A 57,671-nucleotide genomic window follows, 5' to 3' on the forward strand; every position below is an offset into this window, starting at 1 on the left:
TTAAACGAAGTATGAAGCAGAGTTTGAGGGTTGGCCTCGGTTTTTATTGTGCCGGTGTAGAAAAACTCGATTTTTCTATATAATTTTGTAGACAAATAATCTAAAAATAAATATACTAGAGAATGAAAAAGTTAATCTACACGTTGTTCTTTGTCCTTATCTCCGTTGTAGCCAACGGGCAGGCAAAGTACGTATTCTATTTCATCGGGGATGGAATGGGAGTCAATCAGGTAAATGGTACGGAGATGTATCAGGCGGAAATTCAAAATGGACGCATTGGCGTCGAGCCTTTGTTGTTTACTCAATTCCCGGTTGCTACTATGGCAACTACTTTCTCTGCTAAAAATTCAGTAACCGACTCTGCTGCTGCAGGTACTGCATTAGCAACAGGCAAGAAGACCTATAATCATGCAATTTCTGTGGGAGAGGACAAGAATGCTATTCAGACTGTAGCTGAAAAGGCAAAGAAAGCTGGTAAGAAAGTTGGTGTAACTACTTCTGTTAGTGTAGATCATGCTACTCCTGCCGCATTCTATGCACATCAACCCGATCGTAATAGATATTATGAAATAGCTTTGGATTTGCCAAAAGCAAATTTCGATTTCTATGCAGGCGGTGGTTTCCTGAAACCTACCACCACTTATGACAAGAAAGAAGCTCCAAGTATTTTCCCTATTTTTGAAGAAGCCGGATATACAGTAGCACGTGGCTACAATGACTATAAGGCAAAAGCTGCAAAAGCAGAAAAGATGATCCTGATTCAGGAAGAAGGTGCTAATCCATCTTGTTTACCTTATGCTATCGATCGTAAAGAAGGTGATTTGACTTTAGCGCAGATTACAGAAAGTGCCATTGATTTTCTTACTAAAGATAATAAGAAAGGGTTTTTCTTGATGGTAGAAGGTGGCAAAATAGACTGGGCGTGTCATGCGAATGATGCTGCTACAGTGTTCAACGAAGTAAAGGATATGGATAATGCTATCAAGGTAGCTTATGAGTTTTATAAAAAGCATCCGAAAGAAACCCTTATTGTCGTTACTGCCGACCATGAAACAGGTGGTATCGTGCTGGGTACAGGAAAATATGAATTGAACCTGAAAGCATTGCAGCATCAGAAACATTCTGCTGACGGACTTTCACAACGTATCAGCGAATTGAGAAAATCAAAAGGCAATAAAGTGACTTGGGAAGATATGAAAACATTCTTGGGCGAAGAAATGGGTTTCTGGAAACAATTCCCTATTTCTTGGGAACAGGAAAAGAAATTACGTGATGAGTTTGAAAAATCATTTGTGAAGAATAAAGTCGTATTTGCTGAAAGTATGTACTCTAAGAGTGAACCGATGGCTGCACGTGCTAAGGAAGTGATGGATGAGATTGCTATGGTAGGTTGGGTAAGTGGCGGTCACTCTGCCGGTTATGTACCTGTATTCGCTATCGGCGCAGGTTCTCAACTGTTTGGAGAAAAGATTGATAACACGGAGATTCCTAAAAGAATTGCGAAAGCAGCCGGATACAAATAAATATCGATAAAGACATAAAAAAACCGGGAGTCCAAAAACTTCCGGTTTTTTTATATATGTTCTTGTCAATTATGCTTTTACACGTCCTACATAAGAACCATCGCGAGTGTCGATTTCAATTGTTTCACCTTCGTTGATGAACAATGGAACACGTACGGTTGCTCCTGATTCTACAGTGGCAGGTTTCAGCGTGTTGGTAGCTGTATCACCTTTCACGCCCGGTTCTGTATAAGTCACTTTCATTTGAACCTTGATCGGCATATCTGCATAAAGAACAGTTTCAGTAGAAGCGTCAGAAACAACTTCCAATACTGCACCTTCGAGCAGGAAGTCAACCCCGTTAATCAAATCGTGAGCGATAGGGTGTTGGTCGAATGTTTCTTGGTTCATGAAGATATAATCTTCTCCTTCTTTATACAAAAATTGGTACGGACGACGTTCTACGCGTACATCTTCCAACTTTTCACCGATGTTGAAACGGCGTTCAAGAACGTAACCGCTGACTACATCTTTCAGTTTAGTACGCATGAAAGTATTACCTTTACCTGGTTTTACATGCAGGAATTCGATACAGAAATAGAGCTTTCCGTCCATACGGATACAAGTTCCGTTTTTGATGTCTTGAGCATTAATCATACTGCTATTTTTCTTAATATATTATTGTTATTTAATTGTTTTCGCAGGAATTCGACTGCAAAAGTAATCTAAATCAGTAAAAAACACAAAAACTTTTGAGCAAAAATGAGTTATCTCTTGGTTAATTTAAAAAAAGTGCCTATTTTTGCAGCCCGATTACGTAGAATAATAACATAAAAACAAGATACAGTAATGAAAAGAACATTTCAACCCTCTAACAGAAAGAGAAAGAACAAACACGGTTTCCGTGAGAGAATGGCATCGGCTAATGGTCGTAGAGTATTAGCTGCTCGTCGTGCGAAAGGCAGAAAGAAACTGACTGTTTCTGATGAGTACAACGGACAAAAGTGATAATCACTTGTCATCAGGAAACAAAAAAGGCGGGGAGTTTAATCTTCGCCTTTTTTGTTCCCTGATTTTCAAAAGAATAGTCTGTTAAAAAGCAATGTTGTTTGTGCTTGTTTGTGACTTTTTATTTTTCTTTGTGGTATAGAATAAAACTCATAAACAAACATACGCAATGGAAGAGCAGATCCGGGACCTGAAAACCCGCATAAATATAATAAGGTTGTTGAAATCTATAGGAGTGGGGATTATAGTTGCAGCAATTCTGGCGATGATAAGCGTCCTTGCATAGTAGATGGGGACATTTTTCATCGCCTACTTTTTAAAAGTTCAACTATTTTGTCGTATCTTTGGCGCATATTAACAGCAATGCGTATGACTATTAAAGAATTCTTTTCTTTTAAAACAAATAAATTTTTCTGGGTGAACATTATCGCCATGATTGTAGTGGTGGTAGTGATGATATTCGGTGTATTGAAATGGCTTGATATACATACTCATCATGGTGAAACTGTTGCCGTTCCCGATGTGAAAGGGATGACGGTGGACGAAGCTGCGAAAATGTTCCGGAATCACGGTTTGGTATATGTGATTTCCGATACCAAATATGTAAAGGATAAAGCAGCAGGTATCATTCTCGAACTGAAGCCGGGAGTCGGTGAGAAAGTGAAAGAAGGACGTACGGTATATCTGACTGTCAATACGTTGGATGTCCCTTTGCGTGCTATTCCTGATGTGGCGGACAACAGCTCGCTCCGCCAGGCGCAGGCTAAATTGCTAAATGCCGGTTTCAAACTGAATCAGGTTCAATTGGTAAATGGTGAGAAAGACTGGGTATACGGCGTGAAGTACCAGGGACGCCAGTTGGCTGCGGGTGAGAAAATACCTGTGGGATCTTCGTTAACATTGATGGTCGGAAACGGCTCCGGTGATACGTCGGAAGAAGATTCAGCCGATGTTTCCGTAGATACGGACCAGCCGATTACGTCGGAATCATCATCTGCTCAAGATGATAGTTGGTTTTAATAGATAAATAACAGAAACGGACTCGCATGATAGAGGAAGAACTTCCGGATGAACTGGAGAATGATTTGGACGATATAGAACCTGTCGGTGACGAATTCCAGCTTTACGAACACTTCCGCGTGGTTGTAGATAAGGGACAGGCGATGGTCAGAGTCGACAAATATCTGTTCGAACGTATTGTCAATGCTTCGCGCAACCGTATTCAGAAGGCTGCCGAAGGCGGATTCGTTATGGCCAATGGCAAGCCGGTGAAGAGTAGCTACAAAGTGAAACCGCTGGATGTCATAACGGTGATGATGGATCGCCCCCGTTATGAAAACGAAATTATTCCTGAAGATATTCCCCTTACTATTGTTTATGAAGATCCATACGTAATGGTGGTGAATAAACCGGCAGGGTTGGTAGTGCATCCGGGACACGGAAACTATCACGGCACGCTGGTCAATGCGCTGGCTTGGCACATGAAGGATATACCGGATTACGATGCCAATGACCCGCACGTGGGACTTGTTCATCGCATCGACAAAGATACTTCGGGCTTGCTGGTGATTGCCAAGACACCGGATGCCAAAACAAATCTGGGACTCCAATTTTTTAATAAGACTACCAAACGCAGATATCGTGCTCTGGTGTGGGGCGTTGTGGAACAGGATGAAGGAACGATTGTCGGTAATATCGCCCGCAATCCGAAAGACCGGATGCAGATGGCGGTGATGTCCGACCCGACGGTGGGCAAGCATGCCGTTACGCACTACCGTGTATTGGAAAGACTGGGATACGTAACCCTTGTGGAATGTATACTTGAAACAGGACGTACCCATCAGATCCGTGTCCACATGAAGCATATCGGTCATGTATTGTTCAATGACGAACGCTATGGCGGGCATGAGATACTGAAAGGAACTCATTTTAGTAAATACAAACAGTTTGTAAATAATTGCTTTGACACTTGTCCCCGACAGGCTTTGCATGCTATGACGTTGGGGTTTGTGCATCCCGTCACAGGTGAGGAGATGTACTTTACTTCCGAACTTCCGGATGACATGACCCGGCTTATCGAGAAGTGGAGAGGCTATATAAGTAATAGAGAATTAGAATGAAACGCAACATCGCTATCGTAGCAGGAGGGGATACCTCTGAAATCGTAGTTTCCCTGCGTAGTGCACAGGGCATTTATTCCTTTATTGATAAGGAAAAGTATAATTTGTATATCGTGGAGATGGAAGGCCGTCGCTGGGAAGTACAATTGCCGGACGGAAATAAAGTGCCGGTAGATAGAAATGACTTTAGTTTTACGAACGGAACGGAAAAGGTTGTGTTCGACTTTGCTTATATTACCATCCACGGTACGCCTGGTGAGGATGGTCGCCTGCAAGGCTATTTTGATATGATGCGTATACCGTATTCCTGTTGTGGAGTATTGGCAGCTGCCATTACATACGACAAGTTTACCTGCAATCAATATCTGAAAGCTTTTGGAGTGCGCATTGCCGAATCATTGTTGCTGCGCCAGGGACAATCGATTTCTGACGAGGAAGTAGTGGAAAAGATCGGTCTGCCTTGTTTTATCAAGCCTAGTCTGGGAGGTTCGAGCTTCGGAGTTACGAAAGTAAAGACAAAAGAACAAATACAGCCGGCCATTGTTAAAGCTTTCGGAGAGGCGCAAGAAGTGCTTGTAGAAGCGTTTATGGATGGAACGGAACTGACTTGCGGCTGCTATAAGACCAAAGAGAAGACAGTTATCTTCCCGCCTACGGAAGTGGTGACGCACAATGAGTTCTTTGATTATGATGCTAAATATAATGGACAGGTAGATGAAATCACTCCTGCGCGTATCTCGGACGAACTGACCAAGCGTGTGCAGATGTTGACTTCGGCTATCTATGATATATTAGGTTGCTCCGGCATTATCCGTGTAGATTATATTGTGACTGCCGGTGAAAAACTGAATCTTCTCGAAGTAAACACTACTCCGGGAATGACTACTACCAGCTTTATTCCCCAGCAGGTGCGTGCAGCCGGACTGGATATAAAGGATGTGATGACCGATATTATTGAAAACAAATTTTAATCACGTGATGGATCTGACAGAGTTTAATGAAATTCGTCCTTACAATGATGAGGAACTTCCTCAAATCTTTGAGGAACTGATTGCCGATCCGGCTTTTCAGAAAGCTGCTACCGGGGCTATACCGAACGTTCCATTTGAACTTCTGGCGCAGAAAATGCGTGCCTGTAAGACTAAACTTGATTTTCAGGAGGCATTTTGCTATGGTATTTTGTGGAAGATAGCGGCAGATCATACCGCCGGGCTGACACTGGATCATACCGCCATACCGGATAAAAGTAAAGCTTATACGTATATATCGAATCATAGAGACATTATTCTCGATTCGGGCTTTCTCTCTATTTTGTTGATTGACCAGGGAATGGATACGGTAGAAATAGCGATTGGAGATAATTTGCTGATTTATCCCTGGATTAAGAAACTGGTACGTGTCAATAAATCATTCATTGTGCAGCGGGCATTGACAATGCGGCAGATGTTGGAATCTTCAGCACGTATGTCCCGTTATATGCATTACACCATTTCGGAGAAAAAACAGTCTATTTGGATTGCGCAGCGTGAAGGACGTGCAAAAGATTCGAATGACCGTACACAAGACAGTGTGTTGAAAATGCTGGCAATGGGCGGTGAAGGTGATTTGATAGACCGTTTGATGGAAATGAATATTGCTCCGCTTGCTATTTCATACGAATATGACCCGTGTGATTTTCTGAAAGCGCAGGAGTTTCAGTTGAAGAGAGACATCGAAGGGTATAAGAAGACGACGCAGGACGATTTGATTAATATGCAAACCGGTCTTTTCGGATATAAAGGCAGGGTACATTTTCAGGTTGCCCCTTGTCTGAATGATGATCTGAAAGAGTTGGACCGTTCGTTGCCGAAACCGGATTTGTTTGCCCGTATCTCTGCTTGTATTGACCGCCGCATTCATCGTAATTACCGGATATATCCGGGAAATTATGTGGCGTACGATTGGCTGAATGGCACGACGGAATTCGGGTCCAATTACACGGAAGAAGAGAAACAACAGTTTATGAACTATATTGAACAACAATTGGCAAAGATCAAGATTCCGAATAAGGATGAGGACTTTTTGCGTGAGAAGTTGTTATTAATGTATTCCAATCCGTTAGTTAATTATTTAGCAGCTTGCCGATGAAAAGAAGAAAATTACATGTTATTTGGTTGTGGGGATTGCTTTTCCTGATGACTGCCTGTGGAGATGATGATTATTATTATCCTTCGGTGAAACTGGAATTTGTGACTGTAGAGGCCGGGGAAGACGGTCGTATACAAACGCTTATTCCTGATAAGGGAGAGGCTTTGCCTGTGGCGGAAGACCGTACGGGTTCTACTATTGCCGCAAATACCTCCAGACGTGTAATGAGTAACTATGAAGTGCTTCCGGATGGAAGTGCGGCTACTATATATTCTTTGCAATCGCTCATTGTGCCGGTGCCTAAGCCGGAAGATGATCCTGTGTATAAAGACGGTATAAAGCAAGACCCGGTAGAGGTGGTCAGTATCTGGCTGGGGAGGGATTATCTGAATATGATTCTGAATCTAAAAGTCAGTACAGGCAAAGGACATACTTTCGGCATAGTGGAAGATGTGTCTGAACTTAAAACAAATGGTATTGTGAATATGTTATTATACCATGATGCGAACAGTGATGAAGAATACTATAATCGGCGTGCTTACATCTCTGTTCCTTTGGCGCAATATATTGATGAAGAGCATCCTGGCCGGACTATGAATATTAAGTTTAAATATTGTACGTACGATAAGGATGGATCTGCGGTAGTATCTGAAAAGTATTGTGATCCCGGGTTTGACTATACTCCTGGGCAGAATTGAATAATAGAGTATATATGTTTAAATTGAATCAATTAATCGTGGGGATATTTTTATTTCTCTCTTCCCTTTTCTCTTGTCAGCAGAAAGGAGATTTTCAATCCATGAATGTAGAGGAATTTGATTCTCTTATTCAGAATGAGGATATACAACGTCTGGATGTCCGCACACTTGCGGAATATTCGGAGGGGCACATCACGAAGACAATCAACATCAATGTGATGGATGATTCTTTTGCTTCAATGGCTGATTCATTATTACAGAAGGATAAACCGGTGGCTGTGTATTGCCGTAGTGGTAATCGGAGCAAGAAGGCTGCGGCAATTTTGAGTGAGAAGGGCTATAAGGTCTTTGAGCTTGATAAAGGATTTAATTCCTGGCAGGAGGCTGGCAAAGAAATAGAGAAATAAGGTAAAGTAAAGAGCGGGCGGTAAGTAATAGCCTGCTTTTATTTTAAATACAATAAGAACAAAAGAACATCTCAATTTTCAAATCCTGTTTTTATATTTATAAGTAGGATTTTAAGGAGATGTTCTTTTGTTCTTATGCGTTGATGGAAAAGGCTTTTCGGCCTCTTTATTTTTCGGTTATTTTAGTCCTTCCAATAGTCTCTTCAGAACGACAGTTGCCGAGATTTCACGATTAGCAGCTTCCGGAATAACGATTGATTGCGGGCTTTCGATCACATCGTCTGTCACAATCATATTTCTGCGAACCGGAAGACAATGCATGAAATAAGCGTTGTTGGTAACTGCCATTTGACGGTCGCTGACTGTCCAATCACGATCTTTACTTAATATCTGTCCGTAATTGTCGCCAGAATAAGCTGCCCAGTTCTTGGCATATATAAAGTCGGCTCCTTCGAAAGCCTTCATCTGGTCGTATTCTACTTTTGCGTTGCCTACAAATTGCGGGGCGAGTTCATAACCTTCGGGGTGGGTGATGACAAATTCGTAATCCGTTGCGTTCATCCATTCGGCAAAAGAATTGGGAACAGCTTGTGGCAATGGACGTGGATGTGGAGCCCAGGTCATGACCACTTTAGGACGTGCTGTTTTCTTGTATTCTTCAATGGTAATCAAGTCGGCAAAGCTCTGCAATGGGTGGCGTGTTGCCGCTTCCATCGAAAAGACGGGACGTCCGGAGTATTGGATAAATTGATTGATAATCGTTTCCTGATAGTCAAAGTCGCGGTTTTCGAAACGGGCGAAAGAACGTACTCCGATGAGATCACAATAACAGCCCATCACCGGAATGGCTTCTAAGATATGTTCCGGTTTATCGCCATCCATAATTACGCCACGTTCGGTTTCCAGTTTCCATGCACCTTGATTGATATCTAGTACCATTACATTCATTCCCAAGTTGATTGCAGCTTTCTGTGTGCTAAGGCGGGTGCGCAGACTGGAGTTGAAGAAGATCATCATCAAAGTCTTGTTTCGTCCCAGTTCTACATATTTGAAACGATCTTTTTTAATTTCGAATGCTTCTGCAAGGGCTGATTTTAAATCGCCGATGTCCTGTACGCAAGTAAATTTCTTCATATCATTTATCTTTTAATTCTTAATTTTCAATTAGTTTCGTTCAATACCTTGTTTGATTTTTAACGATAACGGTATCGTCTCAATTTCTTCTCGTTTGCCCGTCTCCTTCGATGACCCATTTGTAAGAGGTGATCTCTTCCAGTCCCATCGGACCGCGCGCATGTAGTTTTTGCGTACTGATTCCGATTTCTGCTCCTAATCCGAATTGCGCTCCGTCAGTGAAGGCAGTAGATACATTGGTGTATACGCAAGCTGCATCCACAATCTTTGTGAATAAGGCTGCACGTTCCTTGTTTTCGGTAACAATACACTCGCTATGTTTGGAGCTGTTTTCCTGAATATGGCCTAAGGCATCTTCGAAGCTTTTTACGGTCTTGACAGCCATTTTATAATCCAGAAACTCTGTGCCGAAACTTTCTGCTTTGGCGTGTTCCAGAAGTTCGGCAGGATAGCGGCCTTCTAATGCTTGATAAGCCTGTGCGTCAGCATAGATAATGACATGGCTGTCTTTTAGTTTCTCGCAAAGCATAGGGAGATCGGTCAGTCTTTTCTCATGTATAATGGTGCAGTCCAGCGCATTACATACGCTAACCCTGCGTGTCTTCGCATTGTGAATAATAGCTGCCCCCTTGTTTACATCTCCAAATTCATCAAAGTAAGTGTGACAGATACCTGCCCCTGTTTCAATAACGGGAATTTTTGCATTCTCGCGTACGAAATGAATCAGGCTGCTGCTGCCTCTGGGGATAATCAGGTCTACGTAACCCACAGCATTCAGCAATGCTGCCGTAGCTTCTCTATCAGCCGGAAGTAGTTCTACAATGTGTGGATTGATATTGAATTTCTTCAATACTTCGTGAATCACACTGATGATAGCCCGGTTGGAACAATCGGCATCACTTCCTCCTTTCAATATGCAGGCATTTCCACTCTTTAGACAAAGGGAGAAAACATCAAAACTGACATTCGGACGGGCTTCATAAATAATTCCTATCACTCCGAAAGGAACGCTGACTTTTGTCAATCTCATCCCATTGGGGCGAACACTTTCTTTCAACACTTTACCCAAAGGAGAGGGGAGTGTCGCTACATTGCGTGTGTCGGCAGCAATGCCTTTTAAACGTTCTTCCGTCAATTTCAACCGGTCGTACTTCGGATCATTTTTGTCCATCCGTGCGAGGTCTTTTTCATTCTCTGCAAGAATGAAAGGTGTTTCTGCAATTGCTGCGTCAGCTACTGCATTTAAAATCTGATTGATGATGTCATCATTCAGCAAGGCTAATTCCCGACTTGCCACCTGTACGGCAGCAAAGGTCTCGTTTAAATTTGTAGTCATTTGCTCCTTTTTTGCATTAAATGGAAAGATAAACTATGCAAATATAGTGAATGATGTGAATAAAACTTGTTGAAAACAGAAATAAATGTTGCTTTTGTGATGGTATATAGATTGTAGAGACATATAGTTCTAATTTCGTATCTCTTTTTCTGATTAGTTGAAAATTCATTTCGGTATAGAAATGAGGTAAACTCATACAATTATAATTCAAAAAAACTTCCGTAAACATTCTCAAGTATACTTATCCCTATGAGAAAAAATACTCATAGGTATGAGAAGAAATACTCATTATAATGAGAACTTTTTCTCATTGCAGTGAGAATATACCCTTGTTAGAATAGGCTGAAACAGTTCATTGCTGTTTCAGAAACAAGCTAATTTTAGTCTAAAATCGGATAAAACAGAAATTCTTATTATTAATTATTCAATGTATAGATAGTCATAATGTACTACCGGTTTCTTTCCATGCTTACCGATTGCTTCTTGCACCTGTTTGGAATCGCAGTTCACCTTTCCAACGCCCACTTGATTTCCTTGAAAGTCCATGATACGCACAATGTCATCTTTTTCAAATTCACCTTCAACGTGAGTAATTCCGATGGGGAGGATGCTGACAGCCTTTTCAGAGTTTAGAACTTCTGTCGCACATTCGTTGATGTGAATTTCTCCTTTAGCAAACCCCTCGCTATGAGCAATCCATTTTTTTACACTGGATACCGGTTCGTTTGAAGGGATAAAACGTGTACAAAGCGTTTCTTTCGGATGCTGAAGCAAATCTACCAGAATATTATCCCGTTTCCCGTTGGCAATAATCACTGTAATTCCTTCATCAGCTACTTTGCGGGCAATATTTGTTTTCGTCAACATTCCTCCCCGTCCGAAACTGGACTTCGTTGCCTGAATATAATTGGATAAATCTTTTCCGTGATCGATCTCCCGGATAACAGAAGAACCCGGATCGGCAGGAGAACCATTATAGATTCCGTCGATATTACTTAAGATAATGAGAGCCTGTGCATCCATCATGGAAGCGATGAGTCCGGACAATTCATCATTATCAGTGAACATAAGCTCGCTGACAGAAATTGTATCATTCTCGTTGACAATAGGAATAACATTATTTTCAAGCATTACCGTCATACAGTTTTTCTGATTCAGATAATGACGGCGGGTACCGAAACTTTCTTTCGTGGTTAACACCTGACCAACAGGAATACTATGCTCGCGGAAAAGTTCGTAGTAACGGTTGATGAGCTTAGCCTGACCTACGGCAGAAAACAACTGGCGTTGGTCTACACTATCGAGTTTTTTCTGTGGATGCACTTCACTGCGCCCGGAAGCAACAGCTCCCGAAGAAATCAGAATGATTTCCACCCCGGATTTATGTAATTCCGCTATCTGGTCAACAAGTGCCGACATACGGGTAACGTCCAGCGTTCCGTCGCGGCGTGTCAATACATTGCTTCCTACTTTTACTGCGATTCGTGTAAATTCCTGTTTCATTCCTACTAACGATTTGAAAGCACAAATATAGAGCTTTTTGCCGATATGTTACCAAAACAGGCTAAAAAGAATTATCTTTGCAGTCAGATAGAGAAAAGAAAAACAATGAAACATACAAACCCACAAGTAGAACAGATGACCTCTTTCATCGTAATGGATGTGTTGGAGAGGGCGAACGAATTGCAAAAACAAGGCATTGATATTATTCATCTGGAAGTTGGCGAACCCGATTTTGATGTGCCGGCCTGTGTGGCGGAAGCGGCAAAAGCGGCTTATGATCGTCATCTGACTCATTATACACATTCTTTGGGTGATCCGGAACTGCGACGGGAAATTGCCGCTTTTTATCTGCGCGAATATGGGGTAACGGTAGATCCGGATTGTATTGTCGTGACTTCCGGGTCTTCTCCGTCTATTCTTCTTGCATTGATGTTGCTCTGCAATCCGGATAGTGAAGTGATTCTTTCCAATCCGGGGTACGCTTGCTATCGCAATTTTGTGTTGGCAACGCAAGCCAAACCTGTTTTGGTTCCTTTGTCTAAAGAATATCTGCAATACGATATAGAGGCTATCCGTAAGTGTGTGAATCCGCATACTGCGGCTATCTTTATCAATTCTCCGATGAATCCGACCGGAATGTTGTTGGATGAAAAGTTCCTGAAAGAAGTGGCAGCGTTGGGAGTTCCTGTCATTTCAGATGAAATTTATCACGGCCTTGTGTATGAAGGGCGTGCGCACAGCATCCTTGAATATACCGATCAGGCTTTTGTCCTGAACGGATTCTCTAAACGCTTTGCGATGACGGGGCTTCGGTTGGGTTATTTGATCGCACCTAAATCTTGTATGCGATCTTTGCAGAAGTTACAGCAAAATCTGTTTATCTGTGCGTCCAGTGTTGCCCAGCAGGCAGGGATTGCCGCATTGCGGCAGGCTGAACCGGACGTGGAACGGATGAAGCTGGTTTATGATGAGCGTCGCCGGTATATGATTGCCCGTCTCCGGGAAATGGGTTTTGAAATAAAAGTAGAACCTCAAGGGGCATTTTATATTTTTGCTGACGCACACAAATTTACTACCGACTCTTATCGTTTTGCATTCGATGTACTCGAACATGCACACGTCGGTATTACTCCCGGGGTAGATTTTGGTACGGGAGGCGAAGGATATGTACGTTTCTCCTATGCAAACTCATTGGAGAATATCCGTGAAGGACTCGACCGTATCAGTCGTTATCTTTCTCGGCCCGGCTCCTGATAAGTGCAGTGGCCGCTTCGTATTGATCCTCGGTGACAAGAACGGATACGGAAGGAGCGATATAGGGTGCCAGTGTACCCATAATCCCATCTTTGATTACGCAACGGATGTCATTGCTTTCTAATAGCCCTTTGATGATCTCGGCTTCCCATGGGGATCCGGAGAATACTTCTATTGCTTTGCTATAATCTTCTTCTTTCATGATCTTGCTTATTAGGGGTTATCTACAAATATAACAAAAAAGAGAGAGAAACGGTTACTTTTTTTCTTAAATTTTATTCGAGCGTGATGTGTTTTACACTAATCTGCTGTTTCAGGAAAGTAGAGGCCGATTCTGAAAACTTTTCTTCCGCTTCGGTCGTGTAAAACTGACAGTTCCCATTCTTCGTGCATTTTGCATCCATCTCGGGATGTCTTTTCAGATAGTCTTTCAGACTTTCCGCAACATACTCGCCTTGCGCAATTACACTGACATGCTCTGGAATATATTGCCGGATTTTGGGTAGAAGTATGGGGAAATGAGTACATCCGAGAATGACAGTATCTATTTGAGGATCCTTTGATAGCAATTGGTCGATGTACTTCCGGATAAAATAGTCTGCTCCTTCGTCCTGTGATTCATTGTTTTCAACTAGTGATACCCACATCGGACAGGCTGTGCCGCTGACCTGGATTTCAGGAAATAGCTTGTGTATTTCCAACGGATACGATTCGGATTTGATGGTGCCTGCTGTTGCCAGTACACCGATATGCTGGTTTTTGCTTATCTCTCCGACACACTCTACGGTAGGGCGGATGACGCCGAGCACACGGCGAGCCGGATCGATGCCTGGTAAATCATTCATCTGAATACTGCGCAAAGCTTTTGCGGAAGCTGTATTGCAAGCTAATATAACCAGGTGGCAGCCCATATCAAATAGTTTGTTGACCGCTTGCCGGGTAAATTCGTATACGACTTCAAAAGAACGTGTTCCGTAAGGAGCACGTGCATTATCTCCCAAATAGATATAATCATATTCCGGTAATACTTCTCTTATTTTGTCTAAGATGGTCAGACCTCCGTAACCGGAGTCAAATACTCCGATCGGTCCGGGCGTATGGGATAGATGTTGCTTCATGACACACTTGATTTATATACGCAAATGTACGCCAAAAAAAGGGAAAGAGAAAGAAGTTGATCCTTCTTTCTCTTTCCCTTTTGGTATTTCTTTATTCTTGGTCAGTTCTTATTTGATACCAAGATTTGCTTTTACCTTGCTAGTCAAGTTGATACTCTGTGATTCGTTTACGTATGGAATCGAAGTTCTTGCCAGGTCGAAGATGTAGATTACACCTTCAGCAGCGCCTACGGCTTTGATAGCATTGTCCAACTTCTGATAGATAGGAGCCATGGCATCATTTTGTGCTTTCGCCATTTGCTGTTGAGCATCTTGTTGGAATTGCTCTTGTCTTTGCATCATATCTTGCAATTCTTTTTGTCTTCTTTCAGCGATGTTGGGAGGAAGAGAATCCTTAGCGATAGCTTGTTGGAATTCCTGATATTTCTTGTTGAATTCTTCCTGCGTTCTCTGAAGTTCAGCAGTAAGTTGTTTTTCTAAAGTCTGAATATCATTTTGAGCTTTGGTGAATTCCGGCATCACAGTGATGATTTCCTGTGCATTAATGTGGCCGAATTTCAGGTTCTGTGCAAATACACCCATTGGGAGTGCAAGCAACATTACAAGTGCAATTTTTTTTAGCATAGTTCTATAATTTATTTGAATGATTTTTAGTTATTTCCAGCTGCAAATGTATGAAATTAATTTGAATATCCTAATTTTCTTAGGATTTCATCACTAATATCTATGCGTGGATTTGCAAATATTATACCTGTAGCAGAGGCTCTGTCGATAATCAAATCATATCCATGTTGTTGTGATATAGCTTTCACAGCTTCATAAATATCGTCCTGAATTGGAGTAATCAACTTGTCTCTCATCTTGGCTAATTCGCCTTCCGGACCGAAGTAGTTACGCTTCAACTCGGCTGCTGCTTTTTCTTTAGCTACGATTGCATCTTCTGTCTTTGTTTTTTGTGCGGCAGAAAGAGTGGAAGATTTTGCCTGGTAATCCTGGAACATCTTCTGTGCTTCTTTTGCCAGGGCTTCTACTTCGCTCTGGTATTTCTTCGTAGCTTCTTGCATTTGCTCATTAGCGCTTTGAGCTGCCGGAATATTCTTCATGATATATTCCGTATCGATCAGTGCAAACTTCTGTGCATTTGCCGCCATGCTGACAGCAAACAGCACCATGATTAATAGAACAGACTTTCTCATAACGTTTAGTTTTTGATGATACATTAGAATTCTTGTCCTAAGATAAAGTGGAATTGACTTCCTCCGTATTGTTTAGAACCAAATACTTTATCGAAACCGTAACCCCAGTCAATACCCATCATACCAATCATCGGCAGGAAGATACGAACACCGACACCGGCAGAACGTTTCAACTCGAATGGATTGAATTTCTTGATATCGTGCCATGCGTTACCAGCTTCAAGGAAACCTAACACATAAATGTTAGTACTTGTTTCCAGCATCAACGGATATCTTAATTCAATACCGAGGCGTGCGTAAGCATAACCTTCAGATCCGTATGGAGTTAATGAGCTGTTTTCGTAACCGCGCAAAGCGATACTTTCAGTTGCATAAGTTGAATAACCGGTCATACCGTCACCACCCACGTCGAATGTTCCGAACGGAGATTTTTTGTATTGGTTGTAGTGACCTAACAAACCGAATTCAGTACGTGTCATTAACACCAGACATTTCGGATGTGCAATCGGGTCCATCAACGGAGTATACGTTTTGCCTTTGAATTTCCATTTGTGGTATTCTATCCATTTATGAAGTTTATTCATGTTGTCCTGGGTAATGCTACCTGTTTCAGGGTTACTATAATATCCCTTATAGTCTTTACCGTCCATCAATGAGTAAGGCGGTGTAAGCTGAACTGACAATGAGAAATCTGAACCTGAACGGGGGAAGATCGGGTTGTCAATAGAGTTACGTGCCAAAGTCAATGAAATGCTAAGGTCATTACATTTTCCATTGGTTACCGGGAAGTATTGCCAGTCGCTCAAGTTGTAGCGTTGGTAAGCTAATTCGGCAGAAAGAGTGAAATAGTCATCCGGCCATTTCAGACGTTTACCCCAACCTACGGAAAGTCCCCACATCTTGATAGACTTGTCCGGGTCATAATAGTTTTCGTAGTTGTTATAGTTACCGTAATTGTACATACCATAACCACCGTAACCACTATACATGCTGTTGTAGTAGTTGTTGAAATAGCTGGAATTGTAGTAACGGCTACTGATGTCTGTTTGTACAGAGAAGAAAGCCGATACAGAGAATGAGTTCGGACGTTTACCGCCAAACCATGGATCGAAGAATGAAATACTGTATGATTGGTAGTATTTAGCATTCGTCTGTCCGCTGATGGTCAATGTCTGTCCGTCACCTTGCGGCAGGATACCACGGTAGTTTTCACCCGGGTGTAACAGGTTGGCTACGGAGAAGTTGGTAAACTTCAAACTCAACTTACCAATGATACCCGTTTGTCCCCAACCGGCAGAGAACTCTACCTGGTCGTTGGCTTTGGAAGTCAAAGGCAAGCCTATGTCAACAGTTCCGTTCATCGGATCCGGTTGAATATCCGGTTGCAGTTTTTCCGGGTCAAAGTGGCCCATTTGCTGGATTTCACGCAAAGAACGCATCAAGTCTTCTTTGCTGAACAGCTGTCCCGGGCGGATACGAAGTTCACGGCGAACGACGTTTTCATACAAACGGTCGTTACCACTGATCTTAATCTTATTGATAGTAGCCTGACGGCCTTCATAGATTCTCATTTCGAGGTCGATAGAGTCGCCTACGATATTTACTTCTACCGGATCAAGGTTGTAGAAGAGGTAACCGTTATTGTAATATAAGTTACCGATAGCATCGTCGTCTGTAGAAACACGCTCATTCAACAACTTCTGGTTGTATACATCGCCTTTCTTCATACGAAGCAGGAAGTTCAACTGTTCCGACGGATAAAGAGTATTACCTACCCATGTCACGTTACGAAGATAGTATTTCTGACCTTCGTCTATATCCAAATATACATCTACTGTCTTTTCATCATATTGTGAAACGCTGTCTTTAACGATCATTGCATCACGATATCCCAGCTCATTATACTTGTCGATGATAAGTTGTTTATCTGCTTCAAAGTTTTCCGGCACGAATTTCTTGGTGCGGAACAAGTTTAGAAGTTTACCTTTCTCATTGGTTTTCTTCATTACTTTTTTCAGCTTGGAAGCTTTGATTGCAGTGTTTCCTGCAATGGTGATTTTGTGTACTTTGATTTTCTCCTTTTTGTCTATATCAATATCCACAATCACCTGATTCTCGCTGGAAGGATCGTCTTTCTGTGCGATGATTACTTCGGCATTTTTGAATCCCTTGTCATCAAAATAACGTTTGATCAATGTTTTGGCACGGTCTACGGTATTCGGAGTAATCTGCATACCTTTTACCATTCCTAGCTTGGCCTCAAGGTCGGTACGTTCTGACTTTTTCACACCGTGGTAGCGTACATCTGCGATACGTGGGCGTTGTGTCAGACTGATTTTTAACCAGATTTTGTTGCCTTCTATTTTCTCGGCTGTGATTTGTACATTTGAGAACAAACCATGACGCCAATAACGTTTGATTGCTCCAGTGATTTCGTCACCCGGCACAGTAATTGTTTGTCCTACCGATAGTCCGGATAGTCCAATCAATACATAGTCTTCATAATTCTTTACGCCTTCGACTTTAATATCTGCTATCTCATACTTTTTGGGTGTTCCGGAGTATAAGATGACAGGTTTTGAGTCTTCATCAGTGTTAGCATTTTGCGCAACGCCTGTTGTCGCAAAGCAGCACAGGCAGACAAACGTTATGAATATAAAGGAAATACGATAATGCATTTATGTTATAATTTGATGTTTCGAGTTATATTAGCTGATCTGTTCACTGGTTTTGCCGAATCGGCGTTCCCTTTGTTGGTATTCCCAAATGGCTTTGTAGAGTTCTTCTTTGTCGAAGTCCGGCCAGAAGGTATCACAAAAATAAAGCTCCGAATAAGCACATTGCCATAAGAGATAATTGCTTAACCGGATTTCTCCTCCCGTGCGGATCAGTAAATCCGGGTCGGGCATAAAATTAGTATCCAGATGAGATGAGATACACTCATCGGTTATTTGCTCGGGAGATATTTCTCCCGTTTTTACCTGCGTTGCTATTTGCCGTACCGCTTCTGTTATTTCCCAACGGGATGAGTAACTAAGAGCTAGTACCATATACATTCCACTATTCTTGGATGTGCGTTCTATACATGACGTCAAACTTTTCTGAACTTCAACCGGTAACTTCTTGAAATCACCGATTACGTTGAAGCGAATATTGTTCTTCATCAGTGTCTCTTCTTCAATAGATTCTAGCAATAGATTCATCAAAGCCGCTATCTCGTCTTGCGGCCGATTCCAGTTCTCGGTTGAGAAGGTATAAAGTGTCAGGTACTTAATCCCCAGTCTGGCAGCATCTTCAGTAATATTCTGTACCGTTTCTGCGCCAGCACGGTGACCGTAAGTACGTTCTTCCCCTCGTTGTTTTGCCCATCGTCCGTTTCCATCCATAATGATGGCTACGTGTTGTGGTATCCGAGTTTTGTCTATTTGTTCTATATAGGACATCTTTTTATTTTAAACGTATACGTTTTTATTTCTTGGCATTTGCCAAATCAAACCATAGCTGATTAAGACGACCACGCCATACCTCTGAATCATGCTCATATGTGCGTGGTTCAGTTGTGGTTGCCTTTGTACTTTCTTCTTTCTCTACCTCTTCTTCAAAACTTGCACTTCCTTTACTAAAGATAATCCATAGATTTTGAGTGTCAGGATCTAGTACCATTGAATAGTTGGTTTTGCCTCTGAATTCAGGATCTACATCGGGATCTGGAGTTCCTCCTTTGCTCCAATCTCTATGGGGGAAAGAGAACTTAGGATTCGCCTTTTTCCAGAATAATCCTTGATTGGAAACATAAATAGAACTGAAGTCTTGACCAAATATGTATACTAAGTCATTATAATATATAATAGATGGTTGAGTGTATTTAGGGCAGTATGCAACAGAGGAAGTAGTTGAGAACTCAACCCATTTGTTTCCGTCATATGCCCATACAATGGTCGTTTCTAATTTACTGTCATCAGCCAAAGTCGCAGTTTCTGTATCTCCTACTAGAAGGACTGAATTAATATTTGTCGAAGACTTATATACTGTATAGGATATATTTTTAGTTGGAAATTTAGATGGCACTTTTCCTCCATTTTCAGCTTTATCCAAAGTCTCTTTTGGTACATCATTTGTTTGATAATAGAAATAGCGTTGGTTATCTGCTCCTTTCTTTATATAACAAATTCTGCTGACATCGTTATTAGTCAATGTGGCTAGTAGCAATTCCACTCCCTCACCAAACATCGTTGATTCATTCCATTTTTCTCCATCTGCCGATTCATATACTTTACCATCACCATTGGAGGTGGCATATAACATGGTTCTGCTTCTGTTGAATTGGAAGGCAATGATAGAAGTCGGAAGTTTGCCTTTTGGTAATCCCTCTATTTCTTTATACTCCCAACTGCCAAAGTTTGTTAAAGAGTTTTTGTATGCATATAACTTTGTGCCAACTACAGAGTATGTGAGAACTTCACTTCCAAAAATAATAGATTTTTGTTCTCCTACAATTTGGTCATCTATTTTATTCATATATTTCCACCTTAACGAATCCGGATCATAGTCATGCACATTTACTTTGATCTTGTATTCCTTAGTTTGATTAGGAGATATACCCGCTAATGCTTCTGTTGACCATACTTTTATAATAAGTTCTTTCCGAAGATCGATTGAATCATTAATGTTTAAGACAGAATCGTTTCCGCTTTTGTCCTTCATCGTAACGACACCTGATGCCGTTGTTAATGTTTTGATTAAAATCTTGTCAATGATGGTATCGGCATGAACAGGAAGAGAGTCTTCGTTATAGATTTCACGTGATAATTGGTCAATAGTGAATTTATAACTCCCAAGGCCTGCTGTGTCAAGTGCAAACGCATGTATAGTTGCATCCGGGCTATATTCGATGTTATTATCGTCATCAAGACATGACGTTATAACAAATGACACCATGAAAAAACTCGCAATGAATGATAAAAACTTTATTTTCATTTGAAAGATTGTGTTTATTTACAAGTTGCAAAAATAGAAACATTTTTTCCGATAATGAACATTACAGGTAAGTTTTATATAAAATTATAGATAATAACACTGTTTTTATCGACGTAAAACCCCCTGAATAGAACTATCTTAGCTATAATCGACGAACATAATGCCAAATTTGTCTTTCGAAGTGTTCTTCTATCGAATAACTAAAATTATCGTCCATTTGAGGTGCTTTAACACCGGAGTGTAATCGGCCGGGGCACTTTTCGATATAGGCTTCATCCCATAGCTCATTATCAATGAATGATTGCAGCAATTGCCTGCCTCCTTCCACCAATAATGATTGTATTTTTCGTTGATACAATGCTTCCATGATCTGTTTCAGTGGGTTATGGTTAAAGTTGATGGTGATATATGTGATGTTCTTTTTTTCTGGCTGTTGCTTTTCGGTAAAGATTAATGTAGGCACGTTGCCATCGAATATTTGTGAATCATTAGGTAGGGATAGCGTGCGATCTAACACAACGCGTATCGGGTTGTGCCCATACCAGTTGCGTACCGTAAGTGACGGATTATCCAATAAAGCAGTTCGCCTGCCTACCATAATCGCATCCGCCTCCGCTCTTTTTTTATGCACTAGCATGGAAGTAAGAGGAGAGGAGAGGACTACCGGTTTTCCGTCTGTACGTTCTATATCAATAAAGTGGTCGGCTGATTCTGCCCATTTCAGTGTAATGAAAGGACGGTGAAGCGTATTAAAAGTGATAAAACGGCGAATCAGCGATTTACATTCTTCCTCTAATACACCGACTGTCACTTCTCGTCCGGCATCCCGTAATTTCTGAATTCCCCGTCCCGCCACTTCTGAAAAAGGGTCTTGACAACCGATAACAATGCGTGGAATCTGCTTCTCTATAATAAGATCGGCACAAGGAGGCGTTTTCCCATAGTGGGAACAAGGCTCCAGACTGACATAAATCGTGGAACGTTTCAATAATGACTCATCTTTGACAGAACGGATCGCATTAACCTCCGCATGCGCCTCTCCACAGCGAATGTGGTAACCTTCGCCGATAATTCGCCCGTCACATACGATAACGGCCCCTACCATCGGGTTTGGAGATACGTTGCATAACCCATTCTTTGCAAGCTCAATGCAACGTCTCATGTATTTTTCTTCTTCCATTTTGGTGCTCTTCGCCATATTATTCTTACTTTTGCACTCCGAAATTGTGAAAATATGAATCGTATCACCGCTTACATTCGCCAATCTTTGCAGGAAATCTATCCACCGGAGGAGGTAAAAGCCCTTTCGATGCTGATTTGTTGCGACATGTTAGGTTTAGATGCGCTCGATATTTACATGGGCAAAGATATAATTTTATCCGAATGCAAACAGCGTGAATTAGAAAACATTATATTCCGTTTACAGAAAAATGAACCTATACAGTACATTCGTGGTATTGCGGAGTTTTGTGGAAGGAATTTTAAGGTTGCTTCCGGCGTGCTGATTCCCCGGCCGGAGACTGCGGAGCTTGTAGAACTAATAGTAGAGGAGAATCCGAATGCTCGTCGTCTATTAGATATAGGTACGGGAAGCGGATGCATTGCGATCTCTTTGGATAAAAAACTTCCGGATGCAGAAGTAGAAGCTTGGGATATTTCCGAAGAAGCATTAGCTATTGCTCGTAAAAACAATGACGCCTTGGAAGCTCGGGTGAGATTTCTACAAAGAGATGTTCTGGCCGATGACTGGGAAAAGATACCGTCTTTTGATGTTATTGTCAGCAATCCGCCTTATGTGACCGAAACGGAAAAGAACGAAATGGACGCTAATGTCCTTGATTGGGAACCGGGGCTGGCCCTGTTTGTTCCTGACGAGGATCCTTTACGGTTTTATAATCGTATTGCCCGTCTAGGAAGTGAATTACTCTTGCCGGGTGGGAAACTTTATTTTGAAATCAACCAGGCCTATGGCCGGGAGACAGCACACATACTTGAAATGAACCAATATCGTGATGTTCGTGTTATAAGAGACATATTTGGAAAAGATAGAATAGTTACAGCTAACCGATGAGTGCACAATTAACTGATGAAGAGGCTTTAAATCGCGTAGCCTCTTACTGCTCCACTGCCGAGCATTGTCGGGCAGAAATAAATGAGAAGTTACAACGTTGGGGAATTGCCTATGATACCATTGCGCGTATTCTTGACCGACTGGAATCAGAGAAGTTTATCGATGATGAACGTTTCTGCAGAGCTTTTGTGAATGACAAGTTCCGCTTTGCCAAGTGGGGGAAAATGAAAATAGCCCAAGGGCTTTATATGAAGAAGATCCCATCTGATGTGGCATGGCGTTATCTGAACGAGATTGATGAAGAAGAATACCTTTCTATTCTGCGTGACCTGCTGGCTTCCAAACGGAAAAGTATCCATGCAGCAGACGATTATGAATTGAATGGAAAGCTGATGCGATTCGCTATGAGTCGTGGTTTTGAACTGAAAGATATTAAGCGTTGTATCGACATTCCCGATGAAGAGGAACAAATTGACTGAAAAAATAAACGGATTCTTCTTTTTATTCTCGTTCAATTTCTGTACTTTTGCGGCAAATAATTAATAGTTAGTTTAGTTATGAAAAACTTAGAGAGACTATTTGCGGAGAAACTGTTGAAGATTAAAGCTATTAAACTTCAACCCGCTAACCCTTTTACATGGGCTTCTGGATGGAAATCCCCCTTTTACTGTGACAACCGTAAAACTCTGTCCTATCCTTCTCTTCGTAATTTTGTGAAGATTGAAATTACACGTCTGATATTGGAACGATTCGGACAGGTGGATGCGATTGCTGGTGTGGCTACAGGTGCTATCCCGCAGGGAGCTTTAGTGGCTGATGCATTGAATCTACCGTTCGTGTATGTTCGTTCTACCCCCAAAGATCATGGATTGGAGAACCTGATTGAAGGTGAACTTCGTCCGGGTATGAAAGTCGTAGTCGTCGAGGATTTGATTTCTACAGGTGGTAGTAGTTTGAAGGCTGTTGAAGCAATTCGTCGCGATGGTTGCGAAGTGATCGGTATGGTTGCAGCTTATACGTATGGATTCCCGGTAGCAGAAGAGGCATTCAAAAATGCGAAGGTGACTTTGGTAACGTTGACCAATTATGAAGCAGTGCTTGATGTTGCTCTTCGTACAGGTTATATTGAAAAAGAAGACATACAGACATTGAACGAATGGCGTAAAGACCCTGCTCATTGGGATGCTGGAAAATAAGATTCATTTTTTGATCAAACATATTTGGAAAAAGAACTGTTCGGACAATATTTGGCCGGATTGTTCTTTTTTTGTTTTATACTAATAGAAGTTTATGAGTAATTTTGAGAGTAGTGTCAAGGTAATACCTTACAGCCAGGAGCGCGTATATAATAAACTTTCGGATTTAAGTAATCTGGAAGCAGTCAAAGACCGTTTGCCAAAAGATAAGGTGCAGGATTTGAGTTTTGATTCGGACACGTTGAGTTTTAGTGTTTCCCCTATTGGACAATTGACTTTGCAAATTGTAGAGCGCGATCCTTGTAAATGTATAAAGTTGGCGACAACTAACTCTCCTCTTCCCTTTAATATGTGGATTCAACTGGTTGAAACTGCAGAAGAAGAGTGTAAAGTGAAGGTTACTATCGGAATGGATCTAAATCCATTTATGAAAGCAATGGTGCAGAAACCTCTCCAGGAAGGTTTGGAGAAGATGGTTGATATGCTGGCAGTTATTGAATATTAAACTTTTTTTTATGGCACAGAAACTTTGGGAGAAGTCCGTACAGGTAAATAAGGATATCGAACGTTTCACGGTAGGTCGTGATCGTGAGATGGATCTTTATTTGGCCAAGCATGATGTGCTTGGTTCTATGGCTCATATTACGATGCTTGAAAGCATTGGGTTGTTGACAAAAGAAGAACTGGACCAGTTGCTGGTGGAATTGAAGAGTATTTATGCCTCGGCCGAAAAAGGTGAATTTGTGATAGAAGACGGGGTGGAAGATGTACATTCGCAGGTAGAATTGATGTTGACCCGTCGTTTGGGTGATATCGGAAAGAAAATACATAGTGGCCGTTCCAGAAATGATCAGGTTCTGTTGGACTTGAAACTTTTTACCCGTACGCAAATAAAAGAGGTTGCCGAAGCGGTAGAACAACTATTTCATGTCTTGATCCGTCAGAGCGAACGATATAAAAACGTTTTGATGCCGGGATATACACACCTGCAGATTGCAATGCCTTCTTCTTTTGGCTTGTGGTTTGGTGCCTATGCCGAGAGTCTTATGGACGATATGCTGTTTTTGCAGGCAGCATTTAAAATGTGCAATCGTAATCCATTAGGTTCAGCAGCCGGATATGGTTCGTCTTTTCCTCTGAACCGTACCATGACGACTGACTTATTAGGTTTTGATTCAATGAATTACAATGTTGTATATGCTCAAATGGGGCGTGGAAAGATGGAACGCAATGTTGCTTTTGCATTGGCTACGATTGCCGGAACAATTTCCAAATTAGCTTTTGACGCCTGTATGTTTAACAGTCAAAACTTCGGTTTCGTCAAGTTGCCCGATGACTGCACCACAGGATCCAGCATTATGCCTCATAAGAAGAATCCTGATGTGTTTGAACTGACACGTGCTAAATGTAATAAATTGCAATCGCTTCCCCAGCAGATTATGATGATTGCGAACAATCTGCCTTCCGGCTATTTCCGTGATTTGCAGATTATCAAAGAAGTTTTCCTTCCTGCTTTTCAGGAATTGAAAGACTGTTTGCAGATGACAACCTATATCATGAATGAAATAAAGGTAAATGAACATATTCTTGATGATGACAAATACCTTCTTATTTTTAGTGTGGAAGAGGTAAATCGTTTGGCACGTGAAGGTATGCCTTTCCGTGATGCATATAAAAAGGTAGGTTTGGATATTGAAGCAGGTAAATTCTCGCATACTAAAGAAGTACACCATACTCATGAAGGTAGTATAGGTAACCTCTGTAATGCAGAAATCTCCGCATTGATGCAGCAAGTGATCGATGGATTCAACTTTTGCGGAATGGAGAAAGCGGAGAAAGCACTGCTTGGAAGATAAAATAAACTTTCGGAGGATAGTTTTTTAAACTTTCCTCCGAAAAGATTTGGCAGAAACAAGTAAACTACTTATCTTTGCACCCGTTGAAAAAACGCGGAAATAGCTCAGTTGGTAGAGCATAACCTTGCCAAGGTTAGGGTCGCGAGTTCGAGTCTCGTTTTCCGCTCTTTCTTTGAAAGGATGCTCGAATGGTGGAATGGTAGACACGAAGGACTTAAAATCCTTTGGCCATTGCGGCTGTGCGGGTTCAAGTCCCGCTTCGAGTACGAGTATTCCTGATTAAAAGCTCTGTAAATCTTTGATTTACGGAGCTTTTTGTTTTTCTGCATTTTCTTAAGATAAACTGTCCTTGGGCTTTAAATTAAGTAACATTTCCTACGAATTATGCGGTTCATGTAAACCAAGATGTAAACCGAAAAATGTATGAAAGCGACAGTTAATGTGTTGTGTTACAAGTCAAAAACTCTTCGTAATGGAGAGCATCCGCTTATGATTTGTGTGTGTAAAGAGGGTAAACGAAAGTATATCAGTCTTGGGATTTCGGTAAAACCTAATAATTGGGACTTTGAGAAGAATAAACCTAAGCGCAATTGTCCTAATAGGGAGCAAATTATTAAGCTTCTAAATGAGCAAGAACAGAAGTATTCAGAACAGATACTGGAATTCTCTATGGAACAACGGGAATATTCGCCTGCCACCTTGGTTGAAGCGGTTGCTCCGGCAAGGAAGGTAAAGACTGTTGGTGATTTGTTTAATGAATATATAGCTCAACTGAAGGGTGAAGGCAGGTTAGGGTATGCGCTTTCTGTTCAGCAAGTTTGTAATTCATTGTGCAAGTTCAGAGGTCATTTGGATATATATTTCTCTGATATAGATGTTAATTGGCTGAAATCTTATGAATCATGGTTGAGGTGTAATAAGTTGGCTGATAATACAATTGGTATTCGTTTTAGAACTTTGCGGGCTATATATAATCTAGCCCTTGTGGAGGGATTGGTAAAAGCAGATAATTATCCATTCAAAAAGTATAAGGTTTCTAAGTTACATAAGGAGACAGCTAAGCGTGCAATAACAAAAGAGCAGGTGAAGCAGGTTATTGAGTATGATGTGTCAAAATCTCGCTTTTATAAGAGATTGGCAGTTGATATGTTTACGTTCTCTTACTTAATGGGTGGTATTAATTTCACTGACATGGCGTTTCTTACTGATAAGAACTTTGAAGGTGAACGTTTGGTGTATATTCGTCAGAAAACGAAGAAACAAATAATGTTACCATTACAAGAGAAGGCAATTGAGATAGTGAATCGTTATCGTTCCTCACAACGTAAATATGTATTTCCCATATTGGATAATAGAGAACGAACTCCACGCCAGATAAGAAACCGAATATATGATGTATTGGATAATGTCAACGGATATTTAGCTGATATTGGGAAGGAATTGGGTATTGAATTGAAGATTTCCAGTTATACGGCTCGACATTCTTATGCGACAGTCTTGAAGCGTTCGGGAGTTTCAACATCTGTAATCAGTGAATCTTTGGGACATAGTTCCGAACGGGTGACACAGATTTATTTGGATAGCTTTGAAAATAAACAATTAGATGATGCAATGAAGAATCTTCTTTAAAATAAAATGTCGCTTTGCTTTTATGGTGAAGCGACATTTTTTATTTTTGTGACAAAGTTTGAAAATATGGAATATCAGATAATACCAATCAATACGATAAAACGAATCGAATCATGGCTGAATAGTGAAGTGGGATTCAGCCGTTCAATGTTTCATAATGAACTGGACTATATATCTGATGTATATCTTTTGGGTAATAAGTTCCCAATGGAAATACAGGATTTGTACTTGTCCATAAAGAAGGAAGAGCAGGAGATTCCCTATCCTAATTGCGGGACAGATGAGGACAAATATGAATTTAGCATGACTGTGGGAAAGAATTTAGTCCTTGAAAGTGGTAATTTTAAAGCCGAGTATATTGAAACATTGTGGAATACATACAATAAAGATGAAGACGAAGCTTATGAACAGCAAGACCAAGATGTATTTTACGCTATTCTTCTTATTGTAAGTATCTACTATAAATACACACAGACCAATGGCTATTTTGATTTTGAGGATTATATTGCTGACCCAACGCAACTAAAGTATAGTTATTCTGTCAGACCGGATATGCTACGTCTTTACAAGATGTTTCATGAGAAGAAAAAGACCAAGAGTAATATTGTCACGATTGAATATAACAAACAGAAAATAGAACTTACGAATGATGATAGTTGGTTTCTCAATATGATAACTCCATATCTTGATAAATATTTAGGAGTTTCAACTTTGGAAGAAGCGGAAACGGAATTGGATAAAGATTATCCCAGTATAGGTAAAAGAGGCAGGAAACGCGAAAATGCGATACTTGATACGATAACTCTTAGTATATATAACCTACTACGCCACTCATCATTTGCAGCCAAAGGTAAAGGATTAACAGATAACGAGGGGAATTTTATTCTTGAGTTACTGAAATATCTCAAACTGATTGATGAGGACAGTCCTAAAAATGACATATTGAATTTGCGGGCTACAATCAGGAACTTACAAAAATATGAAGTTCGTCCAAATTGGTGGAAAATCCCCATGTGCAAAACGTCTCCCAATAATCCGGTTGAACATTTAAAATCATATTGGTAAAACATATAAAGATAAAAAATGATAGCCTTTATTTAATTGATGATTATTGTGTAAATATACATAATTTGTTGATATATTGTGATTTATGATATTTGTGATTACATAAAGAATTAAGCATAAAAAAAGGGATTTCTTTATGTTTTTTTCTTCATTTCATACGCTTCTATTTCTCCGTAGTTTTGCAGCGTAATCAAAAACAAAGGTGCGCACCTCGTTTGAGATTCATTAATGTTTAATTTTAAAAAAAATGAAGATTATGAATTTGGAATTTGTAGAAAAGAAAGTAGTTAAGTCTTATGATAATGAAGGTGCAATGCAAACTGTAAAGGCAATGATGAAAAGAGGTGAGCAATTGAATGTTAAGTTTTACACTAACAAGGATAACTATCCATGCGCTTGGATTGAATCCAAAAAGATTCAAGGTTTCTGTTTGATATTGAATCAAGAAGGATTAAGTTGGTTACGTACTTATTTGGAAACAGGAGAAGCGGAAGATTTTGGTTTTAATCCTAATAGTGTTACGGCTTATGGTGAGGGAGAAGATAAGGATTTTCAACTATCAATTTTTAAGCAACTGATTTTAGCGGGAAAAGCATTACAATTTGTTCCTACGTTTCGTGAGTATGGAGCGAAAATTACTGCCAGTGCTTTTTTCAGAAAAGGAAAGATTTTCTTCCGGTTGGAAAGGACAGAAGAGTTATATGATTATTTATTGGAAAAAGAATTGATAGCATAATTGAATTATTAACGGGGGAAGGCGCAATTCCTTCCCTATATTTATAAATCTATTAAAATTTAAGATGTATGAAAAAGTTAAATGTAAAACCAGTAGAAGAATTGTCCCAGTTCATTAATGAAGCTAAAACTCCTGGAAATTTGTTGCAAGATGCACCCGATTTTGATGCAATCAAGCAGGAAGAGTACGAAAATGAAGGAATGGATGTGATAGACGTTAATGAGGAAGATGACAATAGAAATTAATCTTAATGAACTCGGTAGGGTGCAATACCTTACCGAAGTTCTTCCCGAAATTCCCACGAATACAATTCTTTATAAGAAGTTGACCGGACTTGGTGCTACCTATGGAGAAATCACCGCAAAACGTAACTCGATTATCATTGAGCCGAATGTTCCTGTTATTATCGGTAAATGTAATGACCCTAAACATAAAGATGATAATCTGTTCGGAGTATATGAAGGTGTATATACTGACGATATCATAAAATATTTGGAGAAGAGTAAGAATAAGTATTATAAGATACTTACTACTCCCGAAAGTTTTCAGAAAGTAAAGGACGCATTTGAAGAACTGGAAATGAGTGCGTATTGTTCTTGTTTTCTTCTGTTTGATGAATGTCATAAGCTAGTGAAGGATGCGGATTACCGGAATAACATAACACTACCGATAGATGATTTCTTTAAATTTGACCAAAAAGCATTGGTCTCTGCCACACCAATAGAATTGAATGACCCTCGATTTAAGGAGCAGAACTTTCAGACGATAGAAATACAGCCGACTTTCGATTATAAAAAGGAGATTTGGCTTCATCATACGAATAATACGCTGCAAGCATTTAAAGATACACTATCCAAGCTAAATAATGAGGAAGCTGCACCACTTCCGATTTGTGTGTTTATCAATTCAACTGATATTATATATTCATTGATGAAGCAACTAGATTTATTGGAAGATTCCGCAGTCTTTTGTGCCCCTAAGAGTGTTGATAAGTTGGGAAGGAATAAATTTACCAATGCCTATGAACAGTACAGTATTGATAAAATGAAATGGTACAATTTTTTCACTAGCCGTTTTTTCAATGCTGTGGATATTGAGTTAGAACAGAAACCTCATGTAATAATGTTAACCGATGTTTACTTTGCAGAACATACAATGATAGACCCTTATACTGATGCTATCCAGATGGTTGGACGATTCAGAAATGGTGTATCATCAATTACACACATTAGTAACGTTAAAGAAGGTATACCACAAAGAACGAAAGAAGAAATAAAAGGATATATCGTTTGCAGCAAGGAGATATATCGAACAATGAAGAACTTTTATGATTGTGCAGCAGACAGGGCTTCCCGTGATGCTTACCGTGCTGCACTGGAAAGTCTTCCTTTTAATAAGATGCTTGATAGGAACGGGAGAGAGAATTGGTTTGCAATAGACAACTACATAGATGAGGAATTGATGAAAAATTATTATTACGATAAAGGCTCTCTAAACGAGGCATACGATAATTGTGATTCATTTATTTCTTATCAACATGGATTTTACTATTCGATAGGTGACTTTGAACGGCTAAAGAGGGAAAATAAATCTCAATCCATTAAAGACAAGCGTAAAGAGATAGTCCGCCAGTTGGAGATGTTGGGAGATTGTGTTACTGAAATGGAACTGGAATACAAGCGGGATTTAATTGCGGCTGATTCATTTATTGTTGAAGCTTATGATACAGTAGGTAAGGAAGTGATTGAACAACTCAAATATTCCAAAAAGAAAATCATGGAAGCCATGATACGGAAGCAATACAGCGAGAAGGCAACCGGAACAGAGGTAATTCGCTTAATAAAGAACTCATTTACTGTTGGTCAAAAATACACTCGTAAATATACAAAAGAAGAAATAAAGAGAATTTATGCTCTATTGAATATACATCCCCCTAAAGCCATAACAAGTAAGACTATAAGCGATTTTTTTATGGTGTCCGAATGTAAGGTCAAGGGTGAAAGATGTTATTTGTTGATTGAGGAAATCCTATAATGTGAAGGACATTTTTACCGAAAAAATACTTTTATAGACCCTGTTCGAAAAATGTCCTATTTCGAGGATGCTATTTTTGGTCGATTTTTCTCGTTACATTTTTTTGCAGATTATAGCTATATAAAAAATATGGAAAGTCAGGAAAATGGTAGTACAGGTATTTATAAAGTATTAATTTTGTAGTCGATGATAGCGTTACAATTTTTTCTGAATAATAGACATGAAAAAACTAGAAATCCAAGAACATGACGGCTTTCTTGATTTAGAAGACCTTCCTCATAATTGTATCTTTAATAAAGTAGTCACAGGTTGTGGCGGAACAACAATTGCTCTTAAAAATGGTGAGAATTATGTGATTGTAGTTCCTACCACTGAATTAATAGAAAACAAGTGTTATCCACCTAAAGATGAGAACGGAAATAGTATTGTGTGGAAGGCTGAAAATAGAAAGGCAGGATTGAGTCCGGTTAGAAATCTTTTCGGATTGTATGGTACATTCACTCCTACATTAAAGAAAGGATTAAAAGAATATCTTTCTAAAGAAGGAACGAAAAAAATAATGTGTACTTATGATAAGATACCTTCTCTAGTTTCTCTTATTATCCCCAAAGAGTATAGGTTATTAGTTGACGAATATCATAATCTCTTGAAAATATATTCTTATAGAAAAGAAGCCGTAGAAGGAGTATTGGAACATTTTAATGAGTTTAAATCATATTGTTTTATGTCTGCTACTCCAATTGCCATGGATTTCAAACCGGATGCTTTAAAAGACGTGGAAGAATATATTGCTGATTGGAAACATATAGAGCCTTTAACGATTCTACCTTATAAAACCAATAGAGCTTATATGCTTACTGCAAATCTTATTAAAGCGTATCAGAGAGAGGGATATATAAAAAAAGATGAATTGAAATCATACGAAGCTTACTTCTTTATAAACAGTGTCACAGAAATAAAGAAAATATTAGAATATACTCATCTTACAAATGATGATTGCAGGATTATTTGTGCTGATGAAGACAAGAACCGTAGAACATTAGGGGAATATCAGATATCTAGTTCTACGGATGCGCCAAAGAAATTTAATTTCATAACTTCCAAATCGTTTGAAGGAGTGGATTTTTATTCTGAAACAGGTATCTGTTATGTCGTGAGTAATATTCATAATGAACATACTTTACTAAGTGTTGATATGGATATTCCCCAAATTGCAGGGAGAATAAGAAATACAAATAATCCGTTTAGAAATTTGGTCGTTCATATTTTCAATACAAGACCAAAAGACTACTATGAAAATTATGAGGATGCAAAAAAGGAGATAGAAAAAGACTTGGAATATGCTGAAGAAAGGGCTACTGCATATAACCGACTTTCGATAGGAGCAAAGAAGCAACAAAAGTCAGATTTAGGTAAATCCTCATTTCTCAAATATGATAAAAAAAATGATGAGTTTATTGTTAATGATATGGCAGCTAAAGTTGTACTCTATAATTATAGGTTAATGAATAGCATATATCGTTCACAGAAAGATTTAGTTGCTGAATATGAGAGGGCAGGTATATTACATTCCAAAGTGGAATGGGTGCAACTAGACGACAACTTTATAAAGCCTGTTTGTAAGAAGCCTACATTCTTGGAAACATTTATCTTGTATGCTGATATGAAATATTGTTTGGATATTGAAGCAAAACAGAGCATTGAAAAAGAATATCCTTTCATAAGAGACGCTTTGTGTAAATTGGGAGTGGAACAGGTGAAAAAGTTAAGAAGTATGAAGGCTGTAAAAGTTGCTCTTGAAGCTTTAAAAAAAGAGAATATTTGTGCTGATAGTGATATTGGTCAACGCCTAAAAACATTATTAACGATTGGTGCATTTATGCCTTCTAAGGAACTGAAGGCGATTGCACAACAATTTGGAATGAAGAAGCCTATGAACTTAAAAGAATGGGTTGAACTGGAAGCTGGAACTCAACGAATCGAGGGAAAGCCAACTAGGGGATATTTGATTAAGAGATTTATTGATTAATTTTAAACCATAAAAATAGCCGCAAGCGAGTACACTTACAAATGTGCTCAACTGCGGCTTTTATTATTCAATCAATATTCCAATAAGCGTCTGGATTACCGTCAAAAATAGTGTCTATTTCATCATCATTGTATCCCATTTCATCTTGTGCATAGAAGCCATTATATTTCTCATTAGTTTTATTTTCAAAATAGTCACTATCGTAGTAGAAATCATTATTGTCTTCTAACATGGTAGTCATATTACTAGCTTCCTCTAATCTTTGTATTCTTTTGTTTTCAAAATCATTAGATATATAAAAATGGGGATAGACTTGTTTTAATTCTTCTATTGCAGAATCATAAATTAGAAATTCCATATTGGAAATGCTGTTCATGCACCAATAAATATATTGATAATCCCAGTCAATAACATCGCTTAATGCCATGCCCTTGTATTGACCAAATTTAAAAGTGTCTGATAGAGAATAGAATTGCGAAACTATCATAATATATTTATTTCAGAAGGGTCTAAAATTAGGTATGAAACGTTGCCTGTGATATGGTTTACATATCGACATAGAACTTGGAATTCAAAGCAAAAACACCCAAGTTCATTATCATGGGGTTGTCTATACATAACAAATGAACCTTTAGGTGCTATATGAAAAGCTTGATGTTTATTACCAAGATGAAATTTGGTGTTTACTTGCTCGGTTTCTCCCGATTCTGTTTTAAAAACAACGATATTGTTATTTATGATACTGCTGATATACTTAATTGCTTCGTCATGTGTTTTGAAACCATTGCATCTACCAGTATCTAAATAAGAAAGACATTTTAATATTACATCGTAATTTAAATTAGGAGAATAGACATATTTTACGTCGCATTCAATGTCTTCCTGGTTATATGAAATTTTTTTATAGTATGGTAGTGCTTTGCTATCTGATACGATTCTATTACTATATACAGCGAAAGTATCTATTCTTGGGTGGATATCTATAATTTCATTATATATGATTCTTCCTGTTTTAACAGGAATGAAACCGTAGATTTCTAGAGTTTTAATTAAATGGCTTGATGCTATTTGTCCACTCTTTAATTCTTTTCCTTGTTCAATATAATTTTTAACGTTATTATTCTTATTATCCATACTTTCAATATTAAATGGTTTCATAAAGCTCAAATTCATGTTCTATTTCACTATACAAGTCACTATAATCATAGCGATTATCTAGATTATCAATAATACATTTGGTAATAAATAAAACTTGTCGAATATATTTTCTATCTGGACAATGATGCTTTATCATTAGTCGAAATCTAGCTGTTTCGCTTTCCTTTTGATTCTTTCGAAATTTAGAACAAAGATTTTCTGTTCCTATAACAACACTTTGAGTATCACTTATGGCTCTATTGGAAGATACTTGCATTATCCCTAACGTCATTTCTTTCTTTGTTATTTTAATTAGACAACGCTCGACAAATCTAATAATTGGTGGTCTATTGAAATTTTCAAAAATTAGAATGGCAATGATTGTAGTGTTTATTTGTATGTTTTGATTGGAAATTTTGTCTATTATATTCCAATATTCTTTCTTGTAATGTGAATATTTTTTTAGGATATATCTTTTCTTTCTTTGTTTCAGCTCTGGTAGATAAGCCCTTGAAGTCTCATACGGCTCCTTTGGTAATATTTCTTCTGTTCTGTTTCCTACTTGGTATAAGAATATAATTATCAATAGCCAAATTTCATTTTTTATTTCAGAAAAATCAGGTAATAGATTATCTACAGAGTTAATGAATTTGCTACATATAATTGAAGATATTGTTAAAATGGACGAGTAATAGAATATTATCCTCCACCAGTTTACAATACTTGAACGCTCGTATAAAAATATAGTTATAATCCTAATTAGGATATAATAATAGACAACATTTATGATGTTAAATAGGAACTGATTGCAATGAAAATATTGTAATATTGCAACCATAATAATAAGATAGACAATTGGGCCAAAAACTTTTATAACAAAATTAAAAGATAAAGCTTCATCTTTATCGTCTAATAGAGAAAATTTTACATATCCTCTTGAATAAGATTTACTTCCAATCCAGTTTTGGATAAGAAATAATGCAAGAGCCATAAATAAATGAATAGTTGTAGCTACCATAATAATCTTTTTCTGCAAAAATACGATTATTTTAATTATGCTACTTATATGACAATAGAAAAATATGAATAAATATATCGTTGGTTAATGGCTGTAAGTATTGCTTTATTAACGATGATTTACACGTTGTCGGTGATACCGGAGGACTTATTTCTTCTTGTAAGAGGGCGGCAGCTTTATTTTTGCCAGTTGTTCGTATAGTTCTGCATACTTCTTTCTTAAATAATCTCTGTCTATTTTGATTGTTACCTTGTGATTAACAATGTGTTCTGTTGTTTCATCTGTAAGGGTGGTACTTGTGTCAGGTGTTATTGGGATTCTTGTCTCAATCATGGGATTTTAAATAAAATGTTTTTCTAATGTGGTTAATCTGTATTCTCTGTTTTTGATAGCCTTGTGTTTGTATCCATACACCGATATGGACTTTATTATCTCTGATTCCGTGTTTCAAGGCTAATTCACGTAATTCTTGATAGGTATATACTTCTGACATGGTAGGTAATAAGAAGAAATTTTCATAACCACAAGCGGTAGGGCAGACGTCAAATTGCCCTACTTTTTATGGTTATGCTACAAAAATGAAAAAGGTCGTCTAATACTAGTATATAGGCGACTGCAATAAAATCTATCAGACATGGCTTTATCTATGAAAGACTGCGAAGAAATGAATTTACCACATTGATAGTAATTGGGAAATGGAGATAAAAAGCCCTCAATGTAATACGGTAATCCTTCCTTCATGGGATACACAAATTTACGAATAATTGGGGAAGCTAAAAAATGAATGATACTCATTCTTCAAACATTGGTTATATGGTTATGCCACATTCTGTAATGGTCTAAAGTAGTTCCATTTGTGGAGAGTAGAAAGATATGCGTGCAATAAAGTACAGGTACTTATATATAATCCCCCCTACCTATAAAAATAAGAGCTTAAATATATATCAGCTCATTTCTCCTATGATTTACTGAATTGAAAGTTACATGAACACATGAACAGTAGTTCTAACGTCCCCCGAGGGTAGTTGGAGAGAAATGAAATATATTTCAATCCACGTAATCAATTTATAAATCATTTAAAATTTTATTCGTTATGAGAAATCTACAAATTATTGGCAATGTGCCACAGGTAAGAAGAGAAAGTAACTTTGGTGAGTATGCAGAAGAAGCGGTAATAATCGAAGAACAACCAAAAGTTAAAAAAGAGAATCCTCATTTCTTGGAAGCTAATACACTAGAGGTAACAATGCAACATTTAAAAGAAGATTGTATTACACCCGTATTCGCCAAAGATAATGAGCTTACAATTCCTCACCCTGCATTTATTGATACTGTTTATGACGCTGCAAATACGTTTTTCAGTGGTGAAAGTATTGATAAGCCCGATATTCGTGTAAGTCACATTATCAAGGGGAGAATACCCGAAGCAATACACAAACCTGCAAATCAACTTCTTGAAAGTGACAAGACTATCTACTACGAAAGATGTGCTTTTATTATTCAGATTCCTACGATTTACGAAACGGTGAACGGGAATAAGTTAATATTAACTATTGGTGGTGTTCGTGCTTATAATCACACTAATCTTTATTCAAAGAAAGGAGCAGAACGATTTAAAGTGTTTATTGGCTTTATTTGTAAGGTTTGTACAAACTTGTGTGTGTCAACAGACGGTTTTCTTAGTTGCTTGGAAGTTACTAATACCAAAGATTTATATCGGGCTGTATTAGAAATGTTTCAGAGTTATCAACCTGCAAAACATCTACATTTAATGCAAACACTTAGTAACTCATATCTCACAGAACACCAATTTTGCCAATTACTTGGGAGAATGAGACTTTATCAATCATTGCCACAAGGTTATCAGAAAGATATTCCTAAAATGCTCATCACTGATTCGCAGATAAATACAGTTGCAAAAGCATATATCAATGATAAGAACTTTGGGAGCTTGGGGAATGATATTAGTATGTGGAAATTGTACAATCTATTGACAGGAGCAAACAAGAGCAGTTATATAGATTCATTCTTGGATAGAGCGGTAAATGCAACCGAAATAGCAACGGGTATAAATGCCGCTTTGCATGGAGACACTAAATATAAGTGGTTTATTGATTGATTAAACAGGGGAATATTCAGAAATGGGTATTCTCCTATTTTATTAACTACGTAAAATAAAGAATCATGTTTTATTATAAGATACTTGTTTGGCTCTTTTGGGTGGTATTGTCTTTTATAACAGGTTGTGTTCCGTTAATCTTGCTTATTCTTTTAGTTGGCTTATGGGATATTGAGGAAGCGAATAAACCTCGTTAGTGTTCAAAACTGGAATGTGTTCAAATAAATTTGTAAAGGTGGTTTGAACACATTCTTTCATGTTATCAATTTAATCAAAGAATAAAATGAAAACAGCCGTAATATACGCTCGTGTTTCGTCAAGTAATGACAGACAGGACACGAGCAGACAAATAGAGGATTTAAAGAAATATGCTATCTCACAGGATATAGAAATTGTGAATATATTCCAGGAGCATATTTCAGGTGCAAAGAAAATAGAGGAAAGACAGATTTTAGGGGAGTGTTTGGAATACTGTAAACGTGAATCTGTGAATATCCTACTTTTGTCTGAATTGTCAAGACTAGGAAGAAGTACATTACAGGTTCTTCGCTCTTTGGATATATTGCATGAATCGAAAGTGTCGGTTTACATACAGAACTTGGGCTTATATACTTTGCAACCAAATGGGGAAGTTAATCCAATAGCTTCTATCATGGTGACAGTACTTGCAGAAATGGCAAATATCGAAAGAAGCAATATTCAATACCGTTTGAATAGTGGTAGGGCAAATTATATTGCCAAAGGTGGTAAACTTGGCAGAAAGACAGGTTCAACCAAAACGGATGATAAGAAAAAAGAGGAATATAAAGAAGTCATTGCTTTACTAAGAAAAGGCTATTCAATCAGAAATATAGCTAAGCTACAAAGTATTGGTATTTCCACCGTTCAACGGATAAAAAATCAGTTTATAAAGCCATAAGCATGAAATATCGGTGGGGTGGAAAAATTCAGAGATTTAGTTTTTATATGGGTAGTCTTGATTTTTTCCACTACCATAAATTTATAAAGCAGAAATAACCCTCAACTTTTAATAAACAATAGTTCTTGCTATTACAAACGCTTTTTGTAACTTTGTGGCAATTTCAGATGCCTAATGTGTTAGGTCTGAAAGGACATATTAGTTAACGAAGAGCGTTTAAGATATTATCTCATATTGGAATCTGGACAATTTCGAAGGTTGAAGATAATAGGCAAGAACGCTCACGTCAATGTTATATACCTATCTTGTTAAGATAGTCTATATATCGTTTGGCGTGGGCTATTGTTTATTATTCAACCTTGGGCAGTCCAGAGCCTCAATATGATAATATTCAATAGTTTCCACGCCTTTTTCATTGTGTAATACTATCCAAAGGGAACAGGGTAGATAAAACGATATATAACTACGAATCAGACATTAAGAAACAACTTTTGCTACTATCTTTTAAGTAGCCAACTCAATTTTTGAGCAGCTTATACTACAATTAATTTATTAACAAAAAGATTATTTACAGAATATGAAAACATTTAGATTGTTTGCGACTTTATTGGTTATTGCTTTATGTGCAGGTTTTACTTCTTGTAGCGATGATGATGAAGATGAAAATCCGTTAGTAGGTGTTTGGTCTTATACGTGGGGAGGTGGAAACAAAGAAATTGTTACTTTTAAATCAGACGGTAAAGGAACTTGGGAATCTTATGATGTGTATGATGATGAGTCTAATACAGAATCATTCTCTTATACATTTGACGGTAGTACTAAGTTGGTTCTTGATTGGGGAGATGATGACCCTGAAACTTATACAGTTGAAATTTCCGATAACAGCTTGAAGTTAATCGAAGAAGGAGGGCATACAGAAACTTTTATTAAACAATAATTGGGATTTAACCGTATAGTGCTAGTCTTATTAGGCTAGCATTTACTCCTTTACTGTTTTTAAATGAATGAAATAATGAGAAATAATTATATTGTATTTATTAGTAGCATTGTATATGCGCTTCTTGTATTGATAGGTTGTGGAGATGATAATCTTGTCAACGATTCAAGAGAGGAAGAAAGCCATGATGTTGAGACTATATTAATACCTTTGGGAGAAAGTGAAGGGTATTTTGAAAAAGGAATCTGTTTTACCTCAAATAATGAGGAGAAAACTTTAACTTTCGAGACTAACAAGAAATGGAATATTGCTATACCAACTAATATAGAATGGTGTACTGTTTCCTCTAATAATGGAGTAGCAGGTACTGTATCACTGACGATAAAAGTAACAGAGAACACATTTTATGATGAACGTAATGCTATATTAACTTTGAAAGTCGGAGAAATAGAAAAAAGAATAAAGATTACTCAAAAACAGCAAGACGCACTTTTAGTATCATCAAATATTTTTGAGTTGGATAAATCTAACCATATAATTGATGTTGAAGTAAAATCGAATATAGAATATGAAGTCATTATTCCGCCAGCATATCAAAGTTGGATTGTTCAAAATAATAAATCTCGCTCTTTGTCTAGCAATATTTTATCATTTACTGTACAGTATAGTTGGGAATATGATAAACGTGAAGGGGAAATTATAATTCGAGGAAATGATAAATCAGAGACAATACATATTTATCAAACAGGAGAAGGAATGTTACTTACTTCAGCTAAGTATTTAGTAAGTGATAGTGAAGAAATGATTACTGTTAGAGTTAAAAGTAATTTTGATTTTAAGGTAAAATTACCTGCTGTGGATTGGATACAAGAAGCATCACATACTCGTGGAATATCAAGTCATACTCTTTATTATACTATCAAACAAAATACAACGGATAAAATTCGCTGTGCAAGTTTACTATTTTATGATGAAAAAAGTGATGTTAAACGGGAGGTGCAGATAATACAAGGTGGTAAAAATCGGATAGAAGGGGGAAAAGCTGTCATATTCTTAAGTGAAGGAGGGACATTAAGTAATTATATTAGTGATGACAAAAAGAATGAAATAACGGACTTAACTCTTGGAGGTTATGTAAATGGTGATGATATGTTGTTTGTTAGGGAGATGTCCCGAACAAATGTATATGGTGATGAGTATGTAACAAACGGAAAGTTGACTAAGCTTGATTTGTCTAATGCATTTTTTGTTGGTGGAGGGACATATTATATACATAATCATCAACAGTATACTACCAAATCCAATACTATACCTATTAGATTATTTCACAATTGTAGGACTTTGCAAGAAATAGTCCTTCCTGATAATATAACCAAAATAGAAGAATATGCTTTTTTTTGTTGTACTCAGTTGTCGAAAATTAATTTACATGATAATATTTCAGAAATAGGTAATGCTAGTTTCCATAAGTGTACATCGCTAAAGACAGTGAAGTTACCGTCTAATTTAAATAAAATAAGCAAACAGCTGTTTATTTCGTCGGGAATAAAAGATATTGATATTCCAGAGGCTGTGACTACTATTGAGACAGAAGCGTTTTTGGGCTGTGGTCTAAAAAAAATAAATATAGGTTCAAATTTAAAGAATATAGGGTATAATATATTTTGGGGGTGTTCTGCTAATATTGAGGTACATATAAAAACTCGGATTGCTCCATATTCCGCAGCTTCTATTTTTAATTCTGACCAAGCTAAATATACTAAATTATATGTTCCTAAAGGGTGTTTTAATTCTTACAGTACTACTTCTCCTTGGCGTGAGATAAGGAATATATATGAAGAATAATCGTCATCGATAAAAACAGCATTTGAAGAAATTCATTTGCTGTTTTTTTATTATCAATATGCTGTAATTTGACTATTGGAACAAATAATTTCATTACTTTTGTAGTGCAGTATTATACTGCAAAGGGATTATTAACGTATTGAATAACTTATCTTGTTTTACATGGTTGATGTAAACCAATATGTAAACCACATGGGTACATTGATAGATGTAAATTAGGTAATGTGTTGATTTATAGCCATTAGGATGCTCGAATGGTGACCCGGCACGAAGGACTTAAAATCCTTTGGCCATTGCGGCTGTGCGGGTTCAAGTCCCGCTTCGAGTACGAGTATTCTTTATAAGGCTTCATGAATCATTGATTCATGAAGCCTTTTTATTTTTATGGGTGTATAATATACATTTTATTTATTTTCTGGAAAGTTCTATATGATAGCTGCTTGGAAGAAATAAACCAAAAAAGAGTTATAATATTTTTTTATTGTGTTATTAATCTTTTATTTTGCTTTTAGATTATGATTTAATGTATAATATTATATTGAATCATTCCTTAGACCTAAATATATGTAATATTTGATTTAACCGCTAACACTGAAAAATACTAGAGAGATGGAGAATAATGACAGGCAGATTGAATTAAAGTTTCAGAGGTTTTTCACTGTGAATTTTCCAAAGGTAAAGAACTTTGCTCAAATGCTGCTAAAATCGGAAGCGGATGCAGAAGATGTGGCTCAAGATGTTTTCTGTAAGCTCTGGTTGCAGCCTGAGTTGTGGCTGGATAATGATAAAGAACTAGACAATTATATTTTTATAATGACTAGAAATATAGTTCTGAATATCTTTAAACATCAACAGGTAGAACAGGAATATCAGTCGGAAGTTATAGAGAAGACTCTTCTTTATGAATTAACAGAAAAGGAAGAGATCTTGAATAACGTATATTATAAGGAGATGTTGATGATTATTCAACTCACCCTGGAGAAAATGCCGAAGCGTCGGAGGTTGATATTCGAACTTAGTCGTTTCAGGGGATTAAGTCATAAAGAAATAGCTGATAAACTCGATGTTTCTATCCGAACAATAGAGCATCAGGTTTATTTAGCATTGATCGAATTAAAGAAAGTACTCCTCTTTTTTATTTTTTTCTCTAATATTTTTAAGTAGTATGTATGTAGTAGTTGTATTTAGTGTATAAAGCCCAAAAAAGAAAGAAAAAGATTCATGAAAAATTATATTCAACAACTCGTAGAATTATTCGGCCATAATAGCTATTCAGCCGGAACACAGAAGAAAGTGCAACAGTGGTTGGCTGATGAGGAGCATGTTGATGAAAAGAGTGAGGCTCTTCGTGAGCTTTGGAAACAAGCAGGAGAACAGAAAGTGCCTGATGGCATACAACAATCAATACAACGAATGCGGCAGAATCTGGGAATGCAGTCTATCACTTCACGTAGAAATTACCAGTTGCTTATATGGAGAGCTGCAGCTATTTTCTTGTTAGCAGTCTCATCCGTTTCTATTTATTTGATGTTGGAAAAGGAACGGCCGGAAAAAGATTTAGTTGAATGCTATATACCGACAGCGGAAATTCGTGAACTTACATTACCGGATGGTACAAATGTCATGCTGAATTCGAAGAGTATACTACTATATCCGGAAAAATTTACAGGAGAGACTAGAAGCGTATATTTGATTGGTGAGGCCAACTTTAAAGTGAAACCGGATAAGAAGCATCCTTTCATTGTAAAGGCCAATGATTATCAAGTTACTGCTTTAGGTACTGAATTTAATGTAAATGCTTATCCGGAAAATAGCGAACTGATGGCTACTTTGCTGGAAGGTAGTGTGAAAGTTGAATTCAATAACTTGCTGTCCAATATTATTTTAAAGCCTAATGAACAGTTGGTATATGACAAACATACGAAAGCGCACAATCTGCGGATGCCTGAGATAGATGATGTGACGGCATGGCAACGTGGGGAATTGGTTTTTAGTAATATGTATCTGGAGGATATTTTTACAAGTCTTGAACGCAAATTTCCTTATGCTTTTGTATATAGCCTTCATAGCTTGAAAAAGAATACATATAGTTTCCGCTTCTCCAAACAGGCGAATCTGGAGGAAGTTATGAAGATTATATCGCAAGTTGTAGGAAATGTAAACTATGTTATCAAGGGAAATAAGTGCTATGTAACTAGTAAAGAATAAATATATTGTAGAACCTTTTAAATTTAATACGTAATGCAAAAAAATACCCGGAAGGAATGGCCGTTCCTCCCGGATATGAAATCAATCTCTTTTAATATTAGCGTAATATTGACGCTATTCTGAATGATCCTAGAATAATAACCAATTAACTAATACTAAAGATGCTACAAATCTACGAAAAAATAGCAGAAAAAATAGCTCATAAGCGGGTCTTTCTCACTTTTTTAAGTCTTATTCTTATACAGACTTTCGCTTTGGCTCAAAATGATAGTAAAATAACTATCCAGCAAAAGAACATCACTGTCATTGATGCCTTAAAAACTGTGGAAAAACAGTCTAAAAAGTCTATAAATTATAGTGATTCCGAATTAAAAGGAAAAGTAATAGCCCAGTTAAACTTGCGGAACGCATCCCTCGAAACCGCACTTGATACCATCTTAAAAGGGACGGGCTTTTCATTCCAGATTCAAGGTAACTACATCATAATAGCTGAAAAGAAGCCTGTAGTTGCACAAACCCTTAAAAATATCAAAGGAAAGGTTACTGATGAAAGCGGTGAACCGTTGATTGGAGTAAATATATCTGTGGATGGTAGTTCTACAGGTACGATTACCGATTTCGATGGTAACTTTACGATCAAGGCGGCAGAGAAATCTATTCTCAAAGTATCTTATATCGGATATGCTGCACAGATAATTCCTGTTTCCAAGAAAGATTTCTATCCGGTTGTAATGAAGCAGGATACAGAAGTGCTCGATGAAGTTGTTGTGACGGCATTGGGTATCAAACGTGCAGAAAAGGCGTTGTCTTACAATGTACAACAAGTCAAGGGAGATGCTCTGACTACGGTAAAAGATGCTAACTTCGTAAACTCGCTGAACGGTAAGATAGCCGGAGTGAGTATAAACAAAAGTGCTAGTGGAGTTGGTGGTGCGACACGTGTTGTAATGCGTGGTGCAAAATCTATTGAAGGTGATAATAATGCTTTGTATGTGGTGGACGGTATTCCTTTGTTCAATACCAATATGGGAAATACCGACAGTGGTATTATGGGTGAAGGTAAGGCCGGAACAGAAGGAATCGCCGACTTCAATCCCGAAGATATTGAAAGTCTTTCTGTTTTGAGTGGTCCTTCGGCTGCTGCGTTGTATGGTAGTAGTGCCGCTAACGGTGTAATTTTGATTACCACTAAAAAAGGAAAAGAAGGAAAACTTTCAGTGCAGTTCTCTTCTTCTTCAGAGTTCAGCAAAGCTTATATGACTCCTGAGTTTCAAAATACGTATGGTAACAAAAAAGATATGTATGAAAGCTGGGGTGAGAAACTGTTGACTCCTACAAGTTATGATCCTAAGAAGGATTTCTTTAATACCGGAACAAACTTTATTAATTCGGTTACGTTGACCACCGGTACGAAATCGAATCAGACTTTTGCTTCTGTTTCTTCTACCAATTCCAAAGGTATTGTACCTAATAATGAATATGATCGTTTGAATTTCACAATCCGTAATACGGCAACTTTCCTTAATGATAAATTACAACTCGATTTAGGTGCGTCGTATGTGAAACAGAAAGACAAGAATATGGTATCGCAAGGACAATATTGGAATCCGGTGATGGCCGCCTATTTGTTCCCTCGTGGTGAAGACTTTGATGGAATTAAGTCATTCGAACATTTCGATGAAAGTCGCCAACTTCCGGTTCAGTATTGGCCGGTGGCAGATCCGGTATATGCTTCACAGAACCCTTACTGGACTGCTTATCGCAATGTAGCTACGAATGAAAAGAGTCGTTATATGTTCAACGTAGGGTTGACTTATAATATTACCGATTGGTTGAATGCGACAGCCCGTTTCAGAATGGATGACACACATGTATTGTTTGAACGCAAGATTTACGCTTCATCCGACGATAAATTTGCGGAAGGAAAGAAAGGACTGTATGGATACAATAACTATGAAGACCGTCAGGAATATGCCGACTTTATGTTGAACGTAAATAAACATATAGCTGATTTCAGTATTTCTGCCAATGCGGGTTGGAACTATTCTAACTATTGGGCATTGGAGAGAGGATACAAAGGGACATTATTGGGAGTGCCCAATAAATTTGCGGCTTCTAATATCGATCCGGCTAATGGTCGTATCTCAGAAAAGGGTGGTGATAGTCGTGTACGTAATCATGCTGTTTTTGCCAATTTGGAACTTGGTTGGAAGAGTATGCTTTATTTGACGCTGACCGGACGTAATGACTGGAATTCACGTTTGGTGAATACCGATGAAGAATCTTTCTTCTATCCCTCAATCGGTCTGTCCGGGATTATTTCCGAGATGGTCAAATTGCCCGAATTTATCTCTTACCTGAAAGTTCGTGGTTCGTATACGGAAGTCGGTGCGCCTGTATCCCGTTCGGGACTGACTCCGGGTACGGTAACTACCCCTATTGTGGGTGGTGCATTAGATCCTACCGGTATCTATCCGTTTACTGATTTCAAGGCAGAGCGTACAAAGTCATACGAATTTGGATTAAGTCTGAAGTTGTGGAATAAATTAAGTGCGGAGGTAACCTACTATCATTCTAATACATACAATCAGACCTTCTTGGGTGATCTTCCGGAATATACCGGATACAAGCAGATTTATTTGCAGGCCGGTAATGTGGAAAATCGTGGTTGGGAGGCTTCATTAAGCTATTCCGATCAGTTTAAGTTCGGATTAGGAATCTCTTCAACATTGACATTCTCTCGAAATATAAACGAGATTAAGGAGATGGTTGAAAACTATCATACGGATTTGATGGATGAACCGATTAATATTCCGGAGGTTTTGAAGGATGGTGGTCGTGTCATCTTGAAAGAAGGCGGAAGTATCCACGATATTTATGCCAACACCTTCTTGAAGAAAGACCACCTGGGATATGTTGAGGTAAAGAGCGACGGAACCTTTGGAATGGAAAAGGGGGAACCTGTTTATTTGGGAAAAACTTCTCCTGACTTTAATCTGGGATGGAGTAATATGTTGACATACAAAGGCTTTGGACTCGGATTCCAAATCAACGGGCGTTTTGGTGGTGTGGTGACCTCTTCTACAGAGGCATTGCTTGATCGTTACGGTGTGTCCAAACGTTCGGCTGAGGCTCGTGAAGCGGGAGGCGTATTGTTGAAGGGACAAGGTCTGGTAGATGCGAAGTCTTATTATCAGATGACAGGTACGGGAAATTATGAAACTTCCGGTTACTATGTATACAGTGCCACCAATATTCGTTTGCAAGAACTTACCTTTAGCTATACTATGCCTAATAAGTGGTTTGGTAACGTGTTGAAAGATGTTACAGTTTCGTTTATAGCCAACAATCCTTGGATGTTGTATTGCGAAGCTCCGTTCGATCCGGAACTGACTCCTTCCACTAGTACTTACGGACAAGGTAATGATTATTTTATGCAACCGAGTGTTCGTAGCTTTGGCTTCGGTATTAAATTTAAATTATAATACACCTTCTTTATTATGAGAAAAATGAATCATTTTAAACTATTAGCGGTGATATGCGCAATGGCGCTATTTGCCTCATGCAATTTTGAAGAAATCAATACCAACCAATTTGAGATGAGCGACGGAGAAGGTGCGATGGATGGTTTTGAAGTCGGAGGGCTGATTACAGCTATGCAACGGACAGTGATTCCCGTAGGCACACAGGCTGATGATACAGATGTTATCAATGAATATCAAATAGCTTATCATCTGTCGGCCGATAATTGGAGTGGATTTTTTGGCGAGAACAACAGTAACGGTTGGAACGCAGGTAGTAACAATACTACTTATTATTTGTTGGACAATTGGATAAAAGCGACCTATACACAGTCTTATACCAATGCTCTTGATCCTTGGAAGAAATTGAAAATAGCGTCCGAGAAAAATGGTACGCCCGAAGTCTTTGCTTTGGCTCAAATTCTGAAGATTTCCGCTTGGCACAAGACACTTGAAAGTTTCGGTCCGATGCCTTATTCTCATGCGGCGGACGCTACAATGAACATTCCGTTCGATTCGGAGAAAGAGGTGTATACGGCGATGTTTGAAGAATTGACCGCAGCCATTGAAGAATTAACGGAAAAGGCGGAAAATGGGGTGAATGTAATGGGCGCTTATGATGCGGTATATGCCGGAGATGCTACCAAATGGGTGAAATACGGCAATTCGCTGATGCTTCGTTTGGCTATGCGTGTCCGCTTCGCTGATGCGGAACTGGCGAAAAAGTATGCTACTCAAGCAGTGAATCATTCTATTGGCGTGATGACGGCTAAGGATGATGCGGCTCAAATGAGTCAAGGAGCGGGTATGACTTTCCGCAACAACATTGAATGGTTGGCAGGCAACTATAATGAAGCTCGTATGGGTTCTTCCATCTTTTCTTATCTGATGGGATATGAAGACCCGCGTTTGAGCGTTTATTTTTTGCCGATGGATGGTAATGCCTCTTATGGTGTTGAGGCTTTCGACGGAAAAACGTATCAAGCGGTGCCGGCAGGGCATGCCAATGCGCAGAATGACATCTACAAATCTTGCTCAAAGCCCAATATTCAAAGTGGAACTCCTACATATTGGCTGCGTGCATCGGAAGTTTATTTTTTGCGTGCGGAAGCAGCTTTAGTGTGGGAAGGTTTCGGCAGTGCGGATTCATGGTATAAACAGGGCATTGATATGTCTTTTCAGGAGAATGGTGTGACCGATCCTGTAGACGATTATATGAATTCCAATTTGTCACCTCGGGCATATGTTTTTTCCCATTATCAGTATGGGCAAACACTTTCTGCTCCGTGTGAGACTACTGCCAAGTTTGAAGGAACAACAGAGCAGAAGTTGGAAAAAATTATGATTCAGAAGTGGATTGCTTTGTTTCCTAACGGACAGGAAGCGTGGACGGAATGGAGAAGAACCGGTTATCCGAAGTTGAATGTCATTAAGACTTTGAAAGGAGCAGTGCAGGGCGCAACTCTTGAGGGCGGTATTCGCCGTATGATTTATCCCACCAGTTTTTCTCAGACTAACGAGGGAAAGGCTATTTATGAAGCAGCCTTGAAGTTGTTCAATAACGGTGCAGGTGGCGAAGATAAGTCTTCTACCCGTTTGTGGTGGGATTGTAAGAGATAACCTACATGTATCATTTTAATACAGATGAAGAATATGAAATCATTAAGAAAATTGTTATATATTATTCCATTGACAGGCATGATGGTAACTTCTTGCATGGATGTGGAGAATATTGAGATAGACCATATAGGCGGGTATGCCACAATGAACAATGCGGAGAGTGAGGCATATTATGCCAATCTGCGCGCCTATAAGGCGACTGCTTGGAATTACAATCGTCCCGTAGCTTTCGGATGGTATTCCAATTGGGCGCCTGCTGGAGCTTATCGAAGAGGATATCTCTCTGCTATGCCCGATAGTATGGATTTTGTTTCAATGTGGAGTGGCGCTCCAGGACGTTATGAAATCACTCCGGAGCAGAAGGCAGATAAAGAGTTTGTGCAAAAGGTGAAAGGAACGAAACTGTTGCAGGTAAGTCTGCTTTCTTATCTTGGTAAGGGTGCGACACCAAATTCGGTATACCTCGAAGTGGAAAAACAAGCGGAGGAAGAAGGCTGGTCGGCGGCTCAATTGGAAACGGCGAAGAAACAAGCCCGTTGGAAATATTGGGGATTTGAAGGTCAGTTTGAAAGTGAAAACCATTATGCATGTCTGGCGAAGTTTGCCAAAGCTCTGTGCGATTCTTTGTATGCAAACGAATGGGACGGTTATGATGTAGACTGGGAAATCGGTAGTGGTGTGTTTGATATGGATGGCACATTGAGTCAGAATAAGCATTTGATTCATTTGGTTAAAGAGATGAACAATTACATTGGCCCGAAAAGCGATCCGGAAGGTAAAGGACATAAAATGATCTGTATTGATGGAAATATTTATGGGCTTACCCATGAATTGGATGAGTATGTCGATTATTGGATTATACAAAGTTATGGTAGTTCCAATCCCGGTTTTGATGGTTATGGCGTTGATCCTAAAAAAATAATCTGCACAGAGAACTTTGAAAAGTATGCCACTAATGGAGGTCAATTGCTGAAGCAGGCAGCTGCTATGCCGCGAGAAGGTTATAAAGGTGGAGTAGGAGCTTATCGCTTCGATAATGATTATGACAATACGCCAAATTATAAATGGATGCGTCAGGCTATTCAAATCAATCAGCGGGTTTTCAATGAATGGAAAGCGAAACAAAACGAAGCGGCAAATAAACCGCAGGAATAAGTGGACTTATAAAATTCTAAAACAGTAAAAAGATGATGAATAAACATATATTCTATTATTTGATGGTAGGTAGTATGGCGTTATTGTTGGGCGCTTGCAACGACAGCATGAATGACCTGCTGGAGCCTAAGGTTTATTTCGAAAGCAAGGAATATAATTTCTCGGTGGAAGATGAAATGGATGTAATGACATTTGATCTGGTTTCAAGACTCTCGTCAGCAACTTCCTCTCAGGTAGACGTATCATATAGTGTAGCCGAACCAAGTGTAGTAGACGAATACAATGCAAAGTATGGCACAAATTATGAGATGCTTGATGTTTCGCAGGTAAAGCTAAGCAGTACGACATCTTCTATTTCGAGTGGAAAATTGTATGCGGATAATGTAGAAGTCGAACTTTCCGGGTTAGAAGCTTTGAAAGCCGGGAACTCGTATGTTTTGCCTATGCGGGTGCATTCGTCTTCGGTGTCGACTCTTTCCGGAACAAACATTGCATATTTCTTTTTCTCCAAACCGTTGAAAATTACCAAAGCTGGTAACTTCAGTAATCACTATATTTCTGTGAAGTTCCCTGTCGGTACTTTCTTCTCGTCATTCACTTACGAAGCATTGATTAATGTGGATTATTTCCTCGATAATAATACGATTATGGGAACCGAAGGTGTGATGATCCTCCGTATCGGTGATGCGGGAGGAGGAATTACTCCTAAAGATTATTTGGAAGTAGCCGGAGGACAGAACTACCGTGTAACGAAACCGTTGTTAACAAATCGTTGGTATCATGTAGCGTTGACTTATGATCAACCGACAGGAAAAACAGGCATTTATGTAAATGGTGAGAAATGGGCTGGTTCAGATTGGGGGATTGACGGTTTTGATCCGAATTCGGATATGGGTTTTTATATTGGTAGAATCTATGGTTTCAAATGGGGTGAACGTCCATTCCATGGTAAAATGAGTGAAGTCCGTGTTTGGAGTGTAGCCCGTACGGAAAATCAACTTAAGCAGAATATGCTGGGTGTTGACCCTGCTTCAGAAGGCTTGGCACTTTATTATAAACTAGACGGATCGGAGACTCAGGAAGGTGGAGTTATCAAAGATGCCACAGGGCGTATAAACGGTACTACAAATGGAATTACTATTAAGACGTTGGATGCTCCGATAGCTATCAATTAATGGAACACACAAATTTGTGAGAGATTTTGCTCTTTGCATTTTTGAATATGAGTGAAAGCCTGCTTACTGAAAAGATAATATTCTTTGGGTAAGCAGGTTTCTTTTATTTATGTTTGTTTTATGAAGAAGTTACTATTTCCCCTGTTTATATCTTTTCCATCTAAATGTTTTTGCCAGTACCTTTATACATATAATTTATGCGGTTCATGTAAACCAATATGTAAACCGGAAAAATACGAATAAAATCTGTTGAATCCATAAAGCGAAGATATTACGGAGAAAGCTTTCTACTGTAATTATGATCTTTTTAGGGAACTTTTCAGATAATGATTGGCGCTGCTTCCAATGACATAAGATTACAGACGAAGGTGGAGATAAAATAGGAGATATTATCTTTGGCAGTTCGATATGTTCTAAGTACATTTGTTTCTGATAAAAGAAATGAATGTTCAAGATGAATATGGAAGAAAGTAATAACGGAAGCAAGAAACTGCAAATACGCAATAGTACGGCTGAATTTCTTATTTTTCAGATAGAGAATAAAGAAGAAGGCATTGAAGTGCTTTATCAGGACGAAACTTTGTGGCTGACGCAGAAGACGATGTCGATATTGTTCGATGTTGATATACGCACAATTAATGAACATTTGAAAAATATATATTCGCAAGGAGAAGTAGATAAGAATACAACTATCCGGAAAAACCGGATAGTTCAAAAAGAAGGTAATCGGAATATTTCTCGTGAAGTTTTTATTTATAGTCTTGATGCCATCATTTCAGTCGGCTATCGCGTCAACTCCGTGCGCGCCACTCAATTTCGGCAATGGTGTACATTTATACTTCGGCAGTTTGCCATTCGTGGATATGTCATTGATAAAAAGCGAATGGAGAACGGATCATTCATCAATGAAGATTACTTTGAACATTTGCTTGCTGAAATCCGGGAAATACGATTGAGTGAGCGACGTTTCTACCAAAAGCTAACAGATATTTATGCTACCAGCATAGACTATAACCTCAATGCCCCGACCACACGTTTGTTTTTCAAAAAAGTCCAGAACAAAATGCACTATGCAGTTCATGGACACACGGCGGCAGAACTTATTGTAGAGCGTGCCGATGCAGAGAAGGAACACATGGGACTAACTACCTGGGAGAAAGCTCCTAACGGAAAGATTGTAAAAACAGATGTGTCGATAGCAAAGAATTATTTGAAAGAAGAAGAACTGGAGTCAATGGGACGGTTGGTCAATGCTTTTCTGGATTTGGCAGAAGACCGGGCAAAGCGGCATATTCCTATGACAATGGAAGATTGGGCAAAACGTATAGATAAATTCTTGGATAGCGATGACCGCCCCATATTAAATGATTCAGGAAAGATGTCTGCCGAACAAGCGAAAGATTATGCAGAAACCGAATTTGAGAAATACCGTATCTTTCAGGACCGTGTGTTTCAGTCTGATTTCGACAAGTTGAATACAACTCGAAGTAATACAAAGTAAGATTTACGACATACGCGGGTAAAAGGTGATGTTAGACTTTGATTTGGCGGAAATGTACGGAATAGAAAACAGGGTGCTAAAACAAGCTGTTAGACGTAATTTAAAAAGGTTCGAAGGTGAGGACTTTATGTTTGAACTCACGAGGGACGAACTTTCAAGATCACAAATTGTGACCTTGAACAAAGGAAGAGGCAGCAATTTTAAATATATGCCTTTTGCTTTTACGGAACTAGGCGTAGCAATGCTTAGTAGTGTTCTAAACTCTGATACTGCTATTGGAATAAACAGGGGTATAATGCGTGCTTTCGTTGCGGTTCGTCAGTTACTGTTAAACCCGCCGACCGATCCAGTATATGAACTTCAAAACGAAGTCAAGGAACTAAAGGAGTACATAGAGGAAGTATTTGCAGACTATAACGACATCAATGACGACACTCGGACGCAGTTAGAATTAATAAATCAGACGTTAGCCGAATTGCAGGCGCAAAAGGCTTTAGCAGATAAGCCGCGTAATCCTATCGGCTTCGTTACTCCCAAGAAGAAAGAGTAAATAGGCGGTCCGGTTGTTCCGTTGGCTATTCGTTGGTTGCTCTATTGGTTACATGGAGAGTTGGATGCAAATACAACTATTTAGAAAAACTTAATAGCTCAACAGAAAGGTGGAAGACAAGTATCCTGGAAATTTGAATCTCATAATGATTTGTACCTGTTTTATTGTCATACTGTCAGGAATACATTCAAGTGAATGAATATCAACGTTCTATCACCTGACAATAACCATTGATAATAGGCTGACAATAAAATATCCAGACTTTTATTGTCAGCCTTGCTTTTATCTCTTATGATAGCTTTATTACCTGATAAACAGTACCTTTATAAGTATGCTTCGAAGGAATACCGCATTTTTGCAGCAATCTCCCGAAGTGGTATACTTTGTTATCAGACAATGACATACCGCTTTTCTTCTTCAGATAATTCAATATTTCAACCGGAGTAAGAAATTCCCCTTCCTCTTTCGTTTGTGCAGTCTTGAAATACTGGTAAAACAATTGCAACATAGCCGGTGTCTGCTCAAACTCACGGTTGTTTTCCGTCATAATCTGCTCATCCTCACTGTCAAACCAGTAGCGTTCGCCATGATAAATCTCGTGCATGGCTTGTGCATAAAGCTGTTCATAATCTATCGGCTGTGTAGTGTCGATGTTTCCCGTCACTTCAATACAAATGAAACGACGGCTTCCCGAAGGATCAGTCAGCAAATCCTTCTGATTGCTTGTACCGATAAATGAAGCATACCGTTGCAATTCAAGTACCGAGCGACCGTGCGGTTTTCGTAGATTGACCACAGGCTTTTGAAGAATATGTTTCAGAAATCCCTGTTGTGGCAGCGTTATCTGGTCAAACTCATCGATGTTGATGAGCGCAAACCGATTCAGATATAGTTCTGCATCCCGTTTATGGCTGAAATCAATGCTGTCTGTATAGTAAGCGCGAAGCGCAGGCGGAATCATTTCACGGCAGAAAGTTGATTTATGAGTTCCTTGTCGGCCCACTAATATGGGCGACGTATTGTTTGCGTGCATTTTATCTACTCCTCTCCAATGTGAAACCATATTCAGGAACCAACGGTGGAATAGCAATTCCCAATGCGGATTTTTGCAAGGAACCCTGTTTGCCAAAGCATGAATACGGTCTTTGCCGTCCCAATGAGGCAAATGAAACAGGAATTCTTCCAACGGATTGTAGATCGGCACACGGTTGGAATGTAAGTATCGGTCTATGTCCCTGTCCCATACGCCAATACCTTCGGATTGGGCATCAAGCATGATACTGTTTTGTGCCCGTTTGTCGATGGAATGAAAATAAAACTGAAACGAGAAACGCTCCCGGTATTCCACTTCCCCGATCTGCGTATTATAACGGAACTCATAACGACGATTCATAAATTCGTCCATTTGCAGGCTAAGACGTTGCTCTTTAGTCAGACCGTTGCTTTTGGGCACTCCCTTACATTCTTTGTATACGTTTCTTATCATTTCGCGTATCAGCATCGGATTTTTTCTTTTGTAATAACGCATGATGGTTCGTCGGGTTACCTCCTCTTCCGGGATGCCGGAGTAGTAACAATTTTCGGCAAGCGGGACTACTAAAGTTTGCAAATCATGATCGTTCCGATGCCAGTCTGTTTCCATTTCTTCGAATGTCTTTCGCAATGCTGCTTCATAAAGCAATGCTACTGTATCTTCCGTGTCATACCCCGGCAGTGCTCGATTCAGTGGAGATGCTTCAGTGCTCGATTTCTCATGATAAGTCATCTCACCGGGCATACCGATGGGTTGTGAAAGATAGAAAGGTACAGGAGTGGGGCGGTAAATCAAGTCCGGATCATAACTAAGACGTGAGAATTGTTCCAGTTTCGGCTCTTTCAATAGAATGTTGAAGGGAAGTTGAGGCTGATAACATTTAATGGCAAGCCGGTAAGCATGTGCCTGAAACACTTCGGCTTCTTCCGTTGTTTGCGGTAAAGTACCGTCCGGACGGGTGAAGCAAGTCCATATCTTGACGCTTTTACCACTTGCACCCATAAAAGCCAGCATTGTTTGGGGAAGTTCGGCTGCCTTTTGTTTTACGATTTCCACTTCTGTCTTTCCGGCTAGCGGACCGATGGTCAGTTCTACAATGCCATTGTAGGTTTTCATTCGCTTCACTCCGTTCACTCGTCCGAAGGCTGCTGCGGGAATCACTCGTGGTAGTTTGTTGGCGAGGGAACAAGGCTCGTCGGGTAGAACAAAATGCAGGGCCTGACGTAATCCGGTTACCGGGCGGAGCTTGGTTTCTTTTTTCATTTTTTCTATCAGCAGGTCGATGTCTGTCACGCTTAGTGCCTCCGTATCTCCGTTTTCCCTGATTTGTGTAATCTTCATTTTTCTTCTCTTGATATTTAATGAGAGTAAGTGTTTGTTATTGGTTTCAAAGGTACGGATAAGGTACTTGTAAAACAAACTATTTGCGCTTTATCGCGATAAAGAATGTGTTTTCTTGTTATACTCTATTCAAGAAGGCGGACTTGAAACATTAACAAGTAAGTAAAGATATGCTCGCCACTGTGTATTGTTGCATAAAGACACCGTTATTCTTACGTTAACTTACCGGTATTGGTAGTTCGCCACGGCCGTGACGAGATCTTCCCACGGCCGTGGTAGGAATTCGTCACGGCTGTGGAAAGAAGTCACCACGGCCGTGGGAAGGTGAAGATACCGGCACTTTAGCTGAACAATACTGCTGCCTTAGCTGAACAATACTTTTACTTTAGCAGGACAATACCTGCTTCTTTAGTGAAAGATACCAGATGCGCAGCATTCATTTAACGGGGGCGACATTCGCTTCGTAGCGAGTTTATATTTTTTATACGCTCTTTGCTAATATTGAACTTCCTCTCTTTCAATACAAAACTTCCTGTATTTATTTCCGTATTTCCACTTTGTTTCGAAAAAAAAGCATATCTTTGTCATACGCTTTCTGTTCACCAGTGTGGTGAAACAGGTAAGAAGCGTTATTTATTTTGAAATAGGAATATTATTGCATTATCCCCCTCCTCTGAAATCTAGCAAGTTTCTTTTCCAAAGAGGGGTGATTCAACAGATATTCCACGTGAACGGTCGTATGTCAACATATCGATGAAAGATGTGTTATATATAAACGATTAGCGTGGATGTCTGTTGTTATCATTATCTTTTGGAAAGGTTTTGCTAGGCCTCAGAGGTGGATAATGATTCAACAGCATTCACGCTTTTATTGTACCCGGTTGGTTTCATGATCCTTATAAATCCCCAACCCCAATCTCCTGTCCGCCCGGAATACAAAAAGCGCGAATGTTTGTTGAATCAACATCAACAGAGCACTATTTATTCCTTGTTGTATAACAAATTAAAAACAAACACTATGTCACAATGGATTAGCATAGAAGCGGCAGCCGAGAAATACCGACTCGAAAAAGAGTATATCTGGCTCTGGGTGGAAATGAAAAAAATCACAGTGTCTTATGAGAACGATACAGTTTCCATAGATGATGATAGTATCCAGCAATTCATAAAACGGACTAAGCTGGGAATTACGTCTGAATATATCGATGAGTTAGAGCAACTTTGCATGGAAAAAAACAAAACCAGCAGATTGTATGCTTCACTCTTGAATATGCGGGATCAGGAATTAATGGCAATTAGAGGACAAAGTTCGCGACTGGACGGTTTATGGAAAATGGTGGAGGAACAATACGAAAGACTGCGCTCCTTCGAGAAGAATTCTATGTCGGACAATGCTATTTGTAGCAACTGCTGGATCAGAAAGATATGCAGGAGATTGAAACGAATTCTATAATTCTGCTGTGAATTTAATCTATTAAATAACAGGCTGACAATAAAAGTACGATCTTTTTATTGTCAGCCTATTGTCATAGCTTATTGTCAGGGTGCAATGAGTTGCTAGTCACCGTATTATCCAGCCAAAACTCCTGCTGACAATAAGAACCCTCCAATTTATATGTAAACCTAAAACCTATGAAACTTTTCTGTTATTAATTACACGCATGGCCGCAGTATAGTATTCGCAAGGAACAGAAATCAAAATACTGTTTAAACCATTGTCTTTCGTTGACACTTGAATATAAGCTGCATTCAACAAACTCTTTACGCTGGCTACCTCCCAAGGACTACCAGCAAAAACTTTGACTTGAGAAATCTTTCTACTTGTAATCATGATCTTTATAGTGTGTTTTTGTTTTTACTGCGACAAAGATAAGAGAGAAAAGCAACATAGAGGTGCAATATTGTTTCATATATAGTATACAAATGATTCATTGAATCAGGATTTGTATTAATTGACCAGTTTTTTGCGTTAATAAGAGTTGTTTTCCCTCACATCATTCATTTCTTATTTTGCGTATTTGTTATTGTTTCTACAAGGCTATTGATATAAACCTCTATATTATCATAGGCAGTACTTAGATTTCTTCCGTTTGCATCATATTTGTTTGGGTTCAATCCGTTGGCGGTTTCCCATTCGTCAGGCATGCCGTCATTGTCAGAATCGGTAACTTGTGGCAATGATTTTAATGTTGGCCATGCGCTCCAGTTGCTACCAGCTCCGGAAGGCTTTAGGTCTTTCTGACTATCGATAAGTCCGCCCTTAGGATAATTCTGACTTTTCCAATGGATGATACCTTTGTCGCAATGTTCACAAGGACCGTTCGGGCAGGGGGCATCTCCTAATCCGTTGTGTTCGTTCTTTCCGATGAATTGTGCCGTTCCTGTGCGTGTCTCTTCAACGATACGAGTATCTATATCATCTCGTTTGAGACTGCAACCCGCATATTTCAACACCAGTTCGTAAGCTTTTTGTGCCGTGTGGGTAGTTACCGCATCTACTTCTACCGGAGTATCCCGTTTCAGTTCATCGAGAGAGTGACCGGTGTTGTTACGGATACCAGTCCAGTTGTCTTTGTTCACTTTTGCGGCGGATGCT

52 protein-coding genes and 3 tRNA genes (1 of these 55 cut by a window edge) are annotated in these 57,671 nt (G+C 38.9%); 36 read left to right on the top strand and 19 right to left on the bottom strand.

Going from position 1 to position 57,671, the window contains the following annotated elements; translation table 11 throughout:
- Window positions 1-122: 122 nt before the first annotated feature.
- Entirely contained in the window at window positions 123-1,523 is a 1,401-nt protein-coding gene (locus HMPREF9009_RS06535; RefSeq protein ID WP_049701751.1) for an alkaline phosphatase, read from the top strand.
- A gap of 69 nt (window positions 1,524-1,592) precedes the next feature.
- Here the strand turns inward: HMPREF9009_RS06535 and efp are convergent, their stop codons facing one another.
- Window positions 1,593-2,159 (bottom strand): elongation factor P, encoded by a 567-nt coding sequence (gene efp, locus HMPREF9009_RS06540; RefSeq protein ID WP_004312989.1) that lies wholly within the window; start codon window positions 2,157-2,159, stop codon window positions 1,593-1,595.
- 192 nt (window positions 2,160-2,351) lie between these two features.
- Here efp and rpmH point away from each other — a divergent pair, with 192 nt between their 5' ends.
- The 7 genes from rpmH to HMPREF9009_RS06575 all read left to right on the top strand — a co-directional run bounded on the left by rpmH (window position 2,352) and on the right by HMPREF9009_RS06575 (window position 7,862).
- The gene (rpmH, locus tag HMPREF9009_RS06545) at window positions 2,352-2,510 is read left to right on the top strand and encodes a 50S ribosomal protein L34 (RefSeq protein ID WP_004299762.1); all 159 of its coding nucleotides are present in this window, start codon (window positions 2,352-2,354) and stop codon (window positions 2,508-2,510) included.
- 369 nt (window positions 2,511-2,879) lie between these two features.
- Window positions 2,880-3,530, top strand: a complete 651-nt coding sequence (locus HMPREF9009_RS06550; RefSeq protein WP_049702285.1) for a PASTA domain-containing protein — start codon at window positions 2,880-2,882, stop codon at window positions 3,528-3,530.
- A gap of 26 nt (window positions 3,531-3,556) precedes the next feature.
- The gene (locus tag HMPREF9009_RS06555) at window positions 3,557-4,630 is read left to right on the top strand and encodes an RluA family pseudouridine synthase (RefSeq protein ID WP_087322816.1); all 1,074 of its coding nucleotides are present in this window, start codon (window positions 3,557-3,559) and stop codon (window positions 4,628-4,630) included.
- Complete coding sequence (locus tag HMPREF9009_RS06560; protein ID WP_004312992.1) at window positions 4,627-5,601, top strand: D-alanine--D-alanine ligase; 975 nt, start codon at window positions 4,627-4,629, stop codon at window positions 5,599-5,601. Before HMPREF9009_RS06555 ends, HMPREF9009_RS06560 begins: the two co-directional genes overlap by 4 nt.
- A gap of 7 nt (window positions 5,602-5,608) precedes the next feature.
- Window positions 5,609-6,757, top strand: a complete 1,149-nt coding sequence (locus tag HMPREF9009_RS06565) for a 1-acyl-sn-glycerol-3-phosphate acyltransferase (protein WP_008024464.1) — start codon at window positions 5,609-5,611, stop codon at window positions 6,755-6,757.
- Window positions 6,754-7,455, top strand: a complete 702-nt coding sequence (locus HMPREF9009_RS06570; protein WP_008024467.1) for a NigD1/NigD2 family lipoprotein — start codon at window positions 6,754-6,756, stop codon at window positions 7,453-7,455. The genes HMPREF9009_RS06565 and HMPREF9009_RS06570 overlap by 4 nt, the downstream gene beginning before the upstream one ends.
- Before the next feature lie 14 nt (window positions 7,456-7,469).
- On the top strand, window positions 7,470-7,862 hold the full coding sequence (locus HMPREF9009_RS06575; RefSeq protein ID WP_004312995.1) for a rhodanese-like domain-containing protein: 393 nt from the start codon (window positions 7,470-7,472) through the stop codon (window positions 7,860-7,862).
- Window positions 7,863-8,039: 177 nt separating this feature from the next.
- Here the strand turns inward: HMPREF9009_RS06575 and HMPREF9009_RS06580 are convergent, their stop codons facing one another.
- The 3 genes from HMPREF9009_RS06580 to proB form a co-directional block, all read right to left on the bottom strand.
- Entirely contained in the window at window positions 8,040-8,996 is a 957-nt protein-coding gene (locus tag HMPREF9009_RS06580; RefSeq protein ID WP_008024468.1) for a Rossmann-fold NAD(P)-binding domain-containing protein, read from the bottom strand.
- Window positions 8,997-9,075: 79 nt separating this feature from the next.
- On the bottom strand, window positions 9,076-10,332 hold the full coding sequence (locus HMPREF9009_RS06585; RefSeq protein WP_008024469.1) for a glutamate-5-semialdehyde dehydrogenase: 1,257 nt from the start codon (window positions 10,330-10,332) through the stop codon (window positions 9,076-9,078).
- A gap of 420 nt (window positions 10,333-10,752) precedes the next feature.
- Window positions 10,753-11,835 (bottom strand): glutamate 5-kinase, encoded by a 1,083-nt coding sequence (gene proB / locus HMPREF9009_RS06590; RefSeq protein WP_008024470.1) that lies wholly within the window; start codon window positions 11,833-11,835, stop codon window positions 10,753-10,755.
- A 105-nt stretch (window positions 11,836-11,940) separates the two neighbouring features.
- On the opposite strand from proB, the gene HMPREF9009_RS06595 reads away from it, so the two are divergent.
- Window positions 11,941-13,089, top strand: a complete 1,149-nt coding sequence (locus HMPREF9009_RS06595) for a pyridoxal phosphate-dependent aminotransferase (RefSeq protein ID WP_044129917.1) — start codon at window positions 11,941-11,943, stop codon at window positions 13,087-13,089.
- Here HMPREF9009_RS06595 and HMPREF9009_RS06600 read toward each other — a convergent pair.
- From HMPREF9009_RS06600 to ribD, 8 genes are all read right to left on the bottom strand, one after another.
- Window positions 13,058-13,291 carry a DUF2007-related protein gene (locus HMPREF9009_RS06600; protein WP_004313000.1) on the bottom strand — a complete coding sequence of 78 codons (234 nt, stop codon included), beginning with the start codon at window positions 13,289-13,291 and terminating at the stop codon, window positions 13,058-13,060. The two genes, HMPREF9009_RS06595 and HMPREF9009_RS06600, sit on opposite strands and share 32 nt — an antisense overlap.
- Before the next feature lie 73 nt (window positions 13,292-13,364).
- A complete protein-coding gene (murI, locus tag HMPREF9009_RS06605; protein WP_049701752.1) occupies window positions 13,365-14,207 on the bottom strand; it encodes a glutamate racemase in 843 nt (280 codons plus the stop codon).
- 108 nt (window positions 14,208-14,315) lie between these two features.
- Entirely contained in the window at window positions 14,316-14,831 is a 516-nt protein-coding gene (locus HMPREF9009_RS06610) for an OmpH/Skp family outer membrane protein (protein WP_004310501.1), read from the bottom strand.
- A gap of 56 nt (window positions 14,832-14,887) precedes the next feature.
- The gene (locus tag HMPREF9009_RS06615; RefSeq protein WP_049701753.1) at window positions 14,888-15,403 is read right to left on the bottom strand and encodes an OmpH/Skp family outer membrane protein; all 516 of its coding nucleotides are present in this window, start codon (window positions 15,401-15,403) and stop codon (window positions 14,888-14,890) included.
- A gap of 23 nt (window positions 15,404-15,426) precedes the next feature.
- Window positions 15,427-18,081 (bottom strand): outer membrane protein assembly factor BamA, encoded by a 2,655-nt coding sequence (bamA, locus tag HMPREF9009_RS06620; RefSeq protein ID WP_004313003.1) that lies wholly within the window; start codon window positions 18,079-18,081, stop codon window positions 15,427-15,429.
- A 30-nt stretch (window positions 18,082-18,111) separates the two neighbouring features.
- Complete coding sequence (locus HMPREF9009_RS06625; protein ID WP_004313004.1) at window positions 18,112-18,846, bottom strand: isoprenyl transferase; 735 nt, start codon at window positions 18,844-18,846, stop codon at window positions 18,112-18,114.
- Between the two features lie 25 nt (window positions 18,847-18,871).
- Window positions 18,872-20,380 carry a DUF6242 domain-containing protein gene (locus tag HMPREF9009_RS06630; RefSeq protein ID WP_008645183.1) on the bottom strand — a complete coding sequence of 503 codons (1,509 nt, stop codon included), beginning with the start codon at window positions 20,378-20,380 and terminating at the stop codon, window positions 18,872-18,874.
- A gap of 142 nt (window positions 20,381-20,522) precedes the next feature.
- On the bottom strand, window positions 20,523-21,578 hold the full coding sequence (gene ribD, locus HMPREF9009_RS06635; RefSeq protein WP_008645184.1) for a bifunctional diaminohydroxyphosphoribosylaminopyrimidine deaminase/5-amino-6-(5-phosphoribosylamino)uracil reductase RibD: 1,056 nt from the start codon (window positions 21,576-21,578) through the stop codon (window positions 20,523-20,525).
- 36 nt (window positions 21,579-21,614) lie between these two features.
- Between ribD and prmC the strand changes: the two genes are divergently transcribed.
- The 13 genes from prmC (at window position 21,615) to HMPREF9009_RS06700 (ending at window position 32,996) form a co-directional block, all read left to right on the top strand.
- Window positions 21,615-22,451, top strand: coding sequence for a peptide chain release factor N(5)-glutamine methyltransferase (gene prmC, locus HMPREF9009_RS06640; RefSeq protein WP_049701754.1), 837 nt, complete (start codon window positions 21,615-21,617; stop codon window positions 22,449-22,451).
- Window positions 22,448-22,930 (top strand): regulatory protein RecX, encoded by a 483-nt coding sequence (locus HMPREF9009_RS06645; protein ID WP_004299786.1) that lies wholly within the window; start codon window positions 22,448-22,450, stop codon window positions 22,928-22,930. The genes prmC and HMPREF9009_RS06645 overlap by 4 nt, the downstream gene beginning before the upstream one ends.
- A gap of 78 nt (window positions 22,931-23,008) precedes the next feature.
- A complete protein-coding gene (pyrE, locus tag HMPREF9009_RS06650) occupies window positions 23,009-23,647 on the top strand; it encodes an orotate phosphoribosyltransferase (protein WP_004313008.1) in 639 nt (212 codons plus the stop codon).
- Window positions 23,648-23,741: 94 nt separating this feature from the next.
- On the top strand, window positions 23,742-24,152 hold the full coding sequence (locus HMPREF9009_RS06655; RefSeq protein ID WP_008024483.1) for an SRPBCC family protein: 411 nt from the start codon (window positions 23,742-23,744) through the stop codon (window positions 24,150-24,152).
- A 10-nt stretch (window positions 24,153-24,162) separates the two neighbouring features.
- Window positions 24,163-25,503 carry an argininosuccinate lyase gene (argH, locus tag HMPREF9009_RS06660; protein ID WP_004305025.1) on the top strand — a complete coding sequence of 447 codons (1,341 nt, stop codon included), beginning with the start codon at window positions 24,163-24,165 and terminating at the stop codon, window positions 25,501-25,503.
- Between the two features lie 93 nt (window positions 25,504-25,596).
- Window positions 25,597-25,669 (top strand) — tRNA-Gly (locus HMPREF9009_RS06665).
- 16 nt (window positions 25,670-25,685) lie between these two features.
- Window positions 25,686-25,769 (top strand) — tRNA-Leu (locus HMPREF9009_RS06670).
- A 157-nt stretch (window positions 25,770-25,926) separates the two neighbouring features.
- Window positions 25,927-27,132 carry a site-specific integrase gene (locus HMPREF9009_RS06675; protein WP_049701755.1) on the top strand — a complete coding sequence of 402 codons (1,206 nt, stop codon included), beginning with the start codon at window positions 25,927-25,929 and terminating at the stop codon, window positions 27,130-27,132.
- Between the two features lie 66 nt (window positions 27,133-27,198).
- Window positions 27,199-28,197: a hypothetical protein gene (locus HMPREF9009_RS06680; protein WP_196046077.1), complete on the top strand. Its 999-nt coding sequence runs from the start codon at window positions 27,199-27,201 to the stop codon at window positions 28,195-28,197.
- Between the two features lie 247 nt (window positions 28,198-28,444).
- On the top strand, window positions 28,445-28,933 hold the full coding sequence (locus HMPREF9009_RS06685) for a hypothetical protein (protein WP_007754370.1): 489 nt from the start codon (window positions 28,445-28,447) through the stop codon (window positions 28,931-28,933).
- A 68-nt stretch (window positions 28,934-29,001) separates the two neighbouring features.
- The gene (locus HMPREF9009_RS06690; protein WP_007754371.1) at window positions 29,002-29,178 is read left to right on the top strand and encodes a hypothetical protein; all 177 of its coding nucleotides are present in this window, start codon (window positions 29,002-29,004) and stop codon (window positions 29,176-29,178) included.
- The gene (locus tag HMPREF9009_RS06695) at window positions 29,162-30,967 is read left to right on the top strand and encodes a DEAD/DEAH box helicase family protein (protein WP_083444152.1); all 1,806 of its coding nucleotides are present in this window, start codon (window positions 29,162-29,164) and stop codon (window positions 30,965-30,967) included. Before HMPREF9009_RS06690 ends, HMPREF9009_RS06695 begins: the two co-directional genes overlap by 17 nt.
- 220 nt (window positions 30,968-31,187) lie before the next feature.
- Window positions 31,188-32,996: a DEAD/DEAH box helicase family protein gene (locus HMPREF9009_RS06700; protein ID WP_198154745.1), complete on the top strand. Its 1,809-nt coding sequence runs from the start codon at window positions 31,188-31,190 to the stop codon at window positions 32,994-32,996.
- 67 nt (window positions 32,997-33,063) lie between these two features.
- Here HMPREF9009_RS06700 and HMPREF9009_RS06705 read toward each other — a convergent pair whose 3' ends face one another.
- The 4 genes from HMPREF9009_RS06705 to HMPREF9009_RS06720 form a co-directional block, all read right to left on the bottom strand.
- Window positions 33,064-33,483 (bottom strand): exodeoxyribonuclease X C-terminal domain-containing protein, encoded by a 420-nt coding sequence (locus HMPREF9009_RS06705; protein ID WP_049701758.1) that lies wholly within the window; start codon window positions 33,481-33,483, stop codon window positions 33,064-33,066.
- The gene (locus HMPREF9009_RS06710; RefSeq protein ID WP_049701759.1) at window positions 33,480-34,154 is read right to left on the bottom strand and encodes a hypothetical protein; all 675 of its coding nucleotides are present in this window, start codon (window positions 34,152-34,154) and stop codon (window positions 33,480-33,482) included. Before HMPREF9009_RS06710 ends, HMPREF9009_RS06705 begins: the two co-directional genes overlap by 4 nt.
- Window positions 34,141-35,151 (bottom strand): hypothetical protein, encoded by a 1,011-nt coding sequence (locus HMPREF9009_RS06715; protein ID WP_049701760.1) that lies wholly within the window; start codon window positions 35,149-35,151, stop codon window positions 34,141-34,143. The genes HMPREF9009_RS06710 and HMPREF9009_RS06715 overlap by 14 nt, the downstream gene beginning before the upstream one ends.
- A 147-nt stretch (window positions 35,152-35,298) precedes the next feature.
- Window positions 35,299-35,484 (bottom strand): hypothetical protein, encoded by a 186-nt coding sequence (locus HMPREF9009_RS06720; protein WP_049701761.1) that lies wholly within the window; start codon window positions 35,482-35,484, stop codon window positions 35,299-35,301.
- Window positions 35,485-36,244: 760 nt separating this feature from the next.
- Here HMPREF9009_RS06720 and HMPREF9009_RS06725 point away from each other — a divergent pair.
- The 13 genes from HMPREF9009_RS06725 (at window position 36,245) to HMPREF9009_RS06785 (ending at window position 52,701) form a co-directional block, all read left to right on the top strand.
- The gene (locus HMPREF9009_RS06725) at window positions 36,245-37,270 is read left to right on the top strand and encodes a DUF3871 family protein (protein ID WP_049701762.1); all 1,026 of its coding nucleotides are present in this window, start codon (window positions 36,245-36,247) and stop codon (window positions 37,268-37,270) included.
- A 283-nt stretch (window positions 37,271-37,553) separates the two neighbouring features.
- Window positions 37,554-38,189, top strand: coding sequence for a recombinase family protein (locus HMPREF9009_RS06730; RefSeq protein WP_007754395.1), 636 nt, complete (start codon window positions 37,554-37,556; stop codon window positions 38,187-38,189).
- Between the two features lie 577 nt (window positions 38,190-38,766).
- Window positions 38,767-39,126, top strand: coding sequence for a DUF5640 domain-containing protein (locus HMPREF9009_RS06735; RefSeq protein WP_049701763.1), 360 nt, complete (start codon window positions 38,767-38,769; stop codon window positions 39,124-39,126).
- 75 nt (window positions 39,127-39,201) lie between these two features.
- Window positions 39,202-40,971, top strand: coding sequence for a leucine-rich repeat protein (locus tag HMPREF9009_RS06740; RefSeq protein WP_049701764.1), 1,770 nt, complete (start codon window positions 39,202-39,204; stop codon window positions 40,969-40,971).
- A 248-nt stretch (window positions 40,972-41,219) separates the two neighbouring features.
- Window positions 41,220-41,299: transfer RNA gene (locus tag HMPREF9009_RS06745), tRNA-Leu, on the top strand.
- A gap of 281 nt (window positions 41,300-41,580) precedes the next feature.
- Window positions 41,581-42,135 (top strand): RNA polymerase sigma-70 factor, encoded by a 555-nt coding sequence (locus HMPREF9009_RS06750; RefSeq protein ID WP_004310495.1) that lies wholly within the window; start codon window positions 41,581-41,583, stop codon window positions 42,133-42,135.
- A 57-nt stretch (window positions 42,136-42,192) separates the two neighbouring features.
- Complete coding sequence (locus HMPREF9009_RS06755; protein ID WP_049701765.1) at window positions 42,193-43,179, top strand: FecR family protein; 987 nt, start codon at window positions 42,193-42,195, stop codon at window positions 43,177-43,179.
- Window positions 43,180-43,340: 161 nt separating this feature from the next.
- Window positions 43,341-46,664, top strand: coding sequence for a TonB-dependent receptor (locus tag HMPREF9009_RS06760; protein ID WP_049701766.1), 3,324 nt, complete (start codon window positions 43,341-43,343; stop codon window positions 46,662-46,664).
- A 15-nt stretch (window positions 46,665-46,679) separates the two neighbouring features.
- A complete protein-coding gene (locus HMPREF9009_RS06765; protein WP_049701767.1) occupies window positions 46,680-48,320 on the top strand; it encodes a SusD/RagB family nutrient-binding outer membrane lipoprotein in 1,641 nt (546 codons plus the stop codon).
- A 33-nt stretch (window positions 48,321-48,353) separates the two neighbouring features.
- Window positions 48,354-49,475 (top strand): glycoside hydrolase family 18, encoded by a 1,122-nt coding sequence (locus HMPREF9009_RS06770; RefSeq protein ID WP_049701768.1) that lies wholly within the window; start codon window positions 48,354-48,356, stop codon window positions 49,473-49,475.
- A 32-nt stretch (window positions 49,476-49,507) separates the two neighbouring features.
- Window positions 49,508-50,650, top strand: coding sequence for a DUF1735 and LamG domain-containing protein (locus HMPREF9009_RS06775; RefSeq protein ID WP_004305020.1), 1,143 nt, complete (start codon window positions 49,508-49,510; stop codon window positions 50,648-50,650).
- A 445-nt stretch (window positions 50,651-51,095) separates the two neighbouring features.
- Window positions 51,096-52,151: a virulence RhuM family protein gene (locus tag HMPREF9009_RS06780; RefSeq protein WP_008024497.1), complete on the top strand. Its 1,056-nt coding sequence runs from the start codon at window positions 51,096-51,098 to the stop codon at window positions 52,149-52,151.
- Between the two features lie 28 nt (window positions 52,152-52,179).
- On the top strand, window positions 52,180-52,701 hold the full coding sequence (locus tag HMPREF9009_RS06785; RefSeq protein WP_008024499.1) for an ORF6N domain-containing protein: 522 nt from the start codon (window positions 52,180-52,182) through the stop codon (window positions 52,699-52,701).
- A gap of 289 nt (window positions 52,702-52,990) precedes the next feature.
- On the opposite strand, the gene HMPREF9009_RS06790 is transcribed toward HMPREF9009_RS06785, so the two are convergent.
- Window positions 52,991-55,075, bottom strand: coding sequence for a BT4734/BF3469 family protein (locus HMPREF9009_RS06790; RefSeq protein ID WP_049701769.1), 2,085 nt, complete (start codon window positions 55,073-55,075; stop codon window positions 52,991-52,993).
- A gap of 1,018 nt (window positions 55,076-56,093) precedes the next feature.
- On the opposite strand from HMPREF9009_RS06790, the gene HMPREF9009_RS06795 reads away from it, so the two are divergent.
- Window positions 56,094-56,528: a hypothetical protein gene (locus tag HMPREF9009_RS06795; RefSeq protein WP_004305010.1), complete on the top strand. Its 435-nt coding sequence runs from the start codon at window positions 56,094-56,096 to the stop codon at window positions 56,526-56,528.
- 177 nt (window positions 56,529-56,705) lie between these two features.
- Here the strand turns inward: HMPREF9009_RS06795 and HMPREF9009_RS06800 are convergent, their stop codons facing one another.
- Together HMPREF9009_RS06800 and HMPREF9009_RS06805 are read right to left on the bottom strand one after the other, a co-directional pair.
- Entirely contained in the window at window positions 56,706-56,906 is a 201-nt protein-coding gene (locus HMPREF9009_RS06800; protein ID WP_004299812.1) for a DUF2007-related protein, read from the bottom strand.
- Window positions 56,907-57,073: 167 nt separating this feature from the next.
- Window positions 57,074-57,671, bottom strand: partial view of a pectate lyase gene (locus HMPREF9009_RS06805; protein WP_049701770.1) — the 3' portion only. 1,043 nt of this gene lie beyond the right edge of the window; 598 of the gene's 1,641 nt are visible here — the last part of the coding sequence; its start codon lies off the right edge, out of view; the stop codon is at window positions 57,074-57,076.

This window comes from Bacteroides sp. 3_1_13 (assembly GCF_001185845.1).
Taxonomy (GTDB): domain Bacteria; phylum Bacteroidota; class Bacteroidia; order Bacteroidales; family Bacteroidaceae; genus Bacteroides; species Bacteroides xylanisolvens.

Bases quoted from the DNA above. Each gene is read 5' to 3' on its own strand.
- HMPREF9009_RS06685 (WP_007754370.1), top strand. From the start codon at position 28,445: ATGAAGATTATGAATTTGGAATTTGTAGAAAAGAAAGTAGTTAAGTCT.
- HMPREF9009_RS06775 (WP_004305020.1), top strand. From the start codon at position 49,508: ATGATGAATAAACATATATTCTATTATTTGATGGTAGGTAGTATGGCG.
- HMPREF9009_RS06625 (WP_004313004.1), bottom strand. From the start codon at position 18,846: ATGTCCTATATAGAACAAATAGACAAAACTCGGATACCACAACACGTA.
- bamA (WP_004313003.1), bottom strand. From the start codon at position 18,081: ATGCATTATCGTATTTCCTTTATATTCATAACGTTTGTCTGCCTGTGC.
- HMPREF9009_RS06705 (WP_049701758.1), bottom strand. From the start codon at position 33,483: ATGATAGTTTCGCAATTCTATTCTCTATCAGACACTTTTAAATTTGGT.
- HMPREF9009_RS06735 (WP_049701763.1), top strand. From the start codon at position 38,767: ATGAAAACATTTAGATTGTTTGCGACTTTATTGGTTATTGCTTTATGT.
- ribD (WP_008645184.1), bottom strand. From the start codon at position 21,578: ATGGCGAAGAGCACCAAAATGGAAGAAGAAAAATACATGAGACGTTGC.
- HMPREF9009_RS06630 (WP_008645183.1), bottom strand. From the start codon at position 20,380: ATGAAAATAAAGTTTTTATCATTCATTGCGAGTTTTTTCATGGTGTCA.
- HMPREF9009_RS06580 (WP_008024468.1), bottom strand. From the start codon at position 8,996: ATGAAGAAATTTACTTGCGTACAGGACATCGGCGATTTAAAATCAGCC.
- prmC (WP_049701754.1), top strand. From the start codon at position 21,615: ATGAATCGTATCACCGCTTACATTCGCCAATCTTTGCAGGAAATCTAT.
- HMPREF9009_RS06690 (WP_007754371.1), top strand. From the start codon at position 29,002: ATGAAAAAGTTAAATGTAAAACCAGTAGAAGAATTGTCCCAGTTCATT.
- HMPREF9009_RS06615 (WP_049701753.1), bottom strand. From the start codon at position 15,403: ATGAGAAAGTCTGTTCTATTAATCATGGTGCTGTTTGCTGTCAGCATG.
- HMPREF9009_RS06780 (WP_008024497.1), top strand. From the start codon at position 51,096: ATGTTCAAGATGAATATGGAAGAAAGTAATAACGGAAGCAAGAAACTG.
- HMPREF9009_RS06755 (WP_049701765.1), top strand. From the start codon at position 42,193: ATGAAAAATTATATTCAACAACTCGTAGAATTATTCGGCCATAATAGC.
- HMPREF9009_RS06575 (WP_004312995.1), top strand. From the start codon at position 7,470: ATGTTTAAATTGAATCAATTAATCGTGGGGATATTTTTATTTCTCTCT.
- pyrE (WP_004313008.1), top strand. From the start codon at position 23,009: ATGAAAAACTTAGAGAGACTATTTGCGGAGAAACTGTTGAAGATTAAA.
- HMPREF9009_RS06760 (WP_049701766.1), top strand. From the start codon at position 43,341: ATGCTACAAATCTACGAAAAAATAGCAGAAAAAATAGCTCATAAGCGG.
- HMPREF9009_RS06560 (WP_004312992.1), top strand. From the start codon at position 4,627: ATGAAACGCAACATCGCTATCGTAGCAGGAGGGGATACCTCTGAAATC.
- HMPREF9009_RS06600 (WP_004313000.1), bottom strand. From the start codon at position 13,291: ATGAAAGAAGAAGATTATAGCAAAGCAATAGAAGTATTCTCCGGATCC.
- HMPREF9009_RS06585 (WP_008024469.1), bottom strand. From the start codon at position 10,332: ATGACTACAAATTTAAACGAGACCTTTGCTGCCGTACAGGTGGCAAGT.
- HMPREF9009_RS06740 (WP_049701764.1), top strand. From the start codon at position 39,202: ATGAGAAATAATTATATTGTATTTATTAGTAGCATTGTATATGCGCTT.
- HMPREF9009_RS06595 (WP_044129917.1), top strand. From the start codon at position 11,941: ATGAAACATACAAACCCACAAGTAGAACAGATGACCTCTTTCATCGTA.
- HMPREF9009_RS06730 (WP_007754395.1), top strand. From the start codon at position 37,554: ATGAAAACAGCCGTAATATACGCTCGTGTTTCGTCAAGTAATGACAGA.
- HMPREF9009_RS06720 (WP_049701761.1), bottom strand. From the start codon at position 35,484: ATGATTGAGACAAGAATCCCAATAACACCTGACACAAGTACCACCCTT.
- HMPREF9009_RS06715 (WP_049701760.1), bottom strand. From the start codon at position 35,151: ATGGTAGCTACAACTATTCATTTATTTATGGCTCTTGCATTATTTCTT.
- HMPREF9009_RS06765 (WP_049701767.1), top strand. From the start codon at position 46,680: ATGAGAAAAATGAATCATTTTAAACTATTAGCGGTGATATGCGCAATG.
- HMPREF9009_RS06645 (WP_004299786.1), top strand. From the start codon at position 22,448: ATGAGTGCACAATTAACTGATGAAGAGGCTTTAAATCGCGTAGCCTCT.
- murI (WP_049701752.1), bottom strand. From the start codon at position 14,207: ATGAAGCAACATCTATCCCATACGCCCGGACCGATCGGAGTATTTGAC.
- HMPREF9009_RS06790 (WP_049701769.1), bottom strand. From the start codon at position 55,075: ATGAAGATTACACAAATCAGGGAAAACGGAGATACGGAGGCACTAAGC.
- HMPREF9009_RS06565 (WP_008024464.1), top strand. From the start codon at position 5,609: ATGGATCTGACAGAGTTTAATGAAATTCGTCCTTACAATGATGAGGAA.
- HMPREF9009_RS06555 (WP_087322816.1), top strand. From the start codon at position 3,557: ATGATAGAGGAAGAACTTCCGGATGAACTGGAGAATGATTTGGACGAT.
- HMPREF9009_RS06680 (WP_196046077.1), top strand. From the start codon at position 27,199: ATGGAATATCAGATAATACCAATCAATACGATAAAACGAATCGAATCA.
- HMPREF9009_RS06535 (WP_049701751.1), top strand. From the start codon at position 123: ATGAAAAAGTTAATCTACACGTTGTTCTTTGTCCTTATCTCCGTTGTA.
- rpmH (WP_004299762.1), top strand. From the start codon at position 2,352: ATGAAAAGAACATTTCAACCCTCTAACAGAAAGAGAAAGAACAAACAC.
- HMPREF9009_RS06675 (WP_049701755.1), top strand. From the start codon at position 25,927: ATGAAAGCGACAGTTAATGTGTTGTGTTACAAGTCAAAAACTCTTCGT.
- argH (WP_004305025.1), top strand. From the start codon at position 24,163: ATGGCACAGAAACTTTGGGAGAAGTCCGTACAGGTAAATAAGGATATC.
- HMPREF9009_RS06710 (WP_049701759.1), bottom strand. From the start codon at position 34,154: ATGAAACCATTTAATATTGAAAGTATGGATAATAAGAATAATAACGTT.
- efp (WP_004312989.1), bottom strand. From the start codon at position 2,159: ATGATTAATGCTCAAGACATCAAAAACGGAACTTGTATCCGTATGGAC.
- HMPREF9009_RS06570 (WP_008024467.1), top strand. From the start codon at position 6,754: ATGAAAAGAAGAAAATTACATGTTATTTGGTTGTGGGGATTGCTTTTC.
- HMPREF9009_RS06785 (WP_008024499.1), top strand. From the start codon at position 52,180: ATGTTAGACTTTGATTTGGCGGAAATGTACGGAATAGAAAACAGGGTG.
- HMPREF9009_RS06695 (WP_083444152.1), top strand. From the start codon at position 29,162: ATGACAATAGAAATTAATCTTAATGAACTCGGTAGGGTGCAATACCTT.
- HMPREF9009_RS06655 (WP_008024483.1), top strand. From the start codon at position 23,742: ATGAGTAATTTTGAGAGTAGTGTCAAGGTAATACCTTACAGCCAGGAG.
- HMPREF9009_RS06550 (WP_049702285.1), top strand. From the start codon at position 2,880: ATGACTATTAAAGAATTCTTTTCTTTTAAAACAAATAAATTTTTCTGG.
- HMPREF9009_RS06800 (WP_004299812.1), bottom strand. From the start codon at position 56,906: ATGATTACAAGTAGAAAGATTTCTCAAGTCAAAGTTTTTGCTGGTAGT.
- HMPREF9009_RS06725 (WP_049701762.1), top strand. From the start codon at position 36,245: ATGAGAAATCTACAAATTATTGGCAATGTGCCACAGGTAAGAAGAGAA.
- HMPREF9009_RS06795 (WP_004305010.1), top strand. From the start codon at position 56,094: ATGTCACAATGGATTAGCATAGAAGCGGCAGCCGAGAAATACCGACTC.
- HMPREF9009_RS06750 (WP_004310495.1), top strand. From the start codon at position 41,581: ATGGAGAATAATGACAGGCAGATTGAATTAAAGTTTCAGAGGTTTTTC.
- proB (WP_008024470.1), bottom strand. From the start codon at position 11,835: ATGAAACAGGAATTTACACGAATCGCAGTAAAAGTAGGAAGCAATGTA.
- HMPREF9009_RS06770 (WP_049701768.1), top strand. From the start codon at position 48,354: ATGAAATCATTAAGAAAATTGTTATATATTATTCCATTGACAGGCATG.
- HMPREF9009_RS06610 (WP_004310501.1), bottom strand. From the start codon at position 14,831: ATGCTAAAAAAAATTGCACTTGTAATGTTGCTTGCACTCCCAATGGGT.
- HMPREF9009_RS06700 (WP_198154745.1), top strand. From the start codon at position 31,188: ATGAAAAAACTAGAAATCCAAGAACATGACGGCTTTCTTGATTTAGAA.